The following is a 49,267-nucleotide window of genomic DNA, read 5'->3' as shown; positions in this document are numbered from 1 at the left end:
TTCGTAGTAAATGGTTTTGAGGAACTAATTCTTCAATACAAACAAATTCAAAACTGCTTTGAGTCTTGTCATTTGAGGTTAGTATTTTTACCACCTACAATTTTGCATTTTCTTCCATTATACCATAAAAACAGCCCTAAACCTTTGATTTTCATGGTTTAGGACTACTTATCTTTAAATATCTACTATCATTGGCTTTCTCAACAGCCTGAGGCACCCCCTAAGGGGTGCCTTTAAAACATTCCGGATGGCCGCAAATTAATTCATTCTTATGGTAAGCGTAAAAAGCCTTTTTTCCTGGCTCCAGCAGTTGATCACAAATGGCACAGGGGACTTCCTCGGGGCAGGGAACAAGAATGCCTGTTAACGTCTGCTCCTGCCAAGCCACTTCTATTTGATGCAAGGTGGACTTGAGCGGTTGTACGGGACAGCACTCGGGATGAAAAAAATATCTAAACTTTCGCCCGTCCTTACGGAACTTTAACTCCACAACGGGGCTAAAGGGGGGAATTACTGCATTACAACCATAGCAGACTCTAGCCTTATTCATGGTGCTTTTTAACAGATACCTCGGCAGGGCCGGTTTCTTACGTACCTCCCGATCCTTCCAGTATTGCTTTTTCCTCTCGGGATGCAAAGATACCCATTTTTCAATATCTGTATAATAACTACGGTAATCCCGCTCAATCAGCTTGATATGTTCCGGAAATCCCGCCTCCACCACCATCTGGTGAAAGGAACTTTCTGCCGCATCGTGGGCAAGCCCGTCCATTTTGTGAGTTTGCCAGTTGTAACCCTGCTCACTAAGCCATTTATGATACGTATGAAAAATATTGCCGGAGCAAACCAAATACTGATCTTCTTTGGTTGCCCCCGCTTGCTGCATCAGCTCCACCATCAGTTGGCAGACCAATTCTTCCCAGCTCATTTTATTATTCCAGGTAACAGGAACCCTGGCAGAATAAATCTCACCGGTTTCTTCGCAGACAAGCACTACCACTTCACCAAAGGCTTGGCAGCCGCCGCCTGCATCTTCCACAAACCAGGTTTTCAAAGGAAAACACCTCTCTTAGAAAAACTTGGCTTGCGCCAAGTCTTGAGACGCCGGCGGAAGCCAACTAAAAACAGACTTCCAATCCAAGAAGTCTGCTATTACTATCGTATAGAACCCACCTATATATTATCTAATTTTTGGCCTAAGATCAACACCGGCCATTAGTCACGGAGAGTACTTGTTATACAGTTGTTGGCCAGGGTGACGGAAACAGGACCGTTTGCCCTTAAGATATCGAACATAACTGCCGATTTATTACATAAGGGACGCTGGGTGTAGATCCTGTGCTGCTGCTATCAGGGAAAGAATCAAGGTTACCAGACCTTCCGGTAATTTCATTACATTATACATGAAGAAAGGGGATACGTATTGTTTCAATGTAGGTATAACAAAATTACCAGGGAAAATATTAAAAATTTACTAACTTCTTCTTAAAAAAACTCTTAATGCAGGATTTTGGGGGCAATAAGTCGTAAAATTACACGAGTTCTAATTTGTCAAATTTAACTGATTTTTTATGAGGATGTGACTTGATTGGAAATTATGACCCCGGTGGGACTATTACTTGCTTTTATCTGCCTGGTTGGTGGTTTTCTTATGGAAGGCGGTCATGCCAGTGCTCTTTTATCCCCAAGTGCCTTTATTATCGTAATTGGTGGCACCATCGGTGCCACGGTGGTTGCTTTCTCTACCCATGAGGTTTTGTCTATCCCCAGACTAATCCAAACAGCCGTTGCTAAAAAAATACCGGATTTTACCGAAACCATTAACTTAATTGTGGAACTGTCAGAGAAAGCCCGCCGGGAAGGTTTGCTTTATCTCGACAGTCAGTTAGATACGGTTGAAGATTTATTTCTCCGCAAAGGGATGCAATTGGTGGTGGATGGTACCGACCCGGAGATGGTTCGCAGTATTTTAGAAACCGAGGTTTACGCTTCCTACGAAAGGCATCAGGTAGGTGTACATATTTTTGAAGCAGCCGGTGGCTATGCTCCTACTATGGGCATTATCGGTACTGTTATGGGTTTGGTGCATGTGTTGGGTAGTTTGTCCGACCCGGACAGCTTGGGACCAGCCATCGCCATGGCCTTTATTGCCACCCTCTACGGTGTTGGTTCGGCCAACATTTTCTGGCTACCCATTGGTTCCAAATTAAAGAACCTCAGCAAAAAAGAACTAATTATGAGGGAAATGATGATTGAAGGCATCCTGGCTTTGCAGGCGGGCTATAACCCTACGATTATTCGGGAAAGACTGAATGCCTTTATTAAGCCGGCTCAATTCAAACAACCCGTAGGAGAGGAAGAATAAAATGAAAAGACGGGGCGAAGAGGGCGAAAAGCAAAACCACGAGAGATGGTTAATTACCTACTCTGACCTAATTACCCTACTACTAATCTTCTTCATTGTGATGTATACTTTGAGTAAGATAGATGCCAACAAATACCATGCCATTGCCGCTTCCCTATCGAAAAGCATGGGGGGCAGTCAAAGCATCCTGGATAATGGCGGGCCATCTATTGTGCCCGGAGTGGGCGAAGCTAAGGAACTGGAAGCCGGCTTGGAAAAAGCCGAACAGGAAAGTATGGAAAGAATCAAAAAACAGATTGAGGAGTACGTCAATCAGCAAGGCTTAGCCGGCAAAGTAACCGTAACCATTGAAGAAAGAGGGGTTGTGGTAAGCTTTCAGGATGTGGTGCTTTTCCCTTTAGGCAGTGATGCTTTAAATAATTTCTCCAGGGAGATTGTGGATACGGTTGGGGCTATTTTACACCAAACCCCGAACTACATCCGGGTAGAAGGACACACCGATAATCTGCCTATCCGTACCGGCAGATTCCCTTCCAACTGGGAGTTGTCCTTAGCCCGTTCTGCCACAGTAGTTCACCGGCTAATTCAGTTTAGCTCTATACCGCCGGATAGACTTTCGGCCACTGGCTATGGAGAGTATCGCCCCAGGATGCCTAACGATACGGATGCCAACCGCCAACAGAACCGGCGGGTTGATATAATTGTTTTAAGAACCAAGTTCCAGGAAGTGGAGCCTGAGGCGATTATCAAGAGTATGTCAATACCAATGGACAAAAAGGAGTGATCCCCAGTGGCTAATAACGTGCTGAGTGCACAGGAAGAACAAATAGTCGTATTTCAACTAATGGAGCAAGTTTACGGGGTAGATATTAATTCCGTTTATGAAATTATTCGTATGGAAACTATTACGAGCATTCCACGCACCCCTCATTTTGTGGAGGGAGTTATCAACCTGCGGGGGCGCATTATTCCTGTTATTGACCTTGGGCTGCGTTTCGGTTTGGGTCAAAGCCAGCGCACCCAGGCCAGCCGCATTATCATTGTGGAAGTATCCGGGCAGACCATCGGCATGATCGTAGACTCCGTACAAGAAGTGTTGCGGATTCCTCTTACCACCATCGAACCACCTCCACCGGTGGTCAATGGTGTGGATGCTGCCTACCTAAGGGGTATTGCTGTCTTAGAACAACGACTGATTATCTTGTTGGATCAAAACAGGGTCTTACTGGAGGAAGAAAAGGACCAACTTATGCAGGCTAATTTTGGCGCCTAAGCCTAGGAGGTACGAACATGTTTTCAGATCTTGAAATTGGTGTTTTTATAGATGAGCTGGAAGAAAAAATACAAGTTATTAACGACGGACTGCTGGCCTTGGAGCGGGATGAAGGAAACCCTGATATCATCCAGGAGATTTTCCGGGCAGCTCATACCATTAAGGGCTCCTCGGGGATTATGGGCTACCAAGGGATGGCCAGTCTCACTCACGAAATGGAAAATCTATTTGATAAGATCCGCCATGGCGAAATTCATGTGACTTCCGTCATGGTTAATGTGCTTTTTGAGGCTCTGGATACCTTGAAGGCTTTGAAGGATGAAGTGACCGGGGATGGCCCGGCTGTGGACACCTCTTCCGTAGTTGGGAAAATCAAAGCTTTTGTAGAAGGAGGGGGGCAGGCTCAGCATAACGAAACTCCGGAGGCTAGCCAAGCAACCACCCCTGTTAATGAAGTTGCACCGGATCGTGGCTGGATTGAGATTGGTGATGTAGAGGAAAATGTTATCCGGGAAGCAGAGCTAAGGGGTTACCAATGCTTCCGGGTGGCTATCGATATTGACCGAGACTGCCAGATGAAAAACGTACGGGCTTTCTTGGTTTTTGAAACCCTCCAACAAAACGGAGAAATTCTCAAAAGTGAACCCCCTGTCGAAGAAATCCAGGATGGTAAATACGATGTTGGCTTTCAGGTGGTACTTATTACCAAGGAAGATGCCGATCGCATCAAAAACTTAATGATTACCATTTCGGAAGTAGCCGATGCGGATGTGCAGCCAGTGGTACTGCAGCAAGTGGAATCCTATGTTGAAAAGGCTGTTGTCAAGGAAGCCGTGGGAACTGTCCCGGTAGTCCAGGAAAACGGCATAGCTAAACAACAGGAATCTTCAGAGAAAAAGGCTGTTAAAACCGTTCGGGTGGATGTTACCAAACTGGATAATCTGATGAACCTGGTAGGCGAGCTGGTCATCGACCGTACCCGCCTTAATCGCTTTGCCGAAATTTTTGAATCCCGTTTTGGTTCTGATGATCTGGTAGAATCCATTAACGAGATTTCTAATCATTTAGGTCAAGTTACCGGCGATTTACAAGAGCAAATTATGAAGGCCCGCATGTTGCCGGTGGCCCAGCTATTTAATCGCTTTCCTCGGATGGTACGGGATACCGCCCAGAAGCTGAATAAAGAAATTGACTTTGTGGTGGAAGGGAAAGAAACGGAACTGGATCGCAACGTTATTGAAGTGATTGGCGATCCCCTAATCCACCTCATACGCAACTCCATCGACCACGGCATTGAAACACCGGAGGAGCGGCTGGCCGCGGGCAAACCTGCCATGGGTACCCTGCTGCTAAAAGCCTCCTACGCGGAAAGCCACATCGTCATTACCGTACAGGATGACGGCCGGGGTATCGATGCCAACAAGATTAGAAATAAAGCGGTAGAAATGGATTTTGTAGATCGTGAAACCGCCGATCGCATGAGTGACCGGGAAGCGCTGCAACTTATTTTCAGGGCTGGCCTCTCCACCAAAAATAATGCAGTCAGTGACCTCTCGGGCCGAGGTGTTGGTATGGATGTGGTGAATACCGCCATTGAGCAAATCAATGGTATCGTAGAGATGGACACCAGACTTGGTGCAGGTACCACCATTACCATCCGTCTGCCCCTGACACTGGCCATTATTCGCGCCTTAATGATTACTCTGGGCAAGCAAGTCTATGCTTTCCCCTTAACCAATGTATCAGAAACCATCCGCATTACCGATCAAGATGTTCGCCGCATTCGCAACAGTGAAGTTATTGTGGTGCGGGATCGCATTCTACCTCTGGCCCGCTTGGGACGGATGTTCAATTGTGCCGATTGTGCCGAAGACAGCAAAATGTTTGTGGTGATTCTGGGCTCCGGCGATAAACGCATTGCTGTGGTAGTGGATAAACTTATGGGTGAACAGGAAATTGTTATTAAATCCCTCGGTGATTACCTGGGTCAAGTACACGGCTTATCCGGTGCCTGCATCCTGGGCGATGGTAAAGTAGCCCTGATTGTGGATGTGCGAGGTTTGGTGAAAGATCTGGGGGCCGAGGAGGCAGCCTATGCTGCCGGTTAAGGTCCTTGTCGTAGATGATTCCTCCCTTATGCGGCGGCTGATTAGCCGCCTGCTGGAGGAAGACAAGGACATCAAAGTAGTGGGCACTGCTGCCGACGGCCTGGAAGCTCTGCAACTCATCAAAACCCTCAAACCCGATGTGGTTTCCCTAGATGTGGAAATGCCAAAGTTGGACGGTATTGGTACTTTGCGCCGTATGATGGTGGAGTGCCCTACGCCGGCTGTGATGCTCAGTGCCCACACCCACGAAGGTGCCCGGGCCACCATGGATGCCCTGTCTGCCGGTGCGGTGGACTTCGTGCCTAAGCCCGGCACCTCAGCAGACCTCCCCAGAATGGTGGAGGATTTAAAAACCAAGCTAAAGGTGGCCGCCAGGGTTTCCCTGCGCCGAGTGGTTAAAACCACGCTGCCCCCGCCGCCCCGGCCTAAATCCCCGGTCATGCCGCCCAAACCCGCTCTTACTACACCGGTGAGGCGACCTCAGGTTTGCGGTAAAATAGACCTGGTGGTCATTGGCTGCTCCACCGGTGGACCTGCTGCCTTACAGCAAATAATACCGTATCTACCTGCCAATTTACCTGCCGGCGTGGTGATTGTCCAACACATCCCGGTGGGTTTTTCTAAATCTATGGCTGAACATTTAGATAAGAAAAGTGCCATCACTGTACGCCACGCCGAAGAGGGTGACGAAGTGAAACCCGGCCAGGTGCTGGTTGCTCCGGCAGGTTTTGATCTCAACTTCCGCTCCCGTGGCAGTGGTGCCACCGTAACCCTTACGAACCAAGGCCAGCCCCTGGCCCCGGGTGGCTTCCGTCCCTCGGTGGATTGGGTGATGAATTCCGCTGCCGAAATCTACGGTTGTCGAGCCCTTGGTGTACTCCTTACTGGCATGGGCCGGGATGGTGCTCAGGGTATGCTGAACATCAAAGAGCAAGGCGGCCCCACCATCGCAGAACATGAGAGTACCTGTGTGGTCTACGGTATGCCGAAGGCAGCCGTTGATCTGGGTGCAGCCAAAAAAATAGTACCTTTACCACAAATTGCCCAGGAAATTCAAGCGGTTTTTTAATAAATCGTATAAAGAAAGACCTTGAGTTGCCGATAACAATAGCAGAGAGAGACAACAGAGATGTGATAAACATAACACAGAGAGATAACAAGGGCGTGATGTAAATGAAAGTGTCAGGATCCGGCTTTAAACCCACCACCGATGCACTCAAGGCTTATAACCGTAATCAAGCCGCCAATGGAAAAACCCAGGCCAACCAAAACCAGGGGGATTCCGTGCAGCTTTCTAAAGAAGCAAGCTTTAAAAAAGAAATTGAAATTGCCCTAAAAAATCTGCCTGAAGTGCGGCAAGATTTGGTGCGTAACCTTACCAAAGAGATTAAGTCCGGCAGCTACCAGCCGGATGCTTATAAAATTGCAGACGGCATTCTTCAAGATAGGCTCCTGGACAAAGAGATTTAAAGGATGGTGCAGATGGAGTCTTTATTTTTTGAACTAAAGCAAATACTGACAGAACAAAGCAAAACAATAACAGAACTGCTGACCGCAGCCAAAGCACACAACCACGCCCTGCAGGAAAACGACATTTCCGCCATCTCGGCAGCAGTTAAACAGCAGCAGGCGCTGGCGGAAAATTTAACTGCCCAAGAGCGGACCAGAGAAGCGCTGCAGACCAAGCTGGCCCAATACTTTGCTTTGCCCGAGGACGTTACCCTCAAACATCTTATGAACCACGTTCCCTCGGACAATGGCTTGTCTTCATTAGCCCAAGAAATGAACAGCAACCTTGAACAGCTTGCGGCAGTGAATCAACTAAACAATGCCTTAAGCAACAACGGGATGCTTTTTTTACAGAAGTTCCGTGCTATTTTGCAGCCAGCCATTGGCACCACCTACCAAGGGACGGGTCAAGTTAGGCAGCAAAGGGCAACTGTTTCTACCATGAATAAATCAATTTAAGTAAGGTGGGTATGATATGGCAATAGGAACTTGGCTTGGATTGGAAACTTCCCGCAGAGGTGTTGCAGTTCACCAGAATGCCTTGGATATAACAGGGCAAAATTTAGCGAATGCCAGCACACCCGGCTATTCCAGGCAGGAAGCGGTGATCAGGACTACCGATCCCTACACCAATCCGACTCTTAACAGCTCCTGCACACCGGGGCAATTTGGCACTGGTGCCACGGTGGATTATATTCGCCGGATAAAGGATGAATATCTGGATAATAACGTTCGCAAGGCGAATACCGACAGTGGCTACTGGGAAGACCAGATTGCTGTGTTGCAACGGGCTGAAGCCTGTTTTGCCGAGCCTGCTAATGATGGAACCAGTAAAAAAATTGTAGAGTTTTTTAAGAGCTGGATGGATCTTAACAATAACCCCTCAGATTTAGGAGTTAAATCTGCGGTGGTTGAACTTGGCCATACCTTGGCAACCTTAATGAAAGCTAATTACAACCAGCTTGACAGCATTGAAAGAAGTGTAGCCACTATCTCAGGCACCACTGTTGAAAGCGGTATGCTGGTTGACCAGGTAACTCGCATTAATACTATATTAACGGAAATTGGCAGTGTTACTAAATCCATCCAAAGAGTGTATGAGGCGGGCCAACAACCCAATGATCTTTTAGACAGAAGAGATGTGCTGCTGGAGGAACTAAGCCATTACGGACCCGTTCAAATCAACGACGGCAGCACGAAGGGCCAACCCAACGGCGCTTTGGAGGTAAAGTTTTTTGGGGAAACTGTTTTTAAAGACGACGGCTCCGAAGCAGTTGTTACTCTAGAAAAACTGTCCTTATCCTATGATGTTGTAAACAAAGAAATACGGCTAGGACTGTCTGCTACGAAATCAATTAACTTAACGAAGAAGGAAGAGATACCCTCTGGCAACAAGTTCGGGGAATTCGGCTCCTTGCTGGGGTTAGAAAATAGCAGACAAATCATTATGCAGCAAAAGATTGAGTTAAATAGCATTGCTGTCGCCCTGCGGGATTCAATTAAGAAGTCCAATGAGACAATTAATACAACGAATCCCCCCCTCACAAATCCTTACCCGGAAACAGTTCCGACACATCCCGATTTTTTTGTAGGGGATTTGGTTAACGGTGATTTTGGGGTAAAGGATGTAATTAGAAAAGATCCTGGTACTAATATAGATGGCTCCCGGGCGCGTTTTATCGCGGAACTGAGGGACAAAGATATCCCTGCGCTTAAGGATAATACCTTCAGCGACTATTACAGTCTGTTGGTTACCCAAGTGGGTAATGGTGCCAAAAGCGCCGACGATATGGCTGGTAACCAGGAAGCCATCAAGAGACAAATTACCAACCTGCGGGATTCCGTTTCCGGAGTACAAACAGATGAAGAACTAACGAAAATGATGCAGTTCCAATCCGGCTTCCAAGCTTCGGCCAGAATGATAACCACCATCAACGAGATGTTAGATGTCATTATTAACCGCATGGGGGTGTAAGCAGTGCGTATAACCAATAACTATATGACTAGCAACATGGTTAATAGCATTCAGAAAAATATGGCCAGGGTAGCCCGCAGCCAGGAACAGCTGGCCTCCGAATCACGCCTGTTGCGTCCCAGCGATGACCCCAACGTTTTAGGTCAGTTTTTAGGTATTAAAGGTAACTTGATCTATAATGAGCAATACCAAAGAAACTTGGACGATGGTCTATCCTACATGGGTATGAACGATGCTGTGCTTGGCACTACAGGGGATCTCTTGACGAAAGCCTATGAATTTGCAGTACAGGGAGCCAACGGTACCTACGAGGAAGATAACAGAAAAAGCATTGCTGAGCAAATTGACCGCGCCATTGATCAACTTGTGGATCTAGGTAATTCTTCCGTAGGCACTAAATACATTTTTGCCGGCTCGAATAGTGGTGCGCCACCCTTTAAAAGAATCGGAGACGAAATATTTTTCACTGGCTTCATGGACGATGTGGTACGGGAAGTAGCAGCCCATACGGAATACCCCATTAATGTTCATGGTATCTCAACCGACCCCGATGTTCCCGGTACCTTCGGGGCAGGCACTAAGCTACCTGCGGGAACTGCGCCGCCGCCCCTGGACACGTATACCGGAGATGTTTACAAGGTTGATGCCGGTGTTTTTCAGGCTTTATTTGATTTTAGAGACCGACTGCGGGCCAATGATCAAGCAGGTATGCAAACCAGTATCGGCGAACTGCAAAAGGTATCTGACCAAGTAATGCAAAAACGAGTCTTTGTGGGGGCGCGGTATAGTCACTTTGATGCCCTAAGCGATCAACTGCTGGATCAAAATATTAAACTGGAGGGCAGCCTGGGCATAATTTCTGATACCGATAAACCCAAGTTGTCTATCGAAGTGGCAGACCAGATCGTTACCTATCAAGCATCCCTGGCTATTGGCAGTCAAATTTTAAAATCTAGTTTGCTGGATTTCCTAAGATAAATTTTACTTTTTTCTATTATAGAAATGTGTATTGTACTCTGTAGGGGCGAGTCCGATGTGTGTTCGTTAAAGGTGGGTGAGGGATATGAAGGTTGGTGCCGGTGGACTGCAATCCCTAATTATCAATGATCTGGCTCGAGCCGTGGATAACACTAGTAAGCCCAGGGCTGGCCTGCAGGAAACCCTGGTTCAGGCACAGGGACAGGATAAAAACCAACTGAAAGCGGAGTTAAACCGAGCAGTGGAACGCTTAAATCACCTAGCACATAGCCTCAACTACCCTATCCAGCTGGCGGTTAAGGAACCGCCCTCCAGGCTGCGGGTAGTTCTGAAAGATAAAACCACCGGTCAGGAAAGAGAACTCGACCTGGAGGAATTAGATAAGCTGGCTGCCCAACTGGAAGGGGCTAGAGGACTTCACCTGGATAGCTATACTTAGAATTTAGATGCAAAAAACATAATTTACCCCTAAACTTTATCCGGTAAACTACCGAAATAAATAACAGAAAGCAAATCCGGGCGGCCGACCGGAATAAGCTTTTATCGCAAGGATGCGGTAAAGAATATAGATTCATGGAGGAATGAAGGATGAGAATTAACCACAATATAGCTGCGCTGAATACCTATCGCCAGCTGAACATCAACACCACCGCAGGTGGACGTTCTTTAGAAAAACTATCTTCCGGTATGAGAATTAACAAAGCCGGTGACGATGCTGCCGGTTTGGCGATCTCAGAAAAAATGAGAAGCCAGATCCGCGGTTTGGATCAGGCTAACAGAAACTCCCAAGACGGTATCTCCTTAATCCAAACTGCAGAAGGTGCTTTGCAAGAAACCCACTCCATGCTGCAGCGGATGAAAGAGCTGGCTGTTCAGGCTGCTAACGGCACCAACACTGCCGACGATCGCGAAAAGATCCAGTCCGAAATGAACCAGTTAACCACTGAAATTAACAAAATCAGTAACACCACCGAGTTTAACACCATGAAGCTTCTAAATGGTGGTAGTGCCTCCTCCTCCGCTGCTGCTGGCGGTCCTATCCCTAATGCAGTTATACATGGCGGTATGAATAAGGTGGAAGCCGTTACTGCACAAGTAGATCTCTCTGTTGGTACCAACGGTATTTTAGCTGCTGATGCCGACATGGCAGACGGTGCCCAATTCACCTTTGAAATTAACGGTAAGAAACTGACTATTACCTTACAGGCCGAGACCAGTGCTGGAGTATTATCTGCAGGTAGTGCTAGTATTGCCGCAGGTAGCAACAGTGCGTCTTATTTTGTTAAATTTAATGCTAGCAAAAACGTAACTGCCGCTGAACTTGGATCTGCTTTGAAGGCAAGTATTGCAGAATTGCTATCAGAGAATAAGTCAGCAGATGGTACTGCATTATCAAGCCTATATAAAGTTGGCTTTACGGACGGAAAAGTAAATATTTCGGCTAATGCTGCTCTCGAAGGTGATACCATTAAGTTTACCTCTGAGGTACCGGTAGGCTTTGATGAAAGAACTTTCTCTATCCAAACCAATAATGTTGGCCGTGCCTCGGTATCTGCTACTTCTGCTCAAGCTACCCTTGATTTTACCGGTAAAACTGGCTTTGATGTAAACGGCAGAACCTTTAATTTTGGTGGTGCTGACTATGTGTTCACCGATGACGCCAGCAAGCTAGATACTGTTACCACCAAATATGTTAAGTTGAATGATATTATGGATAATGGAGCAAGTAAGGCTCTCAAGGATATTACTGCTTCAGAGTTAGCAACGGCGCTTAAAAACAAAATTAACGAAAGATCTTACGGTAAAGACACTGATCCTACCGGGAAGGTCGAAGTTAAAAATAGTGGTAATACCGTTACGTTTAACACTACACGGGCAGGTGAAGAGGCCTTAAAAGGCTTCAAAGATTACTTTGGCTTTGCCGGATCCGGCGGTGGCGGCGGTAATAAGTTTGAAGCGATCTTCCAGGTAGGTGCCAACGAAGGGCAATTCTTTGCCATTGATATCCGCGACATGCGCGCCAAAGCCCTGGGTATCAGCGGCGGTGCCAATCTTTCTGCTACCGGTCAAATTAAAGAAGGTGCCCAGGCGGCTACCTTTACCAAGACGGCTGGTGTAAGCGCCACTGGTGTGGATAAAAACTTAAATGAAGCAGCCCTGGATATCGGTACTACCGAAAAGGCTTCTGCAGCCATTACCGTTATTGATAACGCTATTAAGACCGTCTCTGAGGAACGTTCCAAAATGGGAGCTTACCAAAACCGTTTAGAGCACACCATTAACAACCTAGGTACCACCTCCGAGAACCTGACAGCTGCCGAAAGCCGTATCCGCGACGTAGATATGGCCAAGGAAATGATGGAGTTTACCAAGAACAACATTCTTACTCAGGCTGCTCAGGCTATGCTGGCTCAAGCCAACCAACAGCCCCAAGGCGTATTGCAACTGCTCAGATAATACATTTCCAGCCAACAAAAAACGGGGGCCTAGCCCCCGTTTTTTTATCAAAAAAGTTATGTGGAGGGTATACTACCATGAGATTATCTGCCTGTTCCATCGTAAAAAACGAAGCAAAAAATATCGCCCGATCCATAGAAAGTTATAAGGATGTGGTAGATGAAATTATCATCGTAGATACCGGCTCCACGGATAATACGGTGGAAATATGCCAAAGCTTAGGCGCCAAGGTGCTGCATTTTGAATGGATCAATGATTTTGCCGCAGCCAAAAACTATGCACTGCAACACGCCCAAGGGGAATGGATCCTATTTCTTGATGCAGACGAATGGTTTGTCCCGAAACTAAATGACGACCGTATCTTTAAAGTCTTGGACAAAGTGGAAAAACTGCCTGATGTAGTGGCGATTAAAACCACTTTATGCAATATTGATGAAACGACTGGTTTTATCAGCACCAAAAACTCATGCGCCAGAATTCTCAAGAATGGTTCCGGTGTACATTATGTGGGAAAAATACATGAAGATATCAGAAGAAATGGTCAACCTGTCCACACGGCTACCCTGGAGGAATTAGAGATTTATCACTGTGGTTATGCCCAGGGGAGAGTCGTAGGCAAATCACACCGAAATTTAGAGATTTTATACGATATTTATCGAACAGGTAAAGCGGATACAGCCACCTATTTTTACCTCTGTCGTGAAAATGCGCTAATTAATAATTATAGTGAAGCCTTAAAGTTTTATGAACTGTTTTTTCGGCAAAAAAATTGTGAACAAGTTATTCTATCGGCCAATATTTTTGTTAGTATTTATGAACACGGTATTGATATTAAACAAAATAACATGGATAGATTTACTTTCCAAGATATTCTAACAGATATCGAAAGTGCCATAGAAAAATACCCGGATATACCGTCTCATTATCATTTAAAAGCTCTTCATTATTACAACTTTGGTTTTGATTTTGACCAGGCCTTGGAACTTTTCGAAAAAGCGATCAGCTTGCATAAAGAATATAAAGGGCCTTATATTAATTCCTTTGCCAAGTCATTGCCGGAGGCCTATTGGTATATGGCCCAGATTTACAGAGCAAAACATAAGCAGGATAAAGCTTTTGACTATCTCGTATTATCGCTGCAGGAAAAACCATTGCAGGACGGCTCCTTTCAAGAACTGTTACAGCTGATTCGGAATCAGTCTGATGAGGATGTCATTCTATTTTTAAATAGTTTATACGATAGCAAGAATAGAGATCATGTCGGATTTTTAGCCAAACAACTGATGCTTTCCAGGCTGCATACCGTTTTTTTATACTATGCCATGAAATATAACCAAGAATTTGACGGACAAGATGAAACCACCTATGTAGCCATGATTTTGGCCAACCAAGAAGAAGCGGCCGTGGAGACCGCTATGACCGCCTATTTTAACGCTGGTAAGGAAGACGACAGATATTTTGCTGCCCTGGCGATGTTATGTAAAAAGAGAATCGATCTTTATGAAAAATATAGGTCGTCTCTAAATCCCGCATTTTCCACCATTCTCAATAAATATCTGCATGATCAGCCGCTGGAGCAGACCTCCAAAGAGGAAATTGCAGCCTTCTTGCAGTTATATCGGTATATGTTTTATGTGGGACAAGCCGATGATCTGGCCAAACTCGAAAGCTTCTTTGCAGAACAACCCATGGAAGTTGCCGCCGGTATCATGGAGTGTTATGTCTCCTACAAAGATCATACAAAAACCATTGCTTTGGCCCAAAAATGCTTACAAGACTTTAAATCCGAACACTTCAAGACCCAAATGAAAAAACTGCTTGCCTTTAGCTATTATTTAGTGAAGGACTATGCCAATGCGGTAGATTGCTTTAAAACAGCCCTGGAAAGTAAGGACATTGATATAGATCGTAATATTGTTACTTATCTCAGGCTAATTAGTGAAGCTAGTCAAGACAATCTTATTAGTCTAAAGGCACAAAAATTATATGATAAATATGCACCTATTTTTAAAGAGTATAGAGCCTTTGCTGATATGGTGAGAACAGGCAAAGTTAGGGATATTTCAACCACTGACGATCTGAAAAAAATACAAGAATTGAATCAAGAAACCTTTGGTCAGTTAACTAAGCCAGATGCTGTAAAACTACCGGAATTGGTACTCAACAATTTCTTTGCCCTGGTAGAAGAGTATGTGGAGAAAGACTTGGATATTAGTGCTCATGTCATTATTCTCCGCCTGCTGAAGCAAGAATTTAAAAAAGACATCCTGTACTACCGGTTAGGAGAAATTTATACCAGATTACAGAATCCAGACATGTCCTTATATTGTCACGAACAGGTTTTTATCGTAAACGCAACCTTTGCCGAGACCTTACTAACCGATCCGTCCAACGAGAACCGCCATTATATTTACCAGCCGGTGGAAGGGATACAGGTAGAAAATTGTCCCCTTTGCGGCAGTTTTGCCAAACTTCATGCAGTCTACAATACCATTACAAATCCTGAATTTTCCTCTAAGCAATCTGCCATTAAGGCATGGCGTTATTGTATCTCTTGCAACCATTTATTTGCAGCCCAGCGGCCTAAGGAAGTTTCCTACGAACTGGCAGAGGAAAAAGCAAGTTCCATGATTAAAGGTATGGCCAAAGAATTAATTCATTATCAGGACACCGTGAGCGAGATCTGTTCCTTAGCGAAAGGTAATTTATTTTTGGATATTGGCAGCGGTAGTGGCAAATTGATTGCCGTTGCCTTAGAATATGGTTTTGAGGCCGTTGGCATTGAGCCAATCGAACAACTGGCACTGCAGAGTCAGAAAACCCTAGATACCACCATTTATAACTGCACCTTGGAAAACTTTGAGAGCAATACCCGCTATGATGTAATTTCCCTAGACTGTGTATTGGAAAATCTAGCAGAACCCCAAACAGTTCTAGGAAAAATAGAGGAACTATTAAATAAAGATGGCTTACTCTATATCGAAACCCCCAACTTTGCCAGCGCCTACGCCCGAGTTATGAAGGACAAGAGCTGGACAGTACGATCCGGCAGGATAGTAAATTACTTTTCCAAGCAATCTTTAGAAAGATTGCTTACAGAACATGGATTTACCTTAATTAACTACCGTATGTCTAAACGAAACAATGGCTACATGGAAGTTTTTGCCCGTAAGTGCTAAAAAGTTGGTTCATTAAGGAGTTATGAAAGGAGTGCAACAATGAAGGTTGTTATCCTGGCGGGTGGCCTAGGGACACGTATCAGTGAAGAATCGCATTTGAAGCCCAAGCCGATGATCGAAATCGGTGAACGTCCGATTCTATGGCACATTATGAAATACTACTCCGCTTACGGTTTCCATGAATTTATTATCTGCTGCGGCTACAAGGGCTATGTGATTAAGGAATACTTTGCCGACTACTACCTGCATGGCTCGGATGTGACCTTCGATTTCACAAACGGCGGCAACATGATTGTCCACTCCAATGCTTCTGAACCATGGAAAGTGACAGTTGTCGATACAGGCCTTAACACGCAGACTGGTGGCAGAATTAAACGGATTCAAAAATACATCGGTGAAGAACCATTTATGTTGACCTATGGCGACGGCGTAGGGAATGTCGACTTGAATGCACTTCTCGCTGAACATAAAGAGCGTGGGAATATGGCAACGCTGACAGCGGTGCAGCCAAGCGGACGTTATGGGGTACTAGATCTTGACGAAAACAAAAATTTGGTTGTTGGCTTCCGTGAAAAAGCACAGGAGGACACCAATTGGATAAACGCAGGGTTTATGATGTTGGAACCCGGAGTTTTCGATTACATAGACGGCGATAGCACGGCATTTGAGCGTGAGCCCCTGGAGCGTATGACCCAGGGGGGCAAGCTAGGTGTGTATAAGCACTATGGCTATTGGCAGTGCATGGACACGCAACGGGATAAGGGTGCTTTGGAACACTACTGGAACAGCGGCCAGGCACCGTGGAAGGTGTGGGTGTAGCTTGAATTTTGAACTTTTGAAGAAAGTTTACTCTGGCCGGACGGTATTCCTAACAGGTTGCAGTGGTTTTAAAGGTGCCTGGCTGTCGGTATGGCTCACAACGCTGGGAGCTAGGGTTGTCGGGTATGCCCTTAAGCCGCCGACGGAACCGTCTATGTTTCATGCCTTGAAACTAGATCGGCACATTATCAGTATCGAAGGAGATGTGTGCAACGGGGCCGCCTTGACGGAGGTGTGTAAAACCTATAAGCCAGAGGTCATCTTTCACCTAGCCGCGCAGCCGCTGGTGCGTTACTCGTACCTTGAGCCTAAGGAGACCTTCGAGACCAATGTCATGGGTACTGTTAATGTATTGGAAGCGGCTAGGCAAATCGAAACAGTGAAGTCGATTGTGGTGGTTACAAGCGACAAATGTTATGAAAACCGGGAATGGGTTTACGGCTATCGGGAAACCGACCCCCTTGGCGGCTATGATCCCTATAGTGCCAGCAAAGGCTGCACGGAACTTGTTGTGTCAGCCTTTCGCAATAGTTTTTTCACCGACAGTGGGATCGGCTTGGCTTCCGCTAGGGCAGGGAATGTTATTGGCGGTGGCGACTGGGCGACAGATCGCTTGCTGCCTGATTTTGTCCGGGCAGTGGTATCCAATAAACCAATCCACATCAGAAATCCGCATGCTATCCGCCCGTGGCAGCATGTGTTGGAACCACTGTCCGGTTATCTGATGCTGGGATCGCTGCTCTTGGCTGAGCCGGAAAAGTACGGTAGCGCCTGGAACTTCGGCCCCAGAGATACTGATGTTTTGTCGGTGGAAGAGATTCTGAGGTTAGCAATTGATGAGTGGGGAGCGGGAAGTGTAGAAACAGAGGCTCTTAAGCAGCCCCATGAAGCGACTTTGTTAAAGCTTGATATCAGCAAAGCTGAGGCATATTTGCGTTGGCACCCGGTCTTTTCCTGCCGTGAGGCCATTAAGCGGACAGTTGCATGGTATAAAAGGTATTATGAAGATTCGCCGGGCGATATGTTCTCCTTTACTGTGGAGCAGATCAAGGAATACGAACAGCTATTGCAATTGCGGAGTTGAAATAACATGAACAAGGTACTTGTAACCGGAGCTACCGGTTTTATTGGCTCGAATCTGGTAAAACGATTACTAAAAGATGATGTCGAAGTCCATATCATTACCCGTATTGCTTCCCAGGTAGAGCAAAGTGCTATTAAAGATCTACCAGTTGTGATTCACCGGCATGACGGCACAACGGCAGGAATAATACGAATTTTTCAAAAGGCACAGCCCGAAGTGGTTTTTCATCTGGCTGCCAAATTTGTGGCCGAGCATGAGAACCGGGATATAGAGGAACTAGTGAACGGCAACCTGTTGTTTGGCGTGCAGTTGTTGGAAGCTATGGCGGCAACCGGGGTCAGGCAGCTCGTCAATACCGGAACGGCCTGGCAGCATTTTGAACAGGAAGCCTATAATCCGGTCAATTTGTACGCGGCGACCAAGCAGGCTTTCGAAACGCTGGCCTCTTACTATGTCCGAACTGGATTCTTGAAGATGATTACCCTGAAGCTATTAGATACCTACGGCCCTAATGATCCCAGGGGGAAATTATTTGCATTATTCGAGCGTGTAGCCTCTAGCGGCGAGCGGCTGAAAATGTCGCTCGGTGAGCAGCGCTTAGGATTTGTCTATATTGACGATGTGGTGGATGCCTTTGTGCTGGCAGGGCGAACTGTTGAAGACTTGCCGAAGGGCGACTTGACTTCATACACCATTGCTCCTGAGTGGCTGTGTTCTTTGCGGGAAATCGCAGGTTTATATGAAATGGTCAGCGGCAAACACCTGAATATCGGCTGGGGAGAGCGGCCCTACCGCCGTCGGGAAGTTATGGAACCGTATGTTGGCACTAAGCTGCCCGGCTGGGAGGCAAAGGTTGGCTTGGTGGATGGGATAAAGAAGTGTTTGGAAGGCTGTGGTTTTAAGCCATGAGAGGTGTGTGAAAGATAAAAACTCTTTTGAAGATGAGTTTTAGATATTGAGCCACGATCGGGAGAATCAAAATGTCGATTTTGTTGTACCCAGTTAACAGATACTATGGTCGATTTGGGAATGTCGCCTTTATCTAATTCGTATTTAACTGTTGAGCAGCTTAACGTGAACGGAGAGATGAAGTGTGGAACAAAAATGTCCCGTGTGTGGTGCAGAACAAAATTATTCACTGCTGACAAGAGATGAAATACCTGTTTTTCAAAACATAGTAATTTCAGAGCAAGCTAGAGCGACTCAATTTAAAGGAGGAAAACTCTCGCTTTTCGCTTGTGAAAAATGTGGGTTTGTTTATAATCGTGATTTTAATGCGAAGAAAATTATTTATGATCAAGCATATGATAATTGCCAGCTTCATTCAACTTATTTCAATAACTATGTGGATGGTTTGGTTCATCGTATAATAGAAGATTATAAAATTAGAAATTCGCGAATTATTGAAATTGGTTGTGGTCAAGGGGAATTCTTAAAAAGATTAGTAGAAAATAAGGCATATGGTAATTGCGGGTTTGGATTTGATCCTAGTTATCGGGGCGAGGATACAATTCTTGATGGCCAACTTGTTTTTCAAAAAGATTATTATAGTGAAAAATATGCGAATATAGATGCTGATGTTATAGTATGTAGACATGTAATTGAACATACTTCTGATCCTGTTGCCCTATTGAGGACTATTCGTAAAGCGGTACGCAACAAGGAAGGAGTATTATTATTTTTCGAGACTCCTTGTGTCAATTGGATATTAGATAATCAGGTGTTTTGGGATTTCTTTTATGAACATTGTTCATATTTCAATGAAAATTCGATTAGGACTGTTTTTTCTTCAGCTGATTTTATCATACAAAAAATTAATCATATTTTTGAGCGGCAATACTTATGGGTCGAAGCCACTCTTAGTTTAAATGGTTTAAATGATGGAAGTAATATTTCCCCTTCTCAATTCTCTTGGATGGAATTCAAGGAGGGTATTGATAATTATGTTTCAAATGAAAACAAGATGGTTGCTAATTGGCGTAGCTATATCAGTATGTTGCATAAAAAAAAGCATAAAATAGCTATTTGGGGAGCGGGGGCAAAAGGTGTTACCTTTGCTAATTTGATTGATCCCAATCGTAATATCATTGAATGTGTTATTGATATAAACCCCAATAAACAGGGAAATTATATCCCGGGGACAGGCCACTTAATAACGGATGTAGAAACGGCCGCACAGAAGGGAATAACACATGCTATTCTGATGAATCCCAACTATATCTCGGAAATACAAGAACTAATCACACAAAAGAATATACACATCCAATTAATTGAAAAAATTTAGTAGATTTTGGGGGTTAGTTTTGAAGATTACCATTGATGATGAACAAAGGATTGCTTTATGAATAGGTCACTTAAAACCTACCTATCAGAAGGATATGACCTAAGAAAAGTGGAGTACGTTTCAAGAGAATTAACTGATTCAATAGGGAAATAAAACTTGTCATGAGTGACATTAATAAAATGAGGCAGGTTGAGTGGGAGACGGAACTGACGAAACAAGCCTGATTTAGGGAGGAGTGAAGCAAGTGAAGAGTGACTACTATATTGAACCCATTGTTATAAATACAGATACGCTCATACCATCTTCAGCATCTGACAATATGTGGGAGAACCGGAAAAATGCTTATTTTATGTACGACACGTCGGATGTGCCTACATGCTCCATTGTTGTGCAGGGATATAACCGCTTGAATAAGACGAGGTATTGCGTAGAATGTATTCTGAAACATACTCAGGATGTGGATTACGAACTCATCCTTGTTGACAATGGTAGCGATGACGAGACGGTTGAGTTTTTTCAGTCGGTACCATACAGAAATAAAAAAATTATTCGTGTGACACAGAATCGCGGAATATTTTTACCGTTTAAATATTTTGTGAATATATTCAAAGGCAAATATCTTATCATGATACCCAATGATGTTTATGTAACACAAAACTGGTTAACCAATCTGCTGAAATGTTACCAATCTGACCCGAAAATCGGCTTTGTTGTTCCCGTTTCTTCCAATGTGTCTAATTTGCAGCAAGTCAATCTTGATTTTTCTGATTTTGCTGATATGCAGAGAAAAGCTGCCGTATTCAATCAAAGCGATCCGTCTAAATGGGAGGAGCGAATGAGGCTTATCAGTCTAGTTAGCTTTTTTTCCCGAGATGTTTTAGATAATGTTGGTATATTTGATACCGCTTATTCCCATGATTTTGCCGAAGATGATCTTTGCGTCCGCATCCGGCGCATGGGCTACAAGCTTGTCCTTTGCCGAGACACCTGGATTTGTCATGACCATAATCTGGAGAACAGAGATCCGGCGGCATACCAGGCCAGCTTACAGCAAGGACGCGCTGTGTACGGCCAAAAATATCATGGTCTTGACCCCTGGGATGATATAATCAACTTTGAGCCAACGCTGCTTGAGCCGCTTGATGCTGCCAGATTACCAAAATCGGTAAAGGCACTGACCGTTGATGTACGCTGCGGTACGCCTATCTTAGAAGTGCACAACCGCTTGAAACGGCGAGGAATCACAGACGTTACATCATATGCCTTTACTACGACGGCCAAGTATTATCTTGATTTACAGACAGTGGGTGCCGAAGTTACCTGTGACAGAATTGACTTCATCCAACAGCATTATATGAACGATACATTTGATGTTGTCGTACTTGGTGAGCCTATCAATACCTACCCCATGCCGATTAGACTTTTGCAAACTCTATATAGTTTTCTTAAGACTAGCGGTATGCTGTTGTTTAAAGTCCGCAACACCGATGATTATCGGGCATTTTTACGTTCTATCGGCATGGAAGTGGCATCTGATCCGGATTTGCCTGCCAGCACACCATTAAACGAAGTCCTTGCCTGTCTAAAACTTTTCGGTGCTGTTGATTATACTATTTCCGCTGATACGGAAAATCTATCCGCAGCCGATGGGCAATTCCTGATGGACAAGCTCAAGGCGGCCAACCAGAACGCCGATCAGTCAACGCTAAACCGGTTGTGCGTCAAGGATTACTGCATTAAGGCCATCAAGAGATAGTATTCTTAGTAAGCTATATTAAATGTAAAAGGGAAGCGATGCAGTGAAAATTACATCAACAAAAATAGCAGGGGCTTATCTGGTAAAGCGTGAGCCGTTTGCCGATGAGCGGGGAACATTTTCCCGTATGTTCTGCCGCCGCGAACTGGAGGCAGCAGGATTATGCGGTGATATCGCACAAATGAATTTGTCGACCAATCTAAGCAAAGGCACACTGCGGGGATTACATTCTCAAGCTGGCCAGGCGGCGGAAGACAAGCTGGTAACCTGTGTACAAGGTGCGGTATTTGATGTATGTGTGGATGTTCGTGAAGGTTCACCGACCTATGGGGAATGGATCGGCGAAACACTTTCAGCGGAGAATGGGCTTGGTCTGTATGTTCCGAAAGGTTGCGCACATGGGTATCTGACTCTGACGGACAATGCGCAGGTGCTATATTTGGTGACAGAGTATTATACGCCGGATACAGAAGTTGGCTACAGGTTTGACGATCCGGCGTTTGGGATAGTATGGCCAATAATGCCGCCATATATCATGAGTGAAAAGGATAAAAATTGGGGGCATATAAGTCTGAAACAGGGAGAATGAGGAGGTGGTACCTATGGCGGCACAGGAAATACGGCAGATAATATCAGTCTTAACTGCGGCTAATGATGGTATTGATTATTTGGCCGATAATGGTATTACGGGTAATGAGTATCTTGTTGATGACATTTTAGAAGCTGTTTCAGCTTGTCTTACGCATCTTGAGTCGGTTGTCTTTTATGCTGGAAGGGTTCCAGATGCAACGCAGGTGCTAAATTATATCGGCAAATTAAAATCTGAGAATTGCTTTGCAGAATTAAAGCCATTGTTTGATGCTTGGTTTGAGGATGTAGTTGTATTACTGGTATCGGACAAGTATCATAAAAAACTGTTGCCTAATTCCTTTCACAACAGTGTGGATACCGAGTTTTTCTACTATATGGAGTTTGTTAAGAAGACAAGCTTTGAAGGCTTATGCCAATTTGCTTTTGAAAACCTAAAGAAAATTAAAGAGCAAAATGAAGCGTTATATCATGATCTTACTGTGAAATACCGGGGATGGTATTTTGAGAACAATGTTCTTGATGGTCTAAATGGTGTTAATAATTCGTTGTTAATAAATCGGATGAAAGTTTTAAAAAGTCGGGTGGCTGATTTCGAATGGTTTTATGGTAGACTGTGCGATTACCGATCGAAAAATGTTTTAAATGCTATTATCAATAATTGGCTGACATTTTCTACTGAGGGAATAGCAAAAGCTGGAGATAATATATTTCCAGGTAATTTTGATCTAGATATCATCAAGTATCAAAAGGACGAGGTATTTGTTGATGCTGGAGCATATATTGGCGATACAGCAGCCTCTTTTGTCAATACATATGGGCGTAATTATAAACGAATTTATACCTATGAAATTTCCAAAGAGACATTTGCTGTGTTGGAGAAGAATCTGGCACCACTCAACAACGTGGTCAATAATTGGAAGGGTGTATCTGATAAGCGTGGCGAAATGTATTTGAATGGTGTGGCGGGTCCTTTTGAGGGCAATAAATTGGGGAACAATGGCCTGTATAAAGTGGAAATAGTTCCTTTAGATGAAGATATCAAAGAAGAAATTACTTTTTTAAAAATTGATGTGGAAGGCGTTGATAAAGAAGCGCTTCTTGGCGCCCAGCGTCATATCAAAAATGAGCATCCTAAGATAGTAGTAGACAGCTACCATAAGCTCGCCGACATTGTCGATATACCGCTGCTGATTAACAAAATGGATCGCTCTTATCACTTTTATTTGCGGTATCCGCCATCTGAACTATCTTTTGCAATGGCTTATTGTATATATGCGGTATAGTAAAACTAATGTCTGGTTGACCAAAAAAATATTTTATCCTTACTAATTTTAGTAGTTTTGTTTATGATTGAGAAATTATTGACAGACAGCCTTGATAGAGGGGCGGAGGTATTGTGTGATTCCACATTTGAAAGAGATGCTCAACTACATTGTTTTAAGCATAGAAAAGGGCGATACTTCCGCTGCCATGCGGGAAATCGCCCTTTTCACTGAATTATTTGATCAGTTTCTCCAGCAGAACCAGGTATACATCTTCTCCCAGGAGGTCCAGAACCTGAATAATTGTATTGGCCGGATGATGGATTACCTGGAGCGGGGTGATCTGGTTAGCTTAAAAGAGGTAATAACAAATTCATTTATGGGCTACCTGGACAACTGGGACTTCAATAACCATAAGTATACCAATTAGCCTCAACTTTGGCGTGCGAGTAAGATTACTATGTTACACTCAATAAATTATAATTAGGTATTATTTTGCTATCAAGTGTCACATAAATAGTAATTAGAGCTTAGGTGGTGTCTCTGTTCTTATTGATAATAATCTTGGGACATAAATTAGTTGTTAAGTTTTTTTCTAAACCACCGATTATACTATTTAGAGGTCCAGTTAGAAAGGTGGTATTGCTATGTCCATTAACCGTATAGGCGGTTTGGTTTCGGGAATGGATATTGACCAGATAGTTCGTGATTTAATGAAAGTCGAGCGGATGAAAGGCGATAAATTAGGCCAGCAAAAACAGATTTTGGAGTGGCAGCAGGAAGAGTACAGAAGTATGAACTCTTTACTCAGAAGTTTTCGGGATAATTTTGCCTTTAAAATGAGATTATCCTCTACATTTCTTACCAAGCTGTCGTCTTCTTCCAATAAAGAGCAGGTTGGTGTCACGGCTAATCCAGATGCTGTACCCGGTACCCGTACCATAAAAGTGGACAGATTAGCCCAGGGGGCATCCGTAACGGGGGCGAAGATAGGCTCCAGCGACCGTAAAGATACCTTAAAAAATCAGCTTGACGGACTGCGGGGAGTTTCCCTTGAGGATAAGGAAACTCTCAAGATCAATGATACTGTTTTTAAATTTGATACTAAATCCCATAATATACAGGACATCGTACAACGTATCAATAATCAAAAATTTGTCGGTGTATCGACTTACATCACGCAACAAGCGGTGGATACAGATGAAGAAAATGGTATAGCAGGTCAGGCTCAAATACAAACGCTAGAATTTACTGACAGTAGTTTGGTAAATGGGTTGGTTATAAAAATTGGCGACAAGTCGGTAGGGCTTTATAGTTCGAAAAACTATACCGATGATACTGTAGCTAAGGCAGTTCTAGGGGTAGATTTTGTCTATAAAATTGAAGACTTAGGCCAAGCGCCATTTAGTGATAAATCATCTGAATTAGTGAGTCATATTAAAGAGGATCTGGTGTCCACAGGAGCAGAGCTTTCTATTAATGCAGCAAACCCCAGGGAATTAACCATTACCTCCCTAGAGGTGGGTGGTCAGAAAGCTGTATCGGCTAGCATTTCCGGCGGCAAAGAATGGACAGTACGTGCCTCTTATGACCAAACGCTGGATCGGTTTTTTCTGTCTACCAATAAATCCGGTGCGGATCAATTTATCCAAATAGAGGATGGTAACCTAGCGAAAGCTTTAAACCTTACTTCCGGCAGTACTGTTGACACGAGGGATGCTGATATAGCCGGGAAACTGCCTGCAGATGTTACTTACAAAACCGGTCAAAATGCCAAAGTAGAGATAGACGGTTTAGTTATTGAAGATTACACCAGTAACCAATTTACACTAAATGGTGTGACGTATAACCTTTTCAACACAACCGACCAAGCGGTGACGGTTACCGTTAGCCAGGATACCGAAGGGGTCCTCGGCACGATTAAATCCTTTGTGGAGGAGTACAACAAGCTTCTTGAAACTATAGAAGCCAAACTGAATGAAAAACGCTACAAGGATTATACCTGGCCCCTATCGGATGAACAAAGGGAGAAACTTACCGATGATCAGGTAAACCAGTGGAAGGAAAGAGCCCGCAGCGGTATGTTGCGTAATGATGAGACTCTGCGGCAGATTAGGAATCAAATGCGGGTGGCAGCAGCAGAACTTTCTAAAATCGGTATCACTACCACTGCAGAGTATACAACCGGTAAGCTGGAGATTACGGAGCAGGGCGAAAAAAAGCTGCGCCAGGCGCTTGAAAATGATTTGACCGGTGTGATGGATTTATTTACCAATACTAGTAACGGAGTTGCACAGAAGTTATCAGATAACGTAAGTTCTAGCATATTAAAGATTATGGAACAAGCCGGTGCCAGTGGTAATAAGACCGATGACGATAGCTTTCTTGGTAAAAGGATTGATGATCTAAATGATAGGCTTGACGATTGGGAAAAACGTCTAGAGCAGGTAGAAGATCGCTACTGGCGGAAGTTTTCAGCCATGGAGTCGGCTCTCAATCGATTAAACCAGCAAAGTGCCTGGTTAACACAGCAGTTTGGTGGCGGAAGCTAAAATAGGAGGGCTTTATTTTGGACATTGCAGCATTATCCATTACTAAAAACCAAGTTCAACTTCAGCAGGATATTGGTGTTGCTGTTATAAAGAAAGTAATGAATGCAGCGGAAGAGAACGGAAACCTTATAACCCAGATGCTGATGAAAAGTGAAAATTCAATGCCCCAGACTAAATTAGATTTGTACGTTTAGACCTCAGATTGACAACTCAAAAGGGTAATGTCGCAAAATAATGGTTTTGTGACATTACCCTTTGCTTGTATACTACTTCTTGCCAGTACCTTTAATGAATTGGGCGAGATCCTTAATTACAGATTGGGGAGAGACAGCATTTTTATTTTCCTGCTCAATAGCTTTTAACAGTTCGCTGCGAAAGACTTGAATATTTTTGGGAGCATCGATACCAATTTTAATGTTATCTCCGCCAATATCCAGCACTGTAATGATGATGTTATCACCAATGTGGATGGATTCGTTCTTCTTTCTGGACAGAATCAGCATTATTTTTCCACCGTCCCCTGCAATAAACTTTTAAGGGGTTCCCGAATATGTAAAGCAGGATCATTTAGAACCACCTGCATCCCTTGGCTCAGGGAAATATTGATAATCACCGGTGCTTGCAGGTTAACGGTGGCTTGCTCTAGGTCGCCGTTTATGGTAACGATGTTGAAGACAGCCACATCCTCTAACCGCTTAATTGAGAGTGCCTGCTGGATTGGTTCTGGCATAGTAAATTCATACTGTTTTGTATATTGAAACGGGTTGATACAAAGAAAACAAACATCGGGTTCTTCGGTCGATTGCAAATAATAGAGTTCTGTTTCTGCAAAGGCACGGGTAATGCTGAAATGTTGAAGGTTCTCGAACCCTGGCAGTCCGTGTTCAAAAAAAATTTCAATGGATTTATCCATAGTAAGCTCATCCCCCAAACTGACTTGAAAGTATTTATCTCTAATGTATCATAATGCACTTAAGAATAGCATAAAACAACCGAAAAAAATTATAGAAATGCAAAAGCATCCGGCATGTTAGATTGAAAGGATGGAGGAGAAGTAAATGATTGCCAAGGACCCTTATAAAAATTATCAGCAGAATGCCATCATGTGTGCCGGTCCTGAGGAATTAACCACAATGCTTTATAACAGGCTAGTGAAGGATTTAAAACTGGCCCAGGCACATACAGCTCAAAAGGAAATACAATTATCCCATAACTGCATTACCCATGCACAGGATATACTGAATCACCTCATCAACACCCTGGATACCAGTATAGAAGTGGGGCAAAATCTAGAGCAAATGTACGATTATATGAACCGTCGGCTGGTGGAAGGGAATTTGAAAAAGGATGTAGAGATTTTACAGGAAGTAGCCGGATTTGCTGAAGAAATTAGAGATACTTGGGTACAGGCTATTAAACAGGCGAAATTAGGTGCTTCCGATGCAAGCAATGGATAAACTCTACCTCGATAAGAAAGCCGCGGTACAGAAGATGCTGGAGACTACCATCGAGATGTCAAAGGATATTTCTGATGAAGATGTAAATAATTTGGATATGCATCTGGCGAAGCGCCAGGAACTAATGAGTAAAATTGATGAAATTGATAGGGAAATTACTCTGCTTGAAGCCCCCGAATCGGAACAGGTTAAGAATATAAAGACGGAAATTAAAGGGATGATCAAGGAAATTATTGATTATGATGTGCGGTATAAAGAGAGTCTATCTAGAGCCCAGTTTTTGATGAAACAAAAACTAAAGGAAGTTAAGACCGGAAGGGTCATTAACCAGGCCTATTACCCGCAGCAAAAACAAAACAACGGTTATTTTATAGATAATAAGAAATAGGAGGTGAGGAAGGATGGTAGAAGGCGTAAGTTCGATTGGACCCACTCAGGATTATTTCCAACGTATTATAACCAAGGAAGCAGTTGTACAAGGAACTACTCCCGGAGAAGAGCTTCCAAATTTTTCTCCAGATTTTCAAGAAGTGTCGGGAGAGTTTGGTAAAGAGCAAATTCAGCAGGCTGTTGGTAAAATGAATAAAACTATGGAAACCTATAATACTGAATTGCGTTTTAAGTTCCATGAAGAGAGTGGCGAATATATAGTAAAGATTATTAACCCTAAAGATAATTCTGTAGTCAAGGAAATTCCACCGGAAAGAGTTTTAAATATGGTGGCTTATTTCAAAAAAATGATTGGACTGGTAGTGGATAAATTTGCTTAATAACTAACGAAAAGAACCAGAACTTGCACTGGTTCTTTTTTGTGTTATTGAGGTGCTTTCCCTTTGATAACGTTCCAGCTTGGCCATAATTACTTTGGCCAACAGCTCGGTTTCTTTGGGATCCTTATGATTTTTACGTTTTTTCTGGAATTAATAATTGATTTAGGTTAATTTTTCCACTATTATAACCTACTTAGGAAGGATTGAATGTTTTTAATAAAAAGGTGAAAATCCTCAAGGTGATTTTCCAGTATTTTTTGCAAAATACCTAGATTAATGGATTGATAATCATGCACAGAAATATTACGAAAACCAACCATCGCTTTTAATCGATCTGCTATCTCTTTTTCAATAAAGCCGTTTTCAAATAACATATCAAAAGCCTGCCTACTTGTTTGAGGGAGGCCTAAATTATTTTCTGCCACAAGATGCATCGCTAAGTCTATACAAGCTTCACAAGCTCTTTGTAAGTTCAAAATAATAGAGTCTTGTTTCGTGTAATTTTGCAGGTTTTGCATATTGCCTTGATACTCTTCATGGATTCTCCTAATACAACGTTCGATAATTTGACTTTTATTGAGTATAACATCATCAATCATGAGAATTTATCTTCCTTCCAGTCTTTTTAAAACACATTCCCTTTCCTGGTTTAATAGGGTGTATTTTTTTAGAGTTAATGCATGAAAACGTAGTTTCCTAGCAAAATCGGAACAATAGATGACAGTACCAGTGTTCAGTACCTGGGCTTGAAAAACGGTTGAAGCTTTATCTAAGTCGATGAGGTCAACTTCCCGGTTTAACAAATCGGCAAGTTCCTGAGATAACATAAAAACCTCATAATCATCAAGTTTTTGATTACTTATAAAAGCTAGATCTATATCGCTATTATTTCTTAAATGACCCCGCGCAGCTGAACCAAAAAGAATGATAAGATAGGGGGATATCTTTTTCTTTAAAAAATCTTTAATTAGGTCTTGTTGTTTCTCATCCATGAACAATTCAATTCACCTACCTTATAGAATATTATATGCTTACTGGTTTTTAATTCCAAGTCCAAACAATTGGTTTTGGTATATAATAGGATTTGACAATTTTTCGCATAGTAAGGAGCCATACCTATGAACAAAAGAGAACAAAAGGTACAAGAATTTGAAACTGCCTTTGCCAAGTATATAGGTGTCAAATATGCGGTGGCGGTGGCCAACAGCACGGCTGCTCTACATGCTGCTTTATATGCAGCAGGGATTAGCCATAAAGATGAAGTTATTTTATCACCGCTGGCCCACCCGGAGGTGGCCCATGCCGTTCGTTATCTGGATGGTATACCCATTTATACGGATATTGATCCAAAGACCGGCTGTCTGGATCCGGAGGCAGTGCGGTGGCGCATTTCTGCCAATACCAAGGCTATTATTGCCACCCACTACGCCGGGTTTCCCTGTGACGTAGAAGCTCTGGCCAAGGTAATCGAAGAAAAGGAGATTGTCATCATTGAAGATGCCTCCCGGGCTTTAGGGGGCATTTGTCAAGGGAAGAAAATAGGCACCCTCAGCTCGCTTACTATATTCGATTTTTCTCACCCCCAGGGAGTATATACCGAATTGGGGGGCATGGTGGTAACGGATTCGGCAGAGTATGCTAGCTGGCTCCGGTTATTTCGGGATACGGGTATGATGTACAACCATGAGGAATTGGTGAAAGAGGAGGGGCCTTGGCATTTTGAAGCCCAGGAGATTGGTTTTAACTATCGTCTGACCAGTATGCAGGCAGGTATGGGCCTGGAGCAGTTGGCCAAGGCAGAACACAAGCTGGCAAGACGCAAACAAATAGCAGCCCAATACCATACGGCATTATCAAGCCTTGAGGAGATAGAATTGCTGCAGGTTCCCAGCCAATGTGAGCCTGCTTGGTATACATTCCCAATCCTATTACATGAGAAGTTGATGGAAAAACGCAAGGAGCTTGTGGAAGAACTTTTACGGCAAGGTATAGATGTAGATGTTCAGTTTTATCCGATTTATTTGCATCCTATTTATCTATGGCAAGGGCACCCGGATATATGCACCATTGAAGGGCCATTATGTCCCAAAGCAGAGGAGTTTTACCAAAGGGTAATTAATTTATCGACCTACTGTAGGGAGTTAACAGAAGATGAAATTGCTAAGGTTATCAATGTACTGGTAGCGATCTTGAAGAAATAAATGAGTATCCTGAACAAGGAAATATAGGACTTAAGTCCTGTAACAATAATGACCATGGTCATATGGAAAAAGATGGACACTGGGCAAAAATTGACATAAAATAAAGGCAGTTGACGCATTTCTACAAAAAACAATTGTATTGTCGATAAAAAGCGTCTGCCAAATTAAAGTATGTATATTCTATAACAGACCTCAAAAGCCATTTATTAAAAAAAGGTGACAAAGCAATGTAACAGGAGGGTTTTTGTTGCTCTGTGTAGAATTTCTAGAGGTGGTAAACTATTCCGAGGACTAAAGTCGAATGGTAAAATTACCCTCATTGCAGTTATCGTAATTTTAGAAAAGAACTTAATAGCTTAACACTGAAAATTTGTATACCAAGGGATGATTATATGAATATTTTTGACAACCCCGCGTTTACTATTTTGCAAAAGGGTTTAGACGCCACGTCACTACGGCAGAGAGTGATTGCCAATAACGTAGCCAATTTTAACACACCGGGTTTTAAAAAATCTTATGTGAGTTTTGAAGATCAATTAAAGGCTGCGATTAACAGCAATGGTGGACCCTTAAAGGGAACGCACGCCAAACATATTGGCACGGCTAATGCTGCTTTTAGCCCGGAAGTAAAGCAAGTGAAGGGCACCACGATGCGTTATGACGGCAATAACGTGGATGTGGATGAAGAAATGGTTAATCTGGCCGCAACAACTATTCAGCAGGATCTGATTGCCCAGGGTTTAATAGATCATTTTGAGATTTTAGGTACTGTCATTGGTAGGAGGTAATGAAGGATGGGCTTGTTTGAAACCTTTAGCATTAGTGCTTCGGGGATGACATCGGAGAGGATGCGATTAGAACTAATTGCCAACAACGTGGCCAACATGAATACGGCCAGTAGGCCAAATGATCCCAATAACCCGGTGTATCGCCGCAGAATGCCCCTGTTTGCCGAACAACTTAGGCAAACGATGGCAGCTAACGGCTTGGAACCCAAAGGGAGGGGCGTTAAGGTAGCAGCTATTGTGGAAGATACGGCTGCACCCAGAATCGTCAATGATCCCGATCATCCCCTGGCAGATGAACAGGGAAATGTGGCCTATCCCAATATTAACATTGTTAACGAAATGGTAGATGCGATTACGGCCAGTCGATCTTACGAGGCCAATGTAACCACTCTGAATGCAGCCAAAAACATGGCCCTGAAGGCCTTGGAAATTTCCCGAGGGTAGGAGGTTACTAAGCAATGAATGTTTTACCAATGCCTATGACGTTGCAGATACCAGAACAGAGTTCCGGTTCCCAGATTCAGACAGCTAAGGGGTTCGATGCGGTATTAAACAATGCTATCGATAAGCTGAATCAGACACAAATACAAGCGGATGAGGCCATGCAAGGTTTTCTAGTGGGAGAGATTCAAGATATTCACCAGGTAACCATTCCCTTGCGAGAAGCCAAATTGACCATGCAGTTGGCAGTGGAAGTGAGAAACAAGATTGTTGAAGCATACCAAGAAATTTCCCGAATGCAGCTATAATACCGTTGAGGTGGTATCGTGAATTTTAGAGACCTGCTGGATAGATTAAAACAGCGGTGGCAGGAGACTAACCAAAAGAGAAAAATTTTATTTATCCTGGTCAGCGCGGTGTTTCTGGCGGGTTTGGTCTATGCGGCTATTAGTTTTTCCCGACCCAACTATGCTATGTTGTTGGGGGATCTGGAACCCAAAGAAGCCGGAGACATTGTTGCGCAGCTAGAAGCAGATAAAATACCGTATCAGTTAACGAACCAGGGAACAACCATTATGGTACCACAAAAACAAGTGGATGATGTCCGGTTGAAGTTGGCCAGTGCGGGATTATTAACTGGTATGGGTCATGGTTGGGAACTGTTTGACACCAGTAAGTTTGGGGAAACCGATTTTGAACAGAAAATTACCTACCAAAGGGCTTTGCAGGAGGAGCTTAGGCGTACAATTACCAGAGTAGAAGGTGTGGAGCAGGCCAGGGTTCACTTGGTAATTCCACAAAAGAGTGTCTTTATTGAGGAAGAGGGTACTGCTTCTGCTTCCGTGGTAATTAAGCTAAAACCCCATGCCCAGCTAAAGCCCGAACAAGTAAAAGGCCTTAATGACCTAATTGTTGGTAGTGTTGAAGGACTAAAACCGGAAAATGTACATATTATTGATACCGAAGGGAACATCTTAAACGATTTTCTGAAAGACCCTGCAGGCCTGGGAAGCGTTGCCGGTTTTTCAGGAACGGTGGTGGAGAAACAACAGCAGATTCGCCGGTCCTATGAAAAGGAATTGGAAAGCCGTGTACAGGCTATGTTGGCCAAAGTGTTGGGACCCAACAAAGCAGTGGCCATGGTTACCGCTGAACTGGACTTTAATCAGCAACAGACCAATACCACGGAAGTGATAACCGGTCCGATCGTCAGCGAGCGGAGCACCACAGAGAGTGGTAGTGATGGCGGCGGCGGTGGGGTACCCGGTACTAACAGCCAAATGCCTGGGCTAAGTGATCCTGGGGTAACGAACGCTGGTCAAAACAGCTATACGAAATCTGATGACATAAAGAACTATCAGCACGGGCAGAGGGTAGATTCAGTCGTACAGGCTCCGGGCAAGGTGCTGAAACTCTCAACCTCTGTGGTGCTGGACGAATCGGTGAAAAATCTGGATCGTGCCCAGGTGGAACGTATGGTGTCTGTAGCCATTGGCTATGATCAAGAGCGAGGCGATCAGATTAACGTTTCTGCCATGACCTTTGACCGTAGTCAATACGACTTGAGTGAAGATATAAAAGAAACTCAGGCACCAAATGAGCAGTTATATGTACTGATTGCTGCCGGTGCAGCCGGGATTTTATTGTTACTGTTCCTAATTGGCTGGCTCATTCGTCGTCGCCGGAAGAAAAAGGCGGCTGAACCAGTTGCAGAAGAAACTGAAGGTCTGGTAGTTGAAAGTTTACTGCCTGTAGAGGAAGAAGAAACAGCTTGGGAAATTCCTCCGCCAAAGGATAAACAGAAACAATTAAAGGATCTCGCGGAAGAACGTCCTAACGATATTGCCGCTGTGTTAAAAGTTTGGCTGAGGGAGTAAGGGGTATCGAATATGAATTATGAGAAACTCACCGGAGAACAAAAAGCAGCCATATTACTGATATCCCTGGGAGCCGACATAGCCTCCAAGATGTTACGAAATGAGTTTAACGAAGATGAAGTGGAGCGCATTACCGCAGCCATTGCTGAAATGGATAAGGTGCCTACCGAAATTCAGAAGCAGGTTGTTGAGGAATTTATCTATTTAATTCAAGCCAGGGATTATTTGCTAAATGGCGGGGTTAACTATGCCAAAGAGCTATTAGAAAAGACCTATGGGTGGGAGAAGGGTGCCGAGATATTAGATCGCATTAGCTCCACCATGCAGTCGCTTCCCTTTGGTTCGTTGCGTAAGACCGACCCCCGGCATATTTTGAGTTTTATCAGAGAAGAACACCCGCAGACGGTTGCCTTTGTATTGTCCTATCTAAAACCAGATCAGGCAGCTGTTATTCTAGCTGAGTTAGAACCTCAGGTGCAAAGCGAAGTGGCTCGGCGGGTTGCCATCTTGGATCGGATATCTCCAGATGTGGCGAAGGAAGTAGAAAAAGTGTTGGAGAAAAAACTTTCTTCCGTTGCTCAGCATGAGGAAACAGTGGTTGGCGGCGTGCAGTGTCTGGTTAACATTCTAAACCGTGTAGACCGTGCCACAGAAAAAGCTATTTTTGAACAGTTGGAGCGGGCAGATCCCAATCTTAGCGAAGAGGTTCGCCGGATGATGTTTATCTTCGAAGATGTTGTGAAGCTTCATGATATCTCCATCCAAAAGGTGCTGCGTGAGGTGGATAACAAGGATCTGGCTCTGGCCATGAAGGGTGCTAACCAGGAAGTAAACAACCGCATCTACAAAAACATGTCCAAACGTGCTTCGGATATGTTAAGGGAAGAAATCGACTACATGGGCCCCGTCCGACTAAAGGATGTAGAAGAAGCCCAACAACGTATTGTAAATGTGATCAGACGGTTGGAAGAAGCTGGCGAGATTGTCATTTCCCGTGGTGGGGAGGATGCCATCCTTGTCTAGGATTATCAAAGATGTGGCCTTGGTTCAAGCCGATCAGGTATTACCCTTGAGGGAACTAGTCTTAGTGCCCGTTGAAGAGGTGGTGGAGGAAGCTGCTGCCCCCTCTCCTGAAGAATTACTACTATTAGCCAAACAGCAGGCCGAGGAAATGATAGCTAAAGCCAAAGAAGAGGCTAATCGAATTCTCCAGCAGTCTAGAGAACAGGCACAAATAGAAGCCCAACAGTTAAAGGAACAGGCCCAGGAAACCGGCTGGCAGGAAGGGATCCATGCTGCAGAAGACGAGGCGGCAAGCATACGCCAGCAGGCCAAAGATGTCCTGAAGCAGGCAGGGGATATTTTTAACCGTACCTTAGATCAAATGGAACCACAGATTGTGGAACTGTCAGTAGATATTGCTGAGCGGGTGGTCATGACCCAACTGGCTGTAGAACCCCGTACCATTATGGAGATTGCCAAAGAATGCATAGAATTGGTAAAAAACCGACCTGTTATTACTATCTACGTCAACCAGGTTGATTTTGGTATGGTAGAGGAAGGAAAAAACCAGTTGCTCCAAGGATTACCCGGTAAGGTAGAACTTAATCTGCTGGTGGATAATGGTGTACAACCTGGGGGGTGTCGCTTCGAAACGGAGCAGGGGCAGGTGGATGCCACCCTGGAGACCCGCTGGCAGGAAGCAATTAAGGCGTTATACGGCCAGGAGGAATAAGTGATGGAGGTTAAGGTTTCTGTGGACCTTAATCCATATAAAGAAAGAGTAAACCGGGCCAGGGTAATTAAACCCATTGGTAAAGTTACCCAGGTTATCGGCTTGATGCTTGAAGTGCAGGGTATCATTGCCCGTATTGGCGAGGTTTGTGATATCGTGGTGCAGGGAGAGCCAGAACCAGTACGAGCGGAAGTGGTGGGCTTTCGAGATCAACATTCCCTGTTGATGCCGCTGGGCGAACTAAGGGGTATTTTCCCCGGGTGTGCCGTGGTGCCCACCGGCCATAACTTAACCGTTCGCGTGGGCAGGCATTTATATGGCAAAGTGTTGGACGGGCTGGGTAGGCCTATTGATGATACTTTTGATAATAGTGTGGGTGAGGATTTTCCCGTTGATAACCGTCCGCCCAACCCCTTAAAGCGGAAGCGTATTGATACGGTGCTACCCACCGGGGTACGGGCAGTGGATTCATTGCTTACTTGCGGCAAGGGTCAACGGATTGGGATATTCGCCGGTAGTGGTGTAGGAAAGAGCACTCTGCTAGGAATGATTGCCCGGCATGGCAGTGCCGACGTCAATGTCATCGGGCTGATTGGGGAACGTGGGCGCGAGGTGTTGGAATTTTTGCAAGAGGACTTGGGACCAGAAGGAATGGCCCGCTCAATTATTGTGGCGGCCACCTCCGATCAGCCCGCCTTGGTGAGATTAAAAGGAGCTTTTGTGGCGACTACCATTGCCGAGTATTTTCGCGACCAGGGGCTGGATGTCATGTTGATGATGGATTCTGTTACCCGTTTTGCCATGGCCCAGCGGGAGGTGGGATTGGCAGTGGGGGAACCACCGGCCACCAAAGGCTATACACCTTCGGTTTTTGCCTTGCTGCCAAAGCTTTTAGAACGTTCCGGCATGGGACAAAAAGGATCCATAACTGCCTTTTACACCGTACTGGTAGACGGTGATGATCTGAATGAACCCATAGCCGATGCAGTGCGGGGGATTCTGGACGGGCACATTGTCTTAACCAGAAAATTGGCCGCTGCCAACCACTATCCGGCTATTGATGTATTGCAAAGTGTTAGCCGCTTAATGCCGGATATTGCTAGTGAAGAGCATAAAGAGCAGGCTGGGATAGTTAGGGATTTATTGGCTACCTATCGGGAGTCTGAAGACTTAATCAATATTGGCGCCTATGTTCCTGGCAGCAACCCAAAGATTGATGCTGCCATAGCCAAGAATGATGACATGATAGGTCTTTTAAGACAAAAGCCTTCAGAATACAGTGGTTATGAAGAAACCTTAAAAGAGTTGGCTGCTTTAGTAGGGAGGTAGTTTGCGTGAAGGGGTTTCGGTTTAGTTTGGAGCCGGTACTGGAGCAAAGGAAAACCAAAGAGGAAGAGGCTTTGCTGGGACAAGCTAAAGCACTGCAGGAATGTGTCAAATGTCAGCAGAATCTGGATCAGACAAAGCAAAAGCTGGTAGAGGCTTTTAGCTATGCAGGGACGCTTCTTAAACCAGAGGAGCAACTGCAATCTTTTATTTACCGAGAACATCTGCAACAAACGGCCCAGCGGGAGCAAAAGCATCTACAACGAGCCGAAGAAATATTTGATCTACGCAGGCAGGACACAATGAAGGCCCGCCAAGAGCGAATGGTTCTAGAGAAGCTGAAGGAAAAACAGTTGACGGAATTTCAAGCAAGACTGTTGTTTCTGGAGCAAAAGGAAATCGATGAAATGGCTACCCTACGCTATAGTCGAAAGGCATAAATGTGTATTGTACCACGTAGGGACGTGCAAAGCACGCCCCTACAAACGCCGTTTATTTATTCATGTATTTGTAGGAGCCGATGCCTACATCGGCCCGCATAGTAGTACTGAAAGGAGGTGAAAAAAGTGCAGATTAACAAAGTTGCGTTAAGTCAACAACCCGATTTTGATCAGGAAAAAAGTAATAACTCTACCACCGGAGATGGGTTTAACGAACTTCTTCAACTGTTAATGAATATGAACCTGACGGGTATGGCGCAGCAAAATATGCCGGAACTTAGCAACAACCAGAACACCGCAGGAGTGGCTGAGGAAGGGCAGCAACTGCTGTTAAATAATCCTCTGAATGCCGAGTTGCTGATGGATGCTAAGGCGGGTCAAATCGGAGAATTGGATTTCGTTCAGGACATGCCTACTGAAAAGGAGAATAAAGCTTTAAATAACAATCCTTTAGAGGTGGCTAATCAATTAGTCTCTCAAGAAGTATCTGAAGGCACCATACAACCAGTCAGCAATGTTATTCAAGATAACATCCAGATTACTCAGTCCCAACAAATGCCACAAAATTTACAGCAGGTTGCGGCGGCAACGAACCAGGTGGTTCAAACAGCCCAAATGGCTGCAGACATCAAACAGGCACTACAGCAAGGGGAACCGGTGCAAGCCTCTCCCCAGGAACAACAGGAACTTCCTGAAGAGTTACCAGGCAATGTTGCCAAGGAAGATGGTTCTTTTACTAAAATATCCCTTACAGATCAGCAGCAAAAGGGTACTGATCAGCAAGCTGCAAAATCGAATACAGATACGCCAAGTGCCTCCAAAACTGCGCAGGAAGTAAACCTACCGGAAGGGGAGGGGTTGCAGCAGCGTCTTGAAGCGGAGCATGGTGTGAAGGTCAACCAGCCTGGCCAGAGACCGCAGGCTGTAATGGAGGTGCCGCTGAGCCAGTTGCCGGACCGAGTCGCTGAAATGGTTAGGTCCATGATGCTGCAAAGATCTCCGGGATCTACTTCATTAAAGATGAAGCTGCAGCCGGAGCATCTGGGAGAAGTAACCGTAAAGCTTACCTGGTCCAAAGGAGAACTATCGGCCCAGTTTGTTGCCGCCACCAGTATGGCCAAAGAAGCTTTGGAAACATCCTTTCCCCAGCTTAAGCAACTGCTGGCTCAACAAAATATTCAGTTAAGTGAAGCGGCAGTGTTTATGGAGCAAGATACCGGCAAGTGGCAGCAACAAGGTTCTCAGGACAGCCACAGCCGTTGGGAACACCAGAGCAGGTTTAAGGTGCAAGCGGGCTATCCGCTACCGGATATTGCTGGATTGGAGCAAGATATCCAGCCAGTTAGCGTAAAAACAAGTGTTAATATTGTAGTGTAAGGGGGGAATCAAGTGACGACAGTTAATCAAACTGCTACAACGAATAGTGATTACTATTATGAAAATAGAAAACGGGAACCTAAAAAAGAATTAGATAAAGATGCTTTCCTGCAACTCATGGTAGCCCAGTTAAGGTATCAGGATCCCACCAGTCCCATGGATACCAATAAGTTTACTGAGCAGATGGCTCAATTTACCACCTTGGAGCAAATTACGAACCTAAACAATAACTTCAATAAAATGTATGAAATGCAGATGCTAAGCTATGGCTCTTCCCTAATGGATTGTGAAGTGGCGGTAATCAATCCAGATAATCCCCAGGAAATGCTGATTGGTGTAGTTCGTAAGGTTACCTTTGACAGCACGGGGGTTAAGCTTTGGATGGGTGAGGATGTTCTAAAGCCCTATGATCTAAACACCGTACTATCCGTGGAGAGGAGGGCACCCAATGGATCTGAGCAATTACCCCCGGATGACAGCACACCAGAGGGAACTGAACCAGCACCCACTCCCCCGGCCGATGAAACCGGAACAGAGCAGCCAAGCGAACCAGCTCCAGAAACAGGCGCAGACACGGCAGAGCAAACTACCGAATAATGTAATCTTTGAGGAACTGCTGCAGCGTGAGGTTGCCCAACAGCAGGAAGTAAAGCTGTCTGCCCATGCGACCAAACGGTTGCAGGAGAGAAATATCTCCTTTAATCAGGAGGATTTAACCAAGATTAATCAAGCGGTGCAGCAGGCTGCGGCCAAGGGGGCCAAGGATTCTCTGCTGTTGTATCGGGATTTGGCTTTAGTGACCAGCATAACCAATCGAACCGTTATTACTGCCATAGACGGTAAGAGTATGGCGGATCATGTTTTTACCAACATAGACAGTGCCGTTATTATTAAATAGCAGCTGGACCGGAAGGAAGCTGCCGACTGCGGAACGATAGAAGCAGTCAACCTATAAAGGGAGGATTTCATCAATGCTTAAATCTCTTTACTCCGGCATTTCGGGATTAAAAAACCACCAGACACGTATGGACGTGGTGGGCAACAATATTTCCAATGTTAATACCACTGGATTTAAGTCAGGAAGAGTAAACTTTCAGGATGCACTGAGTCAATACTATAGTAACAACCCGGCCATTGGACAAAACCAAGTGGGTACCGGTATGAAGGTGGCCAGTATCAACAATGACTTTACCCAAGGCCCGATGCAAAGTACAGGTAGAACTCTGGACTTGGCTATTCAAGGGAATGGCTTCTTTGGCTTAAAGCCCGGTGCCACTTCTGATAGTACATCCATGAGGTATACAAGGGATGGTGTTTTTTTCTTGATGGAGGATCCGGGAAGTCCGGGAACCTACAATGTTGTAAATTCTGATGGTATGCTTTTATGCGGCACGGGAGGCCAACCGATTAAGATTGAAATTGATAAGGCTTATTACTCCGGTACTGCGTCTTCTGCAGCTCAAATAAAAGTTAGTTCAGCCCAAGGCAGTGTTACGGAGGCACAGGGTTATGTTAATGCCTATAAACCACTGGCCAGTGACGCTGAAAAAGCACTTGATGACAAGATCGCGGCTCTAGATACTGCAAGCAGTGATTTAAATAAAGTTCTCACAAATTATATTAGTCTAAAAACAGATTATGAAAAAAAACAGACCGAAGTAGATAAATGCAAAAAGGTGCTTGATGATCTGCTGGCCAGCGGTGCGGATCCTGCGGGTTCAGATGTAATTGCAGCCCAAGACGCCCTATCCGCTGCTGAGACTGCAAGAAATACCGCAAAAACTCTTTACGATGATTACACTGACATTCCCAAGTATGAAGGTCTCAAAAAAGATTATGAAGATAGCGAAGCCGCTGTTAAACAATGCCAGGATGATTTGGCTGCTATAGATCCTATTTTAGATCCAACAGGTCATGCAGCAGCACAAGCGGCCCTAGCCGCTGCTGAAACTGCAAGAGATACCGCAAAGACTGATTATGATGATTATAAAGCGAATTCATATGCTGGTCCCAAATACGAATATGATCTTGCAAAGGCTTCCTATGATAAAGCCAAAGACGAATATGACGTGGCTATGAAAAATTTGAATAACGCTGAAGTGTCTTTAAAGAAAGCTCAGCTAGCGTATGATACTGCTAAGAGCGAAGAGAGTGCAATTAACGGGCAGAAAACGATCAATACAATAGCTGTTGACAGTCTGGGGAATATTTCCGGTGTTGACAGTTTGGGAAGATCCGTAAAGGTTTCCAACGGTCAGGTAGCATTGTATTCCTTCAAAAGTAATGATGGTTTAAAGAAGGAAGGCGGTAATTTATTTTCTGCCACAGGTGCTTCTGGTGAAGCAGAAGAAGGTACTGCCAGCGCAGCCAATAACAACACCATCAACTCTGGCTATCTGGAAGGTTCCAACGTCAACCTGTCCCAGGAGATGGTGGATATGATGGTAACCCAGCGTGGTTTTCAGGCCAATGCACGGACCATTACCGTTTCCGATACTCTTCTGGAAGAACTTGTCAACCTCAAGCGATAATTTCTATAGATGGTTAAATAACTAAGTGTAAAGGGTGAGTATAACTTGGCCGCTCCACAGGAAACAGCACCACAGGTGCAGAAAAAGAAATTCTTTACCGTAAGGACCTTGCTAATTATCTTAATTCTTCTCTTATTATTAGCGGGCCTGGGTGTAGGGGGTTATATTTATTATAAAAGCACCGCCAGCGAGGGTAAAAGTGCAGGCCCAGATCCTGAGAAACTGGTTACCTATAGTATGGGCAGCTTGCTGGTAAACCTGGCTGATCCTGGTGGCAGCAACTTTATGCGACTCACCCCAGTGCTGGAATACGAGCAAAACAAAAAAAATAAAAAAATGGGCGAAGAGCTCAACAAGAACAAAGCAGCCCTGCAGGATTGCATTATCCGGGTCATTCGCAAGAAGAAACTGACGGATGTGCAGCCTCCAGAGAGTATTGACAAAGTAGGCCAGGAAATCAAGAGTGAGGTTAACAAAAACCTCCCAGAGGGCGAAATTTATCGGGTGTACTTTTCTGAATATCTCACTCAGTAAAGGTGATAAAATATGATGACTGAAAAAGAAATAGCGGCGTTTCTGGGTGAGCTAGACGGTGGAGCATCTACCAGAGGGGAAGCGGCTATCAAAAAGGTCCGCTTCCCGCCTCTGGATGCCTTGCAAAAGGATCGTGCCATGAAAACCGGTTTAGGCCACATAGAAGATGTTAAGATAACCATTAGCGCGGAGTTGGGTGACATTACTATGAAATTTCGTGATGTTCTGAACCTAGATGTGGGTTCAGTATTGGATTTAGACAAGTCCGCCGGTGATGCTATTAATATTTACATCAATGATAAAAAAACGGCCCTTGGGGAAATTATTATTGTCAATGATAGTTTTGCTGTTCGCATTTACAGCATGATTCCACCGAAAACCCTCAGGCGGGAGACCGACCATGGATAATGAAACCCTTTGGCTGTTTGTTAGAATGATCATTCTGTTACCACTGGTGCTAGGACTGGCCTATCTTACCATAAAATATGGCTTGGCTAGGAGTAAAGGCTTTTCCTCTGGAGCCTCACGTTATATGCGAGTAGTGGAGCATATGCCCCTGGGACCCAAGGGTGGGCTGGTGTTGGTGGAAATTGGTGGCCAATATTATTTAGTAGCCTTTCAGGAGAACAATGTTACTTTATTAAAGGAATTTGCTTCCTTACCGGAACCGATTACTGGCTCAGGCCTCGGGCCTGGGTCGATGACAGATTTTAAAGATGTTTTGTCTCAGCAAATGAAGCAATTAATTGGCAGGAAGGGAAGAAGTGGTAGTGGGTGTCCGGAAAATAATCAGCAAAAAAAGTAGTATAGCAACTCTCATCCTGATGGCACTGTGCCTATTTCTACTGCCATCAGGGGTTTCTGCGGAACCCCTGATTCCGATACCAAGCATCAATTTAAATGTGGAAACTGCCAATGGGCCGCAGCAAGTGGTTGATAGTGTAAAACTGTTAATCTTTCTAACCTTACTTTCTTTCGTACCGGCATTTTTATTGATGTTAACTTCCTTTACCCGCATTGTTGTGGTGCTATCCTTCTTACGGAATGCCTTAGGTACCCAACAAACCCCTCCTAACCAAGTCTTAATTGGTTTGGCCTTGTTTCTGACCATCTTTATCATGATGCCGACCTATCAGGATATTAACAAAAATGCCATTCAGCCCTATTTGGTCAACCAGTTAACCTATGAGCAAGCCACCGATAAGGCTGTGGAGCCTTTACGACAATTTATGTCCCGGCAAACCAGGGAGAAAGATTTAGGGTTGTTTCTCAACATAGCCAAAATGGACAAACCCAACAACATCAATGACGTTCCCCTGTCTGTTATGGTACCAGCCTTTATTATTAGTGAGTTAAAAACCGCCTTTCAAATCGGTTTTATTATCTTTGTACCCTTTCTGGTTATTGATATGGTGGTAGCCAGTACTTTGATGTCCATGGGGATGTTTATGCTGCCGCCAGTGATGGTGGCACTGCCCTTTAAGCTGTTACTGTTTGTCATGGTGGATGGCTGGTATTTGGTGGTAAAATCGTTGGTAGAAAGCTTTAGGTAGGGGGGCTTTGCTGTGACACAGACTTACGTATTACACTTGGCCCGGGAAGCTTTGATGATGGTAGTGATTTTGTCACTTCCCACCCTCGGGATGGCCATGTTAGTGGGACTAATTGTTGGTATTCTACAGGCAACCACCCAGATCCAGGAGCAAACCTTATCCTTTGTGCCCAAGATGGTGGCGGTGTTTGTTACTTTGGTGGTGGCTGCGGGCTGGCTTCTCAATATAGCGATCCAGTTTACAACCAAGCTCTATGAGCAGATACCCAATATTATTGGCTAGGGGTGCCGGGCAGTGCTAAATATAGAATTAATCATTGTTTTTTTCTTGGTATTGATTCGGATGGCCTCATTTATTGTTGCCTGCCCTTTGTTTAGCCTAGCGGGCATTCCTCCACTGGTTAAAGCAGGCCTTGCCTTTACCCTGGCAGTTTTGGTAACTCCTTTGGTGCAGCCGCCCAGCTTGGAGTTTCCTGGTGGCGTGTGGGGATTTGGCTTGGCGGTGTTTAGTGAAGTGGGGGTTGGTTTAGCTTTAGGTTTTGTCTGTACCTTAGTCTTTAGTGTTGTCAGGATAGCGGGTACCTTATTAGATTTCCAAATTGGTTTTGCCATGGCTTCTGTCATGGATCCACTAAGTGGCAGTATAAATACCCTAGTTTCACGATTTCTCTACATGATGACACTGGTCTTATTTATGAATATAGACGGGCACCATGCGCTGATTCAGGCTATGGTCAAAAGCTATCAACTGGTTCCCTTGACTGCCGCGGGTATTAGCGGTGAAGTAACCTTACTGATAATCCGTATTTTTGCGGATACCTTTACGCTGGCAGTACAGATTTGTGCCCCGGTGGTGGCCATACTGGTGATTACCGATTTATCGATGGGTCTCGTTGGTAAAACGGCTCCGCAAATGAATATATTTCAACTTGGCTTTCCTTTGAAAATAGCGGTGGGGGTTTCTACGCTGGCCATCTTGTTGCCAGCCTTAACCTCCGTATTTAAATATATCTTTGATACCCTGCAACGAGATCTACTACTCTTATTGAAGGGGTTGGCTTGATGGCAGGTGATTCTCAGGACAAAACCGAACAGGCGACGCCCAGGCGTTTGCAGGAAGCCCGCAAGAAAGGTCAAGTAGCAAAAAGTACGGATCTTAACGGGGCTATCCTGCTGCTAATAGCCGGTTTATACCTGTTGTTTACTAAAGATGGCTTAATTGTTCAAGTTCAGAAGTATTATTTTACCTATTTTAATAGTTACCTCAGTCAGCGAAATCAAGAATATTATTTTGTTCAGCTAATGATAGATTTCGCCATTCATGTATTTGCTATATTTATCCCCCTGCTGATTCTTTTAATGGTGGTGGCTCTGGGCGTTAACCTAGCTCAAGTTGGTTTTATGTTCTCACCAGAGGCTATTAAACCGAAGTTTGACAAGCTAAATCCTCTCAATGGATTAAAGAATATGTTCGGCAGCCGGGCCCTTTTTGAATTGGTCAAGTCGCTAATGAAGATTATCATTACTGGCTGGGTAATTTATACAGCGGTCAAGGGAGAAATGGCAAACCTGCTGGCTATTTTCCATTCGCCGCCCCAAACCTTGCTTAGTCAAGTGTTAGCAGTGGCGATCAAGGTTCTGCTCTGGGGTGCTACCGTATATCTGGGTATTGCGCTGTTGGATTTACTGTACCAGCGCTATGCCTTTAAGAAACAAATGAAGATGTCCAAACAGGAAGTAAAAGACGAATTTAAGCAGAGTGAGGGCGATCCGCAGATTAAGGGTTGGCTGAAGCGCCAGCAGCGCCAACTGTTGTCCAATCTGGTACGGAAGGAAGTACCCCAAGCCACGGTGGTGGTAACAAACCCCACCCATTATGCGGTGGCCTTAAAATATGAGCAAGATATGGATGCACCACTGGTAGTGGCCAAGGGTGCGGACCAACTGGCTAAGCAAATTCGGGAAATTGCCGGGCAGCATGATGTGCCGGTGATCGAAAATGTGGAAGTGGCTCGCTTTCTTTATGCGAATGTAGAGATAGGTCAGGGTATTCCCATAGAAATGTACAAAGCTGTGGCGGAAATTTTGGCGATGGTTTTCCGTTTAAAAAATCAAAAAATATAAATACAATGGGGATTAGTTGGAGGTTACATTAAGTGGCGGCACAGACATCTCTGGCAGCAAATTTAAAACAGTATACTGATTTAATCATTGCCGGTCTGGTTATTGGCATTGTGCTGCTCATCATTATTCCACTCCCGCCGGGGTTATTGGATTTCTTTTTAATCCTGAGCATGTCTCTGGGTATGGTTATCATGCTGATTACCATGTTTACTACAGAACCCTTGCAATTTTCTATTTTTCCTTCTCTATTATTGGTAACTACCTTATTTAGGTTAGCTTTGAATATATCTTCCACCCGCTTAATCCTGGGAGAAGGGGCAGCGGGTAAGGTAATTGAAGCCTTTGGCCAGTTTGTGGTCGGCGGCAATTATGTGGTGGGTGCAGTCGTTTTTATCATTATTACCATTATCCAATTCGTGGTTATTACCAATGGTTCCGGCCGGGTGGCCGAGGTAGGGGCACGTTTTACCCTGGATGCCATGCCCGGTAAACAAATGAGTATTGATGCAGACCTTAATTCCGGCTTAATCACCGAAGACGAGGCCAGAGCTAAACGGGAACGGCTGCAGAGAGAAGCCGACTTTTTTGGTTCCATGGATGGTGCCAGTAAGTTTGTGCGCGGTGATGCCATTGCAGGCATTGTTATTTTGTTAATTAATATCTTGGGTGGCTTTGTTATTGGTGTTGTCCAAATGGGTATGCCGATGGCTGAGGCCCTCAGGAGATTTACCATATTAACGATCGGCGACGGGTTGGTGGCTCAAATTCCCGCGCTGCTTATTTCCACAGCTGCCGGTATTCTGGTAACCAGAGCCACTTCCGAGGGCACCTTTGGTAGTGATATCTCGAAACAGTTTTCTGCCTTTCCTAAGGTGCTGCTGTTGGGAGGCATTATTTTAGCAGTTATTGGTTGTATTCCGGCTATGCCAAACGTCTTGTTCCTTTCGATAGCAGCTGTGCTGTTCTATAGCTCCCGCACCCTGAGCCGGGAAGAGAAAAGGCAGTGGGCGGAGCAGGAACAGGCTGAAGCAGTTAAGACGCAGCAAACCCAGAGGCGTGAACCGGAGAATGTCTTTACCTATTTCCAGGTAGACCCTTTGGAAATTGAAATAGGGTATAACTTAATCTCCCTGACTGATGAATCCCAGGGGGGAGATCTTCTGCAAAGGTTAGCAGCGGTGCGCCGACAGTGTGCTGCTGAGATGGGAATTTTGGTAAGACCCATCCGCATCCGGGATAATATGCAATTATCTTATAATGCCTATTCGATTAAGATTAGAGGTATCGAAGTGGCTGGTGGCGAATTAATGCCTGGACATCATCTGGCCATGGATCCTATGGGTCAGGACCTGAATTTCAACGGTATTCCCACCACCGAGCCAACCTTTAACCTGCCCGCTTGGTGGGTAACTGGACAGGATCGAGAATTTGTTGAGTTAAATGGTTTTACTGTGGTGGATTGTTCCACGGTGCTGGTAACCCACCTCACCGAAATTCTTAAGCAATATGCCCAGGAACTGCTGGGTAGGCAGGAAGTAAAAGAACTCATGGATGTTGTTAAAGAAAAGAGTCCCGCTGTGGTGGAAGAACTCATCCCAGATATGATGTCTTTGGGCGAAATTCAAAAAGTACTGCAGAATCTGCTCAAGGAACGAGTGCCCATTCGGGATTTAGTAACGATTTTAGAGGCCCTGGCAGATGGTGCACGAGTCAATAAAGATTCTGATTATCTGACGGATATGGTACGTCAGAGTCTGGCCCGGACAATTACGCAACGCTATCTGGATGATAAAGGGAAACTTTCGGTAATTACTTTGCACCCCAAATTAGAACAAAATATCCAGGAGGCTATTCAGCAAACTCAATTTGGCGCTTATCCAATTCTAGAACCACAAAGCGTAAAGAAGTTATTAGAAAAAATAAATGTGGTGGTAGAGGATGTTACGATGCGTGGTGCCAATCCGGTATTAATTTGTTCACCACGGGTGCGTTTACCCTTTAGAAGACTGATTGAAAGATATCAACCAAACCTGGCCGTGCTTTCCTTAAACGAAATACCAGCTAATATTGAAGTGGAAGCCATAGGGACGGTGAGTATTGATTGAAGATAAAAAAATATACTGTTCATGAAATGCAGGAAGCACTCCAAATAATCAGGCAGGATTTAGGCCCCGAGGCCGTTATCGTTAGCAGCCACAAAATTAAAGGCAAGGGTAAACTGGGGTGGTTTAAGAGAATGATCGAGGTTACCGCTGTACTGGATGATGCCCCAGTACCCCCAGTTGTGAAATCGTTGCCTCCATCGCCGCCGCCCCCGCCCGAGGAAATATTCATCAAAGAACCGATGCCTAGCAGGCAACAGGAAAAAAGTACACAGCTTGTTACCTATAACAACAATCATTTGGTACGCAGTCAAGCTACTGCCCAGGATAACGTTGTCTTTGATAGGGCGAAAGTACCTGAAACCAGTTTTCAACCTTTACTGGATCACGCGCTATTAAAAATGGCTGAACAAGATCTGGGAACAAAGGTGAATGGAATGGAACTCGCCGATAGAAACAATCATGTTTACAAGCAATGGTTGGCAAGGTTACTGGCTATGGATGTGCAAGAGGGTGTGGCCAGAGCCCTGTTGGCGGATGCTTTGCAAGAAATAGAGAATCAAATTTCCGATGACATGATTGAACTGGCCCTGATCAATAAGGTTACAGAAGTGTTGCAAGCCGCCTATCGACGGGAAGAGGATGCCAAGTTGATGACCTTTGTGGGTCAACCGGGGGTAGGTAAAACCATGACCCTCACCAAACTGGCGACACAGTTTCAACTGTTGCAGAAAAAGCAAGTGGCCTTAATTACGCTTTATAGTTACCGCTATGGAGCTGCCGATCAATTAAAGGTGTATGGTGACACCATTCATGTGCCGGTGGAGGTAGTGATGACTCCGGCGGAACTATACCAGGCCATTGAAAAACATCAAGACAAGGATCATATCCTAATCGATACGGTAGGACGCGTCTCCAAAAATACCGGCCAAATATTGGAACTAAAGGGCTTTTTGGAGGCAATACCAGGGGAACATGATGTTTTCTTAGTACTAAATGCCAGTACTAAGGATCGGGATATGTTTCGCGTTATTGAAGATTTTAAAATAGCTCACTTCAATAAATATATCTTTACAAAAACAGATGAGACAGACACACTGGGCTCCATACTCAATGTGGTGAGCCGCACGGGTTTGCCTGTGGCATATTATTCAGATGGCCAAAGCATTCCTGATGATTTGGTAAAGGTTCATCCCAAGCAACTAGCGAATCTACTATTTAGGAGTGCCGACCACGATGGAGCCAAGAGGTAAACCAATTCCACACAAAGCGAAATCCGGTGCCAGGGTGATTGCTATTACCAGCGGCAAAGGTGGTGTTGGTAAGAGCAATCTGGTAGTCAATTTGGCCGTAGAACTAACCAAACGAGGACAGCGGGTAGCTATTTTTGATGCAGATTTAGGTATGGCCAATGTGGAAGTAATGTTAGGAATTGTGCCTAAATATACGCTCTACGATTTTTTATTTAACAATAAGAAAATAGAAGATGTTCTGGAAATTTCCCCCCAAGGGGTTTATGTCATCTCTGGTGGGTCTGGTTTTGTGGAACTGGCTAATCTGGATCCGCAAGGCGGCAAGAGACTCAGTGAAGGACTGCAGGAACTGGATCGCATGTTCGATTTTGTACTGGTCGATACCGGAGCGGGTATTTCCAAAACGGTGTTAGGTTTTGTGGCTGCCGCTGAGGAAGTACTGGTGGTTATTACCCCAGAACCTACCTCCATGACAGATGCTTACGGTCTAATTAAGGTTTTGTCGAAATATAATGTTCATCATCAAATGATGGTGGTAATAAACCGAGCAGGTAATGAAAAAGAGGC

Annotated in this window: 54 protein-coding genes (1 of these 54 running past the window's edge); 49 read left to right on the top strand and 5 right to left on the bottom strand. The window is 44.5% G+C overall.

Annotated elements, in window-relative coordinates; translation table 11 throughout:
* Window positions 1-220: 220 nt before the first annotated feature.
* Entirely contained in the window at window positions 221-1,054 is an 834-nt protein-coding gene (locus BUA78_RS07040; RefSeq protein WP_072912474.1) for a hypothetical protein, read from the bottom strand.
* Between the two features lie 534 nt (window positions 1,055-1,588).
* Here BUA78_RS07040 and BUA78_RS07035 point away from each other — a divergent pair.
* From BUA78_RS07035 to BUA78_RS06925, 23 genes are all read left to right on the top strand, one after another.
* Window positions 1,589-2,365, top strand: a complete 777-nt coding sequence (locus tag BUA78_RS07035) for a flagellar motor protein (RefSeq protein ID WP_072912471.1) — start codon at window positions 1,589-1,591, stop codon at window positions 2,363-2,365.
* Between the two features lies 1 nt (window position 2,366).
* A complete protein-coding gene (locus BUA78_RS07030; protein WP_072912468.1) occupies window positions 2,367-3,149 on the top strand; it encodes a flagellar motor protein MotB in 783 nt (260 codons plus the stop codon).
* 6 nt (window positions 3,150-3,155) lie between these two features.
* Window positions 3,156-3,638, top strand: a complete 483-nt coding sequence (locus BUA78_RS07025; RefSeq protein ID WP_072912465.1) for a chemotaxis protein CheW — start codon at window positions 3,156-3,158, stop codon at window positions 3,636-3,638.
* A 17-nt stretch (window positions 3,639-3,655) separates the two neighbouring features.
* On the top strand, window positions 3,656-5,746 hold the full coding sequence (locus BUA78_RS07020) for a chemotaxis protein CheA (protein WP_072912462.1): 2,091 nt from the start codon (window positions 3,656-3,658) through the stop codon (window positions 5,744-5,746).
* The gene (locus BUA78_RS07015; protein WP_072912459.1) at window positions 5,733-6,815 is read left to right on the top strand and encodes a protein-glutamate methylesterase/protein-glutamine glutaminase; all 1,083 of its coding nucleotides are present in this window, start codon (window positions 5,733-5,735) and stop codon (window positions 6,813-6,815) included. Before BUA78_RS07020 ends, BUA78_RS07015 begins: the two co-directional genes overlap by 14 nt.
* Window positions 6,816-6,919: 104 nt before the next feature.
* Window positions 6,920-7,216 carry a flagellar biosynthesis anti-sigma factor FlgM gene (gene flgM, locus BUA78_RS07010; protein ID WP_072912456.1) on the top strand — a complete coding sequence of 99 codons (297 nt, stop codon included), beginning with the start codon at window positions 6,920-6,922 and terminating at the stop codon, window positions 7,214-7,216.
* 12 nt (window positions 7,217-7,228) lie between these two features.
* Window positions 7,229-7,714, top strand: a complete 486-nt coding sequence (locus BUA78_RS07005; protein WP_175548983.1) for a flagellar protein FlgN — start codon at window positions 7,229-7,231, stop codon at window positions 7,712-7,714.
* Window positions 7,715-7,730: 16 nt separating this feature from the next.
* Entirely contained in the window at window positions 7,731-9,230 is a 1,500-nt protein-coding gene (gene flgK / locus BUA78_RS07000; RefSeq protein ID WP_072912452.1) for a flagellar hook-associated protein FlgK, read from the top strand.
* Window positions 9,231-9,233: 3 nt separating this feature from the next.
* On the top strand, window positions 9,234-10,208 hold the full coding sequence (gene flgL / locus BUA78_RS06995) for a flagellar hook-associated protein FlgL (protein WP_084082336.1): 975 nt from the start codon (window positions 9,234-9,236) through the stop codon (window positions 10,206-10,208).
* 85 nt (window positions 10,209-10,293) lie between these two features.
* A complete protein-coding gene (locus BUA78_RS06990) occupies window positions 10,294-10,647 on the top strand; it encodes a flagellar protein FlaG (RefSeq protein WP_072912450.1) in 354 nt (117 codons plus the stop codon).
* A 149-nt stretch (window positions 10,648-10,796) separates the two neighbouring features.
* Window positions 10,797-12,665 carry a flagellin N-terminal helical domain-containing protein gene (locus tag BUA78_RS20815; protein WP_072912448.1) on the top strand — a complete coding sequence of 623 codons (1,869 nt, stop codon included), beginning with the start codon at window positions 10,797-10,799 and terminating at the stop codon, window positions 12,663-12,665.
* 77 nt (window positions 12,666-12,742) lie between these two features.
* Entirely contained in the window at window positions 12,743-15,844 is a 3,102-nt protein-coding gene (locus tag BUA78_RS06980; protein ID WP_072912446.1) for a glycosyltransferase, read from the top strand.
* A gap of 39 nt (window positions 15,845-15,883) precedes the next feature.
* Window positions 15,884-16,663 (top strand): glucose-1-phosphate cytidylyltransferase, encoded by a 780-nt coding sequence (gene rfbF / locus BUA78_RS06975; RefSeq protein WP_072912444.1) that lies wholly within the window; start codon window positions 15,884-15,886, stop codon window positions 16,661-16,663.
* A 1-nt stretch (window position 16,664) separates the two neighbouring features.
* Window positions 16,665-17,747 carry a CDP-glucose 4,6-dehydratase gene (rfbG, locus tag BUA78_RS06970; RefSeq protein WP_072912442.1) on the top strand — a complete coding sequence of 361 codons (1,083 nt, stop codon included), beginning with the start codon at window positions 16,665-16,667 and terminating at the stop codon, window positions 17,745-17,747.
* A 6-nt stretch (window positions 17,748-17,753) separates the two neighbouring features.
* Window positions 17,754-18,656 (top strand): NAD-dependent epimerase/dehydratase family protein, encoded by a 903-nt coding sequence (locus BUA78_RS06965; protein ID WP_072912440.1) that lies wholly within the window; start codon window positions 17,754-17,756, stop codon window positions 18,654-18,656.
* Window positions 18,657-18,701: 45 nt separating this feature from the next.
* Window positions 18,702-18,902 carry a hypothetical protein gene (locus tag BUA78_RS21040; protein ID WP_139257282.1) on the top strand — a complete coding sequence of 67 codons (201 nt, stop codon included), beginning with the start codon at window positions 18,702-18,704 and terminating at the stop codon, window positions 18,900-18,902.
* A complete protein-coding gene (locus BUA78_RS06955) occupies window positions 18,841-20,031 on the top strand; it encodes a methyltransferase domain-containing protein (RefSeq protein WP_072912438.1) in 1,191 nt (396 codons plus the stop codon). Before BUA78_RS21040 ends, BUA78_RS06955 begins: the two co-directional genes overlap by 62 nt.
* Before the next feature lie 235 nt (window positions 20,032-20,266).
* A complete protein-coding gene (locus BUA78_RS06950) occupies window positions 20,267-21,787 on the top strand; it encodes a glycosyltransferase family 2 protein (protein ID WP_139257280.1) in 1,521 nt (506 codons plus the stop codon).
* A gap of 43 nt (window positions 21,788-21,830) precedes the next feature.
* Entirely contained in the window at window positions 21,831-22,376 is a 546-nt protein-coding gene (gene rfbC, locus BUA78_RS06945; protein ID WP_072912432.1) for a dTDP-4-dehydrorhamnose 3,5-epimerase, read from the top strand.
* Between the two features lie 13 nt (window positions 22,377-22,389).
* Window positions 22,390-23,661, top strand: a complete 1,272-nt coding sequence (locus BUA78_RS06940; RefSeq protein WP_072912429.1) for an FkbM family methyltransferase — start codon at window positions 22,390-22,392, stop codon at window positions 23,659-23,661.
* A gap of 115 nt (window positions 23,662-23,776) precedes the next feature.
* A complete protein-coding gene (locus BUA78_RS06935) occupies window positions 23,777-24,070 on the top strand; it encodes a hypothetical protein (RefSeq protein WP_072912426.1) in 294 nt (97 codons plus the stop codon).
* Between the two features lie 217 nt (window positions 24,071-24,287).
* Window positions 24,288-26,192: a flagellar filament capping protein FliD gene (gene fliD / locus BUA78_RS06930; protein WP_072912423.1), complete on the top strand. Its 1,905-nt coding sequence runs from the start codon at window positions 24,288-24,290 to the stop codon at window positions 26,190-26,192.
* Between the two features lie 17 nt (window positions 26,193-26,209).
* A complete protein-coding gene (locus BUA78_RS06925) occupies window positions 26,210-26,386 on the top strand; it encodes a YjfB family protein (RefSeq protein WP_139257278.1) in 177 nt (58 codons plus the stop codon).
* Between the two features lie 72 nt (window positions 26,387-26,458).
* Here the strand turns inward: BUA78_RS06925 and csrA are convergent, their stop codons facing one another.
* Together csrA and BUA78_RS06915 are read right to left on the bottom strand one after the other, a co-directional pair.
* Window positions 26,459-26,695 carry a carbon storage regulator CsrA gene (csrA, locus tag BUA78_RS06920; protein WP_072912420.1) on the bottom strand — a complete coding sequence of 79 codons (237 nt, stop codon included), beginning with the start codon at window positions 26,693-26,695 and terminating at the stop codon, window positions 26,459-26,461.
* A complete protein-coding gene (locus BUA78_RS06915; RefSeq protein WP_072912417.1) occupies window positions 26,695-27,105 on the bottom strand; it encodes a flagellar assembly protein FliW in 411 nt (136 codons plus the stop codon). Before BUA78_RS06915 ends, csrA begins: the two co-directional genes overlap by 1 nt.
* A 145-nt stretch (window positions 27,106-27,250) precedes the next feature.
* Between BUA78_RS06915 and fliS the strand changes: the two genes are divergently transcribed.
* The 3 genes from fliS to BUA78_RS06900 are packed head-to-tail and all read left to right on the top strand — an operon-like array spanning window position 27,251 to window position 28,419.
* On the top strand, window positions 27,251-27,649 hold the full coding sequence (gene fliS / locus BUA78_RS06910) for a flagellar export chaperone FliS (RefSeq protein WP_072912414.1): 399 nt from the start codon (window positions 27,251-27,253) through the stop codon (window positions 27,647-27,649).
* Window positions 27,624-28,037, top strand: a complete 414-nt coding sequence (locus tag BUA78_RS06905; RefSeq protein ID WP_175548982.1) for a hypothetical protein — start codon at window positions 27,624-27,626, stop codon at window positions 28,035-28,037. The genes fliS and BUA78_RS06905 overlap by 26 nt, the downstream gene beginning before the upstream one ends.
* 13 nt (window positions 28,038-28,050) lie before the next feature.
* Window positions 28,051-28,419: a flagellar protein FlaG gene (locus tag BUA78_RS06900; RefSeq protein WP_072912408.1), complete on the top strand. Its 369-nt coding sequence runs from the start codon at window positions 28,051-28,053 to the stop codon at window positions 28,417-28,419.
* Between the two features lie 182 nt (window positions 28,420-28,601).
* Here BUA78_RS06900 and hepT read toward each other — a convergent pair whose 3' ends face one another.
* Both hepT and mntA read right to left on the bottom strand, forming a co-directional pair.
* Window positions 28,602-29,018 (bottom strand): type VII toxin-antitoxin system HepT family RNase toxin, encoded by a 417-nt coding sequence (hepT, locus tag BUA78_RS06895; RefSeq protein ID WP_072912405.1) that lies wholly within the window; start codon window positions 29,016-29,018, stop codon window positions 28,602-28,604.
* Between the two features lie 6 nt (window positions 29,019-29,024).
* A complete protein-coding gene (gene mntA / locus BUA78_RS06890; RefSeq protein ID WP_175548981.1) occupies window positions 29,025-29,411 on the bottom strand; it encodes a type VII toxin-antitoxin system MntA family adenylyltransferase antitoxin in 387 nt (128 codons plus the stop codon).
* Window positions 29,412-29,537: 126 nt separating this feature from the next.
* On the opposite strand from mntA, the gene BUA78_RS06885 reads away from it, so the two are divergent.
* From BUA78_RS06885 to BUA78_RS06775, 23 genes are all read left to right on the top strand, one after another.
* Window positions 29,538-30,620: an aminotransferase class I/II-fold pyridoxal phosphate-dependent enzyme gene (locus tag BUA78_RS06885; protein ID WP_072912400.1), complete on the top strand. Its 1,083-nt coding sequence runs from the start codon at window positions 29,538-29,540 to the stop codon at window positions 30,618-30,620.
* A gap of 392 nt (window positions 30,621-31,012) precedes the next feature.
* A complete protein-coding gene (flgB, locus tag BUA78_RS06880; RefSeq protein WP_072912397.1) occupies window positions 31,013-31,408 on the top strand; it encodes a flagellar basal body rod protein FlgB in 396 nt (131 codons plus the stop codon).
* 6 nt (window positions 31,409-31,414) lie between these two features.
* On the top strand, window positions 31,415-31,852 hold the full coding sequence (flgC, locus tag BUA78_RS06875) for a flagellar basal body rod protein FlgC (protein WP_072912394.1): 438 nt from the start codon (window positions 31,415-31,417) through the stop codon (window positions 31,850-31,852).
* A gap of 14 nt (window positions 31,853-31,866) precedes the next feature.
* Window positions 31,867-32,157, top strand: coding sequence for a flagellar hook-basal body complex protein FliE (fliE, locus tag BUA78_RS06870; protein ID WP_072912392.1), 291 nt, complete (start codon window positions 31,867-31,869; stop codon window positions 32,155-32,157).
* 18 nt (window positions 32,158-32,175) lie between these two features.
* Window positions 32,176-33,726 carry a flagellar basal-body MS-ring/collar protein FliF gene (gene fliF / locus BUA78_RS06865; protein WP_072912389.1) on the top strand — a complete coding sequence of 517 codons (1,551 nt, stop codon included), beginning with the start codon at window positions 32,176-32,178 and terminating at the stop codon, window positions 33,724-33,726.
* Between the two features lie 12 nt (window positions 33,727-33,738).
* On the top strand, window positions 33,739-34,749 hold the full coding sequence (gene fliG / locus BUA78_RS06860) for a flagellar motor switch protein FliG (protein WP_072912386.1): 1,011 nt from the start codon (window positions 33,739-33,741) through the stop codon (window positions 34,747-34,749).
* The gene (locus BUA78_RS06855; RefSeq protein ID WP_072912384.1) at window positions 34,742-35,461 is read left to right on the top strand and encodes a FliH/SctL family protein; all 720 of its coding nucleotides are present in this window, start codon (window positions 34,742-34,744) and stop codon (window positions 35,459-35,461) included. Before fliG ends, BUA78_RS06855 begins: the two co-directional genes overlap by 8 nt.
* A gap of 3 nt (window positions 35,462-35,464) precedes the next feature.
* Window positions 35,465-36,790 (top strand): flagellar protein export ATPase FliI, encoded by a 1,326-nt coding sequence (gene fliI / locus BUA78_RS06850; protein WP_072912381.1) that lies wholly within the window; start codon window positions 35,465-35,467, stop codon window positions 36,788-36,790.
* Between the two features lie 5 nt (window positions 36,791-36,795).
* Window positions 36,796-37,227 carry a flagellar export protein FliJ gene (gene fliJ, locus BUA78_RS06845; protein ID WP_072912378.1) on the top strand — a complete coding sequence of 144 codons (432 nt, stop codon included), beginning with the start codon at window positions 36,796-36,798 and terminating at the stop codon, window positions 37,225-37,227.
* Between the two features lie 126 nt (window positions 37,228-37,353).
* Entirely contained in the window at window positions 37,354-38,604 is a 1,251-nt protein-coding gene (locus BUA78_RS06840) for a flagellar hook-length control protein FliK (protein WP_072912375.1), read from the top strand.
* A gap of 12 nt (window positions 38,605-38,616) precedes the next feature.
* Entirely contained in the window at window positions 38,617-39,201 is a 585-nt protein-coding gene (locus BUA78_RS06835) for a flagellar hook assembly protein FlgD (protein WP_072912372.1), read from the top strand.
* Entirely contained in the window at window positions 39,125-39,502 is a 378-nt protein-coding gene (locus BUA78_RS06830; protein ID WP_072912369.1) for a TIGR02530 family flagellar biosynthesis protein, read from the top strand. Before BUA78_RS06835 ends, BUA78_RS06830 begins: the two co-directional genes overlap by 77 nt.
* A gap of 73 nt (window positions 39,503-39,575) precedes the next feature.
* Window positions 39,576-41,135, top strand: coding sequence for a flagellar hook-basal body complex protein (locus BUA78_RS06825; RefSeq protein WP_072912366.1), 1,560 nt, complete (start codon window positions 39,576-39,578; stop codon window positions 41,133-41,135).
* Window positions 41,136-41,180: 45 nt separating this feature from the next.
* Window positions 41,181-41,669, top strand: coding sequence for a flagellar basal body-associated FliL family protein (locus BUA78_RS06820; RefSeq protein WP_238456749.1), 489 nt, complete (start codon window positions 41,181-41,183; stop codon window positions 41,667-41,669).
* Window positions 41,670-41,681: 12 nt separating this feature from the next.
* Window positions 41,682-42,077, top strand: coding sequence for a FliM/FliN family flagellar motor switch protein (locus BUA78_RS06815; protein ID WP_072912363.1), 396 nt, complete (start codon window positions 41,682-41,684; stop codon window positions 42,075-42,077).
* On the top strand, window positions 42,070-42,474 hold the full coding sequence (gene fliO, locus BUA78_RS06810) for a flagellar biosynthetic protein FliO (RefSeq protein WP_072912360.1): 405 nt from the start codon (window positions 42,070-42,072) through the stop codon (window positions 42,472-42,474). Before BUA78_RS06815 ends, fliO begins: the two co-directional genes overlap by 8 nt.
* 19 nt (window positions 42,475-42,493) lie before the next feature.
* Window positions 42,494-43,222, top strand: coding sequence for a flagellar type III secretion system pore protein FliP (fliP, locus tag BUA78_RS06805; protein WP_072912483.1), 729 nt, complete (start codon window positions 42,494-42,496; stop codon window positions 43,220-43,222).
* Window positions 43,223-43,234: 12 nt separating this feature from the next.
* Window positions 43,235-43,504 carry a flagellar biosynthesis protein FliQ gene (gene fliQ, locus BUA78_RS06800; RefSeq protein ID WP_072912357.1) on the top strand — a complete coding sequence of 90 codons (270 nt, stop codon included), beginning with the start codon at window positions 43,235-43,237 and terminating at the stop codon, window positions 43,502-43,504.
* A 12-nt stretch (window positions 43,505-43,516) separates the two neighbouring features.
* Window positions 43,517-44,284: a flagellar biosynthetic protein FliR gene (fliR, locus tag BUA78_RS06795; RefSeq protein ID WP_072912355.1), complete on the top strand. Its 768-nt coding sequence runs from the start codon at window positions 43,517-43,519 to the stop codon at window positions 44,282-44,284.
* Window positions 44,284-45,345, top strand: coding sequence for a flagellar biosynthesis protein FlhB (gene flhB / locus BUA78_RS06790; protein ID WP_072912352.1), 1,062 nt, complete (start codon window positions 44,284-44,286; stop codon window positions 45,343-45,345). The genes fliR and flhB overlap by 1 nt, the downstream gene beginning before the upstream one ends.
* A gap of 32 nt (window positions 45,346-45,377) precedes the next feature.
* On the top strand, window positions 45,378-47,450 hold the full coding sequence (flhA, locus tag BUA78_RS06785) for a flagellar biosynthesis protein FlhA (RefSeq protein ID WP_072912349.1): 2,073 nt from the start codon (window positions 45,378-45,380) through the stop codon (window positions 47,448-47,450).
* A complete protein-coding gene (gene flhF / locus BUA78_RS06780) occupies window positions 47,447-48,700 on the top strand; it encodes a flagellar biosynthesis GTPase FlhF (RefSeq protein ID WP_072912346.1) in 1,254 nt (417 codons plus the stop codon). Before flhA ends, flhF begins: the two co-directional genes overlap by 4 nt.
* A protein-coding gene (locus tag BUA78_RS06775) for a MinD/ParA family protein (protein ID WP_072912343.1) crosses the window boundary here: on the top strand, window positions 48,684-49,267 show its 5' portion. Its footprint extends 256 nt past the window's final position; only the first 584 of its 840 coding nucleotides appear in the window; its start codon is at window positions 48,684-48,686; the stop codon falls past the right edge of the window. Before flhF ends, BUA78_RS06775 begins: the two co-directional genes overlap by 17 nt.

The sequence above is a fragment of the Desulforamulus aeronauticus DSM 10349 genome (assembly GCF_900142375.1).
Lineage (GTDB): Bacteria > Bacillota > Desulfotomaculia > Desulfotomaculales > Desulfotomaculaceae > Desulfotomaculum > Desulfotomaculum aeronauticum.
This window is presented reverse-complemented; position numbering and strand designations above follow the sequence as displayed.

Excerpts from the sequence above, each read along its gene's own strand:
- flgM (WP_072912456.1), top strand. The coding sequence starts at position 6,920 with ATGAAAGTGTCAGGATCCGGCTTTAAACCCACCACCGATGCACTCAAG.
- BUA78_RS06990 (WP_072912450.1), top strand. The coding sequence starts at position 10,294 with ATGAAGGTTGGTGCCGGTGGACTGCAATCCCTAATTATCAATGATCTG.
- flgK (WP_072912452.1), top strand. The coding sequence starts at position 7,731 with ATGGCAATAGGAACTTGGCTTGGATTGGAAACTTCCCGCAGAGGTGTT.
- BUA78_RS06915 (WP_072912417.1), bottom strand. The coding sequence starts at position 27,105 with ATGGATAAATCCATTGAAATTTTTTTTGAACACGGACTGCCAGGGTTC.
- BUA78_RS07015 (WP_072912459.1), top strand. The coding sequence starts at position 5,733 with ATGCTGCCGGTTAAGGTCCTTGTCGTAGATGATTCCTCCCTTATGCGG.
- BUA78_RS06980 (WP_072912446.1), top strand. The coding sequence starts at position 12,743 with ATGAGATTATCTGCCTGTTCCATCGTAAAAAACGAAGCAAAAAATATC.
- fliD (WP_072912423.1), top strand. The coding sequence starts at position 24,288 with ATGTCCATTAACCGTATAGGCGGTTTGGTTTCGGGAATGGATATTGAC.
- BUA78_RS06815 (WP_072912363.1), top strand. The coding sequence starts at position 41,682 with ATGATGACTGAAAAAGAAATAGCGGCGTTTCTGGGTGAGCTAGACGGT.
- rfbF (WP_072912444.1), top strand. The coding sequence starts at position 15,884 with ATGAAGGTTGTTATCCTGGCGGGTGGCCTAGGGACACGTATCAGTGAA.
- flgB (WP_072912397.1), top strand. The coding sequence starts at position 31,013 with ATGAATATTTTTGACAACCCCGCGTTTACTATTTTGCAAAAGGGTTTA.
- fliP (WP_072912483.1), top strand. The coding sequence starts at position 42,494 with ATGGCACTGTGCCTATTTCTACTGCCATCAGGGGTTTCTGCGGAACCC.
- BUA78_RS20815 (WP_072912448.1), top strand. The coding sequence starts at position 10,797 with ATGAGAATTAACCACAATATAGCTGCGCTGAATACCTATCGCCAGCTG.
- BUA78_RS07020 (WP_072912462.1), top strand. The coding sequence starts at position 3,656 with ATGTTTTCAGATCTTGAAATTGGTGTTTTTATAGATGAGCTGGAAGAA.
- BUA78_RS06965 (WP_072912440.1), top strand. The coding sequence starts at position 17,754 with ATGAACAAGGTACTTGTAACCGGAGCTACCGGTTTTATTGGCTCGAAT.
- BUA78_RS06825 (WP_072912366.1), top strand. The coding sequence starts at position 39,576 with ATGCTTAAATCTCTTTACTCCGGCATTTCGGGATTAAAAAACCACCAG.
- BUA78_RS06830 (WP_072912369.1), top strand. The coding sequence starts at position 39,125 with ATGAAACCGGAACAGAGCAGCCAAGCGAACCAGCTCCAGAAACAGGCG.
- flhB (WP_072912352.1), top strand. The coding sequence starts at position 44,284 with ATGGCAGGTGATTCTCAGGACAAAACCGAACAGGCGACGCCCAGGCGT.
- fliS (WP_072912414.1), top strand. The coding sequence starts at position 27,251 with ATGATTGCCAAGGACCCTTATAAAAATTATCAGCAGAATGCCATCATG.
- BUA78_RS06940 (WP_072912429.1), top strand. The coding sequence starts at position 22,390 with ATGGCGGCACAGGAAATACGGCAGATAATATCAGTCTTAACTGCGGCT.
- hepT (WP_072912405.1), bottom strand. The coding sequence starts at position 29,018 with ATGATTGATGATGTTATACTCAATAAAAGTCAAATTATCGAACGTTGT.
- BUA78_RS07005 (WP_175548983.1), top strand. The coding sequence starts at position 7,229 with ATGGAGTCTTTATTTTTTGAACTAAAGCAAATACTGACAGAACAAAGC.
- BUA78_RS07030 (WP_072912468.1), top strand. The coding sequence starts at position 2,367 with ATGAAAAGACGGGGCGAAGAGGGCGAAAAGCAAAACCACGAGAGATGG.
- BUA78_RS06900 (WP_072912408.1), top strand. The coding sequence starts at position 28,051 with ATGGTAGAAGGCGTAAGTTCGATTGGACCCACTCAGGATTATTTCCAA.
- csrA (WP_072912420.1), bottom strand. The coding sequence starts at position 26,695 with ATGCTGATTCTGTCCAGAAAGAAGAACGAATCCATCCACATTGGTGAT.
- fliE (WP_072912392.1), top strand. The coding sequence starts at position 31,867 with ATGAATGTTTTACCAATGCCTATGACGTTGCAGATACCAGAACAGAGT.
- flgC (WP_072912394.1), top strand. The coding sequence starts at position 31,415 with ATGGGCTTGTTTGAAACCTTTAGCATTAGTGCTTCGGGGATGACATCG.
- mntA (WP_175548981.1), bottom strand. The coding sequence starts at position 29,411 with ATGGATGAGAAACAACAAGACCTAATTAAAGATTTTTTAAAGAAAAAG.
- BUA78_RS06885 (WP_072912400.1), top strand. The coding sequence starts at position 29,538 with ATGAACAAAAGAGAACAAAAGGTACAAGAATTTGAAACTGCCTTTGCC.
- fliI (WP_072912381.1), top strand. The coding sequence starts at position 35,465 with ATGGAGGTTAAGGTTTCTGTGGACCTTAATCCATATAAAGAAAGAGTA.
- fliO (WP_072912360.1), top strand. The coding sequence starts at position 42,070 with ATGGATAATGAAACCCTTTGGCTGTTTGTTAGAATGATCATTCTGTTA.
- fliG (WP_072912386.1), top strand. The coding sequence starts at position 33,739 with ATGAATTATGAGAAACTCACCGGAGAACAAAAAGCAGCCATATTACTG.